General features: G+C 72.8%; 59 protein-coding genes (2 of these 59 running past the window's edge). 31 read left to right on the top strand and 28 right to left on the bottom strand.

What is annotated here, in order from left to right; genetic code table 11:
* Positions 1-499 carry the 3' end of a sulfatase family protein gene (locus G5V58_RS14490; RefSeq protein WP_165234066.1) on the top strand. Its footprint begins 1136 nt before the window's first position, so only the last 499 of its 1635 coding nucleotides appear in the window; the start codon falls outside the window, past its left edge; it ends in the stop codon at positions 497-499.
* Here G5V58_RS14490 and G5V58_RS14485 read toward each other — a convergent pair.
* Entirely contained in the window at positions 486-800 is a 315-nt protein-coding gene (locus G5V58_RS14485; protein ID WP_230486635.1) for a DUF952 domain-containing protein, read from the bottom strand. The genes G5V58_RS14490 and G5V58_RS14485 overlap by 14 nt on opposite strands.
* Before the next feature lie 35 nt (positions 801-835).
* Between G5V58_RS14485 and G5V58_RS14480 the strand changes: the two genes are divergently transcribed.
* Entirely contained in the window at positions 836-1369 is a 534-nt protein-coding gene (locus G5V58_RS14480) for a HEAT repeat domain-containing protein (protein ID WP_165234063.1), read from the top strand.
* A 4-nt stretch (positions 1370-1373) separates the two neighbouring features.
* Here the strand turns inward: G5V58_RS14480 and nucS are convergent, their stop codons facing one another.
* Positions 1374-2057: an endonuclease NucS gene (nucS, locus tag G5V58_RS14475; protein ID WP_165234060.1), complete on the bottom strand. Its 684-nt coding sequence runs from the start codon at positions 2055-2057 to the stop codon at positions 1374-1376.
* 11 nt (positions 2058-2068) lie between these two features.
* A complete protein-coding gene (locus tag G5V58_RS14470) occupies positions 2069-2851 on the bottom strand; it encodes an SMP-30/gluconolactonase/LRE family protein (RefSeq protein ID WP_165234057.1) in 783 nt (260 codons plus the stop codon).
* On the opposite strand from G5V58_RS14470, the gene G5V58_RS14465 reads away from it, so the two are divergent.
* Genes G5V58_RS14465 through G5V58_RS14455 form a run of 3 tightly spaced genes read left to right on the top strand, consistent with a single transcriptional unit; the run spans position 2850 to position 5834 of the window.
* The gene (locus tag G5V58_RS14465) at positions 2850-3392 is read left to right on the top strand and encodes a GNAT family N-acetyltransferase (RefSeq protein WP_165234054.1); all 543 of its coding nucleotides are present in this window, start codon (positions 2850-2852) and stop codon (positions 3390-3392) included. The genes G5V58_RS14470 and G5V58_RS14465 overlap by 2 nt on opposite strands.
* A gap of 31 nt (positions 3393-3423) precedes the next feature.
* Positions 3424-5223: a 3-hydroxyacyl-CoA dehydrogenase family protein gene (locus G5V58_RS14460; RefSeq protein ID WP_165234051.1), complete on the top strand. Its 1800-nt coding sequence runs from the start codon at positions 3424-3426 to the stop codon at positions 5221-5223.
* A 53-nt stretch (positions 5224-5276) separates the two neighbouring features.
* Complete coding sequence (locus tag G5V58_RS14455) at positions 5277-5834, top strand: peptidoglycan-binding domain-containing protein (protein WP_165234048.1); 558 nt, start codon at positions 5277-5279, stop codon at positions 5832-5834.
* On the opposite strand, the gene G5V58_RS14450 is transcribed toward G5V58_RS14455, so the two are convergent.
* On the bottom strand, positions 5831-6706 hold the full coding sequence (locus G5V58_RS14450; RefSeq protein ID WP_165234045.1) for a DUF6910 family protein: 876 nt from the start codon (positions 6704-6706) through the stop codon (positions 5831-5833). The genes G5V58_RS14455 and G5V58_RS14450 overlap by 4 nt on opposite strands.
* The gene (locus G5V58_RS14445) at positions 6706-7188 is read right to left on the bottom strand and encodes an SRPBCC family protein (RefSeq protein ID WP_165234042.1); all 483 of its coding nucleotides are present in this window, start codon (positions 7186-7188) and stop codon (positions 6706-6708) included. Before G5V58_RS14445 ends, G5V58_RS14450 begins: the two co-directional genes overlap by 1 nt.
* 32 nt (positions 7189-7220) lie before the next feature.
* On the opposite strand from G5V58_RS14445, the gene G5V58_RS14440 reads away from it, so the two are divergent.
* A complete protein-coding gene (locus G5V58_RS14440; RefSeq protein WP_165234039.1) occupies positions 7221-8702 on the top strand; it encodes an MFS transporter in 1482 nt (493 codons plus the stop codon).
* 4 nt (positions 8703-8706) lie between these two features.
* Here the strand turns inward: G5V58_RS14440 and G5V58_RS14435 are convergent, their stop codons facing one another.
* A complete protein-coding gene (locus G5V58_RS14435; RefSeq protein WP_165234036.1) occupies positions 8707-9573 on the bottom strand; it encodes an aldo/keto reductase family oxidoreductase in 867 nt (288 codons plus the stop codon).
* A 76-nt stretch (positions 9574-9649) separates the two neighbouring features.
* Here G5V58_RS14435 and G5V58_RS14430 point away from each other — a divergent pair, with 76 nt between their 5' ends.
* Positions 9650-10723, top strand: coding sequence for an Atu2307/SP_0267 family LLM class monooxygenase (locus tag G5V58_RS14430; protein WP_230486634.1), 1074 nt, complete (start codon positions 9650-9652; stop codon positions 10721-10723).
* Here G5V58_RS14430 and G5V58_RS14425 read toward each other — a convergent pair.
* On the bottom strand, positions 10720-11172 hold the full coding sequence (locus G5V58_RS14425) for a DinB family protein (protein ID WP_165234033.1): 453 nt from the start codon (positions 11170-11172) through the stop codon (positions 10720-10722). The two genes, G5V58_RS14430 and G5V58_RS14425, sit on opposite strands and share 4 nt — an antisense overlap.
* A 22-nt stretch (positions 11173-11194) precedes the next feature.
* Between G5V58_RS14425 and G5V58_RS14420 the strand changes: the two genes are divergently transcribed.
* The 3 genes from G5V58_RS14420 to G5V58_RS14410 are packed head-to-tail and all read left to right on the top strand — an operon-like array spanning position 11195 to position 13523.
* Entirely contained in the window at positions 11195-12019 is an 825-nt protein-coding gene (locus tag G5V58_RS14420) for a hypothetical protein (protein WP_165234029.1), read from the top strand.
* Positions 12016-12747 carry an endo alpha-1,4 polygalactosaminidase gene (locus G5V58_RS14415; RefSeq protein WP_165234026.1) on the top strand — a complete coding sequence of 244 codons (732 nt, stop codon included), beginning with the start codon at positions 12016-12018 and terminating at the stop codon, positions 12745-12747. Before G5V58_RS14420 ends, G5V58_RS14415 begins: the two co-directional genes overlap by 4 nt.
* Complete coding sequence (locus tag G5V58_RS14410) at positions 12738-13523, top strand: alpha/beta fold hydrolase (RefSeq protein WP_230486633.1); 786 nt, start codon at positions 12738-12740, stop codon at positions 13521-13523. Before G5V58_RS14415 ends, G5V58_RS14410 begins: the two co-directional genes overlap by 10 nt.
* A 12-nt stretch (positions 13524-13535) precedes the next feature.
* On the opposite strand, the gene G5V58_RS14405 is transcribed toward G5V58_RS14410, so the two are convergent.
* Entirely contained in the window at positions 13536-14612 is a 1077-nt protein-coding gene (locus G5V58_RS14405) for an oxidoreductase (protein ID WP_165234022.1), read from the bottom strand.
* 22 nt (positions 14613-14634) lie between these two features.
* Positions 14635-15165 carry a CGNR zinc finger domain-containing protein gene (locus G5V58_RS14400; RefSeq protein WP_165234020.1) on the bottom strand — a complete coding sequence of 177 codons (531 nt, stop codon included), beginning with the start codon at positions 15163-15165 and terminating at the stop codon, positions 14635-14637.
* Positions 15166-15267: 102 nt separating this feature from the next.
* Between G5V58_RS14400 and G5V58_RS14395 the strand changes: the two genes are divergently transcribed.
* Positions 15268-16176 carry an EamA family transporter gene (locus tag G5V58_RS14395; protein ID WP_230486632.1) on the top strand — a complete coding sequence of 303 codons (909 nt, stop codon included), beginning with the start codon at positions 15268-15270 and terminating at the stop codon, positions 16174-16176.
* A gap of 3 nt (positions 16177-16179) precedes the next feature.
* On the opposite strand, the gene G5V58_RS14390 is transcribed toward G5V58_RS14395, so the two are convergent.
* Positions 16180-16398 (bottom strand): hypothetical protein, encoded by a 219-nt coding sequence (locus G5V58_RS14390; RefSeq protein ID WP_165234016.1) that lies wholly within the window; start codon positions 16396-16398, stop codon positions 16180-16182.
* A gap of 192 nt (positions 16399-16590) precedes the next feature.
* Here G5V58_RS14390 and G5V58_RS14385 point away from each other — a divergent pair, with 192 nt between their 5' ends.
* Entirely contained in the window at positions 16591-17007 is a 417-nt protein-coding gene (locus tag G5V58_RS14385) for an ATP-binding protein (protein ID WP_165234013.1), read from the top strand.
* A 13-nt stretch (positions 17008-17020) separates the two neighbouring features.
* Here the strand turns inward: G5V58_RS14385 and G5V58_RS14380 are convergent, their stop codons facing one another.
* From G5V58_RS14380 to G5V58_RS14355, 6 genes are all read right to left on the bottom strand, one after another.
* On the bottom strand, positions 17021-17347 hold the full coding sequence (locus G5V58_RS14380; RefSeq protein ID WP_165234010.1) for an STAS domain-containing protein: 327 nt from the start codon (positions 17345-17347) through the stop codon (positions 17021-17023).
* Positions 17348-17432: 85 nt separating this feature from the next.
* Positions 17433-17720: a DUF1905 domain-containing protein gene (locus G5V58_RS14375; RefSeq protein ID WP_165234007.1), complete on the bottom strand. Its 288-nt coding sequence runs from the start codon at positions 17718-17720 to the stop codon at positions 17433-17435.
* A gap of 11 nt (positions 17721-17731) precedes the next feature.
* Positions 17732-18187: a hypothetical protein gene (locus G5V58_RS14370; RefSeq protein ID WP_165234004.1), complete on the bottom strand. Its 456-nt coding sequence runs from the start codon at positions 18185-18187 to the stop codon at positions 17732-17734.
* Positions 18188-18209: 22 nt separating this feature from the next.
* Complete coding sequence (locus tag G5V58_RS14365; RefSeq protein ID WP_230486631.1) at positions 18210-19301, bottom strand: AI-2E family transporter; 1092 nt, start codon at positions 19299-19301, stop codon at positions 18210-18212.
* Positions 19302-19390: 89 nt separating this feature from the next.
* Positions 19391-20809: a coiled-coil domain-containing protein gene (locus tag G5V58_RS14360; RefSeq protein ID WP_165233999.1), complete on the bottom strand. Its 1419-nt coding sequence runs from the start codon at positions 20807-20809 to the stop codon at positions 19391-19393.
* A gap of 104 nt (positions 20810-20913) precedes the next feature.
* Positions 20914-21675, bottom strand: coding sequence for an SDR family NAD(P)-dependent oxidoreductase (locus G5V58_RS14355; RefSeq protein WP_165233996.1), 762 nt, complete (start codon positions 21673-21675; stop codon positions 20914-20916).
* A gap of 66 nt (positions 21676-21741) precedes the next feature.
* On the opposite strand from G5V58_RS14355, the gene G5V58_RS14350 reads away from it, so the two are divergent.
* The gene (locus tag G5V58_RS14350) at positions 21742-22341 is read left to right on the top strand and encodes a TetR/AcrR family transcriptional regulator (protein WP_165233970.1); all 600 of its coding nucleotides are present in this window, start codon (positions 21742-21744) and stop codon (positions 22339-22341) included.
* On the opposite strand, the gene ccrA is transcribed toward G5V58_RS14350, so the two are convergent.
* The gene (gene ccrA, locus G5V58_RS14345; protein ID WP_165233968.1) at positions 22319-23656 is read right to left on the bottom strand and encodes a crotonyl-CoA carboxylase/reductase; all 1338 of its coding nucleotides are present in this window, start codon (positions 23654-23656) and stop codon (positions 22319-22321) included. The two genes, G5V58_RS14350 and ccrA, sit on opposite strands and share 23 nt — an antisense overlap.
* 54 nt (positions 23657-23710) lie before the next feature.
* Entirely contained in the window at positions 23711-24163 is a 453-nt protein-coding gene (gene mce / locus G5V58_RS14340) for a methylmalonyl-CoA epimerase (RefSeq protein WP_165233966.1), read from the bottom strand.
* Between the two features lie 78 nt (positions 24164-24241).
* Here mce and G5V58_RS14335 point away from each other — a divergent pair, with 78 nt between their 5' ends.
* Positions 24242-25438 carry an acetyl-CoA C-acetyltransferase gene (locus G5V58_RS14335; RefSeq protein WP_165233964.1) on the top strand — a complete coding sequence of 399 codons (1197 nt, stop codon included), beginning with the start codon at positions 24242-24244 and terminating at the stop codon, positions 25436-25438.
* Positions 25422-26384 carry a methylmalonyl Co-A mutase-associated GTPase MeaB gene (gene meaB, locus G5V58_RS14330; RefSeq protein ID WP_165233962.1) on the top strand — a complete coding sequence of 321 codons (963 nt, stop codon included), beginning with the start codon at positions 25422-25424 and terminating at the stop codon, positions 26382-26384. Before G5V58_RS14335 ends, meaB begins: the two co-directional genes overlap by 17 nt.
* Here meaB and G5V58_RS14325 read toward each other — a convergent pair.
* Positions 26342-27739 (bottom strand): MFS transporter, encoded by a 1398-nt coding sequence (locus G5V58_RS14325; protein ID WP_165233959.1) that lies wholly within the window; start codon positions 27737-27739, stop codon positions 26342-26344. The two genes, meaB and G5V58_RS14325, sit on opposite strands and share 43 nt — an antisense overlap.
* 92 nt (positions 27740-27831) lie before the next feature.
* Between G5V58_RS14325 and G5V58_RS14320 the strand changes: the two genes are divergently transcribed.
* The gene (locus G5V58_RS14320) at positions 27832-28632 is read left to right on the top strand and encodes a MerR family transcriptional regulator (RefSeq protein WP_165233956.1); all 801 of its coding nucleotides are present in this window, start codon (positions 27832-27834) and stop codon (positions 28630-28632) included.
* A gap of 21 nt (positions 28633-28653) precedes the next feature.
* On the opposite strand, the gene G5V58_RS14315 is transcribed toward G5V58_RS14320, so the two are convergent.
* A complete protein-coding gene (locus G5V58_RS14315) occupies positions 28654-28848 on the bottom strand; it encodes a hypothetical protein (protein WP_165233953.1) in 195 nt (64 codons plus the stop codon).
* A gap of 149 nt (positions 28849-28997) precedes the next feature.
* Between G5V58_RS14315 and G5V58_RS14310 the strand changes: the two genes are divergently transcribed.
* The 5 genes from G5V58_RS14310 to G5V58_RS14290 all read left to right on the top strand — a co-directional run bounded on the left by G5V58_RS14310 (position 28998) and on the right by G5V58_RS14290 (position 32899).
* On the top strand, positions 28998-29846 hold the full coding sequence (locus G5V58_RS14310) for an SDR family NAD(P)-dependent oxidoreductase (RefSeq protein ID WP_165233950.1): 849 nt from the start codon (positions 28998-29000) through the stop codon (positions 29844-29846).
* A 100-nt stretch (positions 29847-29946) separates the two neighbouring features.
* Positions 29947-30108 carry a hypothetical protein gene (locus G5V58_RS14305; RefSeq protein ID WP_165233947.1) on the top strand — a complete coding sequence of 54 codons (162 nt, stop codon included), beginning with the start codon at positions 29947-29949 and terminating at the stop codon, positions 30106-30108.
* The gene (locus G5V58_RS14300) at positions 30108-30626 is read left to right on the top strand and encodes a PH domain-containing protein (RefSeq protein ID WP_329957525.1); all 519 of its coding nucleotides are present in this window, start codon (positions 30108-30110) and stop codon (positions 30624-30626) included. Before G5V58_RS14305 ends, G5V58_RS14300 begins: the two co-directional genes overlap by 1 nt.
* Before the next feature lie 688 nt (positions 30627-31314).
* On the top strand, positions 31315-32262 hold the full coding sequence (locus G5V58_RS14295) for a co-chaperone YbbN (protein ID WP_165233944.1): 948 nt from the start codon (positions 31315-31317) through the stop codon (positions 32260-32262).
* A 94-nt stretch (positions 32263-32356) separates the two neighbouring features.
* Positions 32357-32899, top strand: a complete 543-nt coding sequence (locus G5V58_RS14290) for a GAF domain-containing protein (RefSeq protein ID WP_165233942.1) — start codon at positions 32357-32359, stop codon at positions 32897-32899.
* On the opposite strand, the gene G5V58_RS14285 is transcribed toward G5V58_RS14290, so the two are convergent.
* The 5 genes from G5V58_RS14285 to G5V58_RS14265 all read right to left on the bottom strand — a co-directional run bounded on the left by G5V58_RS14285 (position 32788) and on the right by G5V58_RS14265 (position 40914).
* On the bottom strand, positions 32788-33558 hold the full coding sequence (locus G5V58_RS14285; protein ID WP_165233940.1) for an NUDIX hydrolase: 771 nt from the start codon (positions 33556-33558) through the stop codon (positions 32788-32790). The genes G5V58_RS14290 and G5V58_RS14285 overlap by 112 nt on opposite strands.
* Positions 33559-33567: 9 nt before the next feature.
* Positions 33568-35778, bottom strand: a complete 2211-nt coding sequence (gene glgB, locus G5V58_RS14280; RefSeq protein WP_165233938.1) for a 1,4-alpha-glucan branching protein GlgB — start codon at positions 35776-35778, stop codon at positions 33568-33570.
* A complete protein-coding gene (locus tag G5V58_RS14275; RefSeq protein WP_165233936.1) occupies positions 35778-37157 on the bottom strand; it encodes a maltokinase N-terminal cap-like domain-containing protein in 1380 nt (459 codons plus the stop codon). Before G5V58_RS14275 ends, glgB begins: the two co-directional genes overlap by 1 nt.
* Positions 37154-38809, bottom strand: coding sequence for a maltose alpha-D-glucosyltransferase (gene treS / locus G5V58_RS14270; protein ID WP_230487357.1), 1656 nt, complete (start codon positions 38807-38809; stop codon positions 37154-37156). The genes G5V58_RS14275 and treS overlap by 4 nt, the downstream gene beginning before the upstream one ends.
* Before the next feature lie 137 nt (positions 38810-38946).
* Complete coding sequence (locus G5V58_RS14265; protein WP_165233932.1) at positions 38947-40914, bottom strand: alpha-1,4-glucan--maltose-1-phosphate maltosyltransferase; 1968 nt, start codon at positions 40912-40914, stop codon at positions 38947-38949.
* A 316-nt stretch (positions 40915-41230) separates the two neighbouring features.
* Here G5V58_RS14265 and glgP point away from each other — a divergent pair, with 316 nt between their 5' ends.
* The 5 genes from glgP to G5V58_RS14240 all read left to right on the top strand — a co-directional run bounded on the left by glgP (position 41231) and on the right by G5V58_RS14240 (position 48085).
* Positions 41231-43810, top strand: a complete 2580-nt coding sequence (gene glgP / locus G5V58_RS14260; protein WP_165233930.1) for an alpha-glucan family phosphorylase — start codon at positions 41231-41233, stop codon at positions 43808-43810.
* A gap of 176 nt (positions 43811-43986) precedes the next feature.
* Positions 43987-46473 (top strand): malectin domain-containing carbohydrate-binding protein, encoded by a 2487-nt coding sequence (locus G5V58_RS14255; RefSeq protein WP_165233928.1) that lies wholly within the window; start codon positions 43987-43989, stop codon positions 46471-46473.
* Between the two features lie 69 nt (positions 46474-46542).
* Positions 46543-46779: a hypothetical protein gene (locus G5V58_RS14250; protein WP_165233926.1), complete on the top strand. Its 237-nt coding sequence runs from the start codon at positions 46543-46545 to the stop codon at positions 46777-46779.
* A 40-nt stretch (positions 46780-46819) separates the two neighbouring features.
* Entirely contained in the window at positions 46820-47578 is a 759-nt protein-coding gene (gene yidC, locus G5V58_RS14245) for a membrane protein insertase YidC (protein ID WP_165233923.1), read from the top strand.
* Between the two features lie 9 nt (positions 47579-47587).
* Positions 47588-48085: an SHOCT domain-containing protein gene (locus tag G5V58_RS14240; protein ID WP_165233920.1), complete on the top strand. Its 498-nt coding sequence runs from the start codon at positions 47588-47590 to the stop codon at positions 48083-48085.
* Positions 48086-48100: 15 nt separating this feature from the next.
* On the opposite strand, the gene glgX is transcribed toward G5V58_RS14240, so the two are convergent.
* Positions 48101-50248: a glycogen debranching protein GlgX gene (gene glgX, locus G5V58_RS14235; RefSeq protein WP_165233917.1), complete on the bottom strand. Its 2148-nt coding sequence runs from the start codon at positions 50246-50248 to the stop codon at positions 48101-48103.
* Between the two features lie 43 nt (positions 50249-50291).
* Here glgX and G5V58_RS14230 point away from each other — a divergent pair, with 43 nt between their 5' ends.
* The 4 genes from G5V58_RS14230 (at position 50292) to G5V58_RS14215 (ending at position 53337) form a co-directional block, all read left to right on the top strand.
* Positions 50292-51071 (top strand): enoyl-CoA hydratase/isomerase family protein, encoded by a 780-nt coding sequence (locus G5V58_RS14230; protein ID WP_165233914.1) that lies wholly within the window; start codon positions 50292-50294, stop codon positions 51069-51071.
* A 5-nt stretch (positions 51072-51076) separates the two neighbouring features.
* Complete coding sequence (locus G5V58_RS14225) at positions 51077-51448, top strand: hypothetical protein (protein WP_230486630.1); 372 nt, start codon at positions 51077-51079, stop codon at positions 51446-51448.
* A gap of 98 nt (positions 51449-51546) precedes the next feature.
* Positions 51547-52341 (top strand): electron transfer flavoprotein subunit beta/FixA family protein, encoded by a 795-nt coding sequence (locus tag G5V58_RS14220; RefSeq protein ID WP_165233911.1) that lies wholly within the window; start codon positions 51547-51549, stop codon positions 52339-52341.
* 33 nt (positions 52342-52374) lie between these two features.
* A complete protein-coding gene (locus G5V58_RS14215) occupies positions 52375-53337 on the top strand; it encodes an electron transfer flavoprotein subunit alpha/FixB family protein (protein WP_165233908.1) in 963 nt (320 codons plus the stop codon).
* Positions 53338-53418: 81 nt separating this feature from the next.
* Here the strand turns inward: G5V58_RS14215 and G5V58_RS14210 are convergent, their stop codons facing one another.
* Both G5V58_RS14210 and G5V58_RS14205 read right to left on the bottom strand, forming a co-directional pair.
* A complete protein-coding gene (locus tag G5V58_RS14210; RefSeq protein ID WP_165233905.1) occupies positions 53419-53829 on the bottom strand; it encodes a hypothetical protein in 411 nt (136 codons plus the stop codon).
* On the bottom strand, positions 53826-54275 hold the full coding sequence (locus G5V58_RS14205; protein ID WP_165233902.1) for a hypothetical protein: 450 nt from the start codon (positions 54273-54275) through the stop codon (positions 53826-53828). The genes G5V58_RS14210 and G5V58_RS14205 overlap by 4 nt, the downstream gene beginning before the upstream one ends.
* Before the next feature lie 40 nt (positions 54276-54315).
* On the opposite strand from G5V58_RS14205, the gene ligD reads away from it, so the two are divergent.
* Positions 54316-55001 carry the 5' portion of a non-homologous end-joining DNA ligase gene (gene ligD / locus G5V58_RS14200; protein ID WP_230486629.1) on the top strand. 253 nt of this gene lie beyond the right edge of the window, so the window shows 686 of its 939 coding nt (coding positions 1-686); it begins with the start codon at positions 54316-54318; the stop codon falls past the right edge of the window.

Genomic DNA, 55001 nt, shown 5'->3' with positions numbered 1-55001 from the left:
CGTGCGCGGGCCCGGCATCCCCGCCGGGTCGACGTACGACGACGTGAGCGGCAACATCGACATCGCGCCCACGATCGCGGCCATGACCGGCGCCACCGCCCCCGCCACCGTCGACGGGCTCTCGCTGCTCGACCGGCTGCGCGGCGGGCCGCCGTTGGCTCGTCGCTACTACCTCCTGGGTCGGGCGCTCACGCCCGACAACGCCACGCCCACCGGCGGCATCGAGGAGGTCCCCGAGACCCTGCTGCCGTCCTCGCGCTCCAGCGAGCTCAACGACTTCACGGGTGTGACCAACGGGCGCTACAAGCTGATCCGCTACACGCACCTGCCGCACGAGGAGCTCTACGACCTCAACAAGGACCCGTACGAGCTCGACAACCTGCTGGCGGACGACGAGGCGTCGTACCGCGCCATGTCGCCGCGGGGCCGCCAGGCCGTGGACACCCTCCGCGCCGCCCTCGACCGGCTCGTCGACTGCTCGGGCGTCAGCTGCCGCTGAGCAGCCTCGCGTGGGTGACCGCGCTCGGGTGGAGTGGGCCGTAGACGTGCGGGAACGTGTCGTCGCCGACCGGGTCCTCGCGCCACGGGACGTCGAGGAGGTCGGTGTCGATCTCGAGGAGCAGCAGCGGCTCCTCGACGTCGGCGTAGTAGCGCTCGCGCACGAACTCCCACTGGTCCGCGCGGCTGGCGTGCAGGAAGCCCTCCTGCTCGAGGCTCACGCCGCGGGTGCTGGTGGTGTAGGCGCCGGTGCGCTGGGCCTCGTCCCAGTCCGACTGGGTGGCCAGGTGGTAGATCAGCACGGGGTCATCGTGGCAGGCGGCCTAGGCTGCGTCGTGTGTCGCGCTGGAGTCGGCGGGCCGACCGCCCTGAGAACTCCCGCGGGGTCCCGGACCTGACGCAGCTCACGGATCCCGCTGCGTCGTACCACCAGCAGCACCTCGACGCTCTTCGCGACGGCGACTTCCGTGCGCGGGCCACGGCCTCGTGGGGGCTCATCGCCCGAGGGAGGGAGTCCCTGCCGTTCCTCGGATCGATGCTGGCCAGTCGGGACCCGGACTCCGTGGCGGACGCCGCCGGCGTCCTCGCCTGGCTGGGGCACGCCGACCCGACGTTCGTCGACGGGCTCGTCGCGGCGTTGCCGCGGCAGGCCGACCACGAGTCGACCGACGCGATCGTGCTGGCGCTCGGCGCCCTGGGGAGCCGCAAGGCCGTACCCGCTCTGGCCGCGCTCGTCCGGGACGACGGCACCGACGGCGACACGATGGCGTGTGCCGTCGAGAGCCTCGGCAAGGTCGCCCGGCGACGCTTCGACCGCCGGCCCGACCCACGGGCGGCGGCGCGCGCCTGGCTCGATGCCCAGGACCGCTGACGGCTCAGAAGAGCCGGTGCTCGGGGTCGTCCATCCCGCGCAGGCCGTCGTAGTCGACGACCGCGCAGGCGATGCCGCGGTCCTCGGCGAGGACGCGGGCCTGGGGCTTGATGAGCTGGGCGGCGAAGATGCCGCGGACGGGGCCCTTGGCGGTGAGGCGGGGCTCGCGGTTGAGGAGCTCGAGGTAGCGGGTGAGCTGCTCGACGCCGTCGATCTCGCCGCGGCGCTTGATCTCGACGGCGACCGAGAGGCCGTCGGCGTCGCGGCACATGAGGTCGACCGGGCCGATGGCGGTGGGGTACTCGCGGCGTACGAGCGTCAGGCCGGCGCTGAGGGTGGTGGGGTGCTCGGCCAGGAGCTCCTGGAGGTGCTTCTCGACGCCGTCCTTCTGCAGGCCGGGGTCGACGCCCAGCTCGTGGGAGGAGTCGTGCTGGACGTCCTCGAGCAGGATGCGCAGCGTGTCGCCGTCTTTGCCGGTCACCGTCCACTCGAGCTGGCCGTCGTCGGTGGTGCCCTCGCGCACGGAGCACGGCGGGCTCATCCAGTTCAGCGGCTTGTAGGAGCCGCCGTCGGAGTGCACGAGCACCGAGCCGTCGGCCTTGATCATGAGCACGCGGTTCGCCATCGGCAGGTGGGCGGTCAGCCGCCCGGCGTAGTCGACCTGGCAGCGCGCGACGACCAACCTCACGGGGGGCGAATCTACCCGGGACCGGCCGCGGGCACCGACACGCGCTCGGTCAGCACCACACCGTCGCTGGCGCCCTCCTGGCCGTAGCGGTTCGCCACGACGTACAGCGTGTGCCCGTCGTCGCCGCCGAGGACGCACGAGAAGGCGCCGCGGTCCACCTCGACGCGCTCCAGCTCGGCGCCGCCGGACGCGACGCGGACGCAGGCCTGGAGCGGCACGGAGGCGAACCAGACCGCGCCCGAGGCGTCGGCGCAGATGCCGTCGGGCGCGGAGCCCTCGGGCAGGGCGGCCCACGTACGGCGGTCGGTGGCGCGGCCGTCGGGACCGATGGTCCAGGCGGTGAGGCGGTCGGCGTGCGACTCGGCCACGACCAGCGTGGTCTCGTCGATGATCGCCATGCCGTTGGGGAACCACACGTCGTCGTCGACGACCTCGGTGGCGCCGTCGGGGTGCACGACGGCGACCACGCCGGGCCTGCGCTCCTCCCACGGCATCGACCCCGGCATGTCGACCCAGCAACGGCCCCAGCGGTCGACCACGACCTCGTTGAAGCCGCCGTCGGCGTAGGCCTCGCCGTCCACGAGGACGCCGTCCGGCGTGGTCAGCACCCTCCGCCCGTCCGGGAGCCAGTCGATCGAAGCGGGGAGCCCCGAGAAGCGGGCCTCGACGGTGCGCTCGCCGTCCGACGCGAAGGACAGCACCTCGCCGGCCAGCCAGTCGCACATCCAGAACCGGCCGTCGCGCCACCGGGCCGACTCGCCCATCCGCAGGTCGCGCGCGAAGATCTCCACCATGGACGGCCAGACCGGCGCGGAGGACGCGACTCATCGGGTGCGGCCCGCGACGGCCGAGGACCTGCACCACTTGGCGGCGGTCGAGGACTCCGGCGCCCAGCAGTACGCCGACCACTTCGGCCCGGCGGTGGAGCCGGTGCTGCTGTCACCGGCGAGCGACGGCCGCTGGCGGGCCCGGCAGCCGGGCTTCGTCCTGGTCGTGGGGCAGGAGCGGCCGGTGGGCTTCGCGCACGTGCTGGAGATCGAGGGCCACGCGCACCTGGAGCAGCTCTCGGTGCGGCCCGAGCACCAGCGCCGGGGCCTGGGCCGGGCGCTGGTCGAGGCGGCCGAGACCGAGGCGCGGAGCCGGGGCTTCGCGCGGCTGAGCCTGTGCACCTACCGCGACGTGCCGTGGAACGGCCCGTACTACGAGAGCCTGGGGTTCCGGGAGGTCCCGGACGCCGAGCAGGCGCCGTTCCAGCGGCGCCTCCGCGAGAAGGAGCGCGACCTGCGCCTCGACGTCAACGGCGCGCGGTGCGTGATGGACATCGCACTCGGCTGACATGTTACTCGTCGGTCACTATGGTCGGCGCATGACGGAGCAGGCCTCGGACACCCGGACCTTCCAGACCATCGGCGTCGTCGGCCTCGGGACCATGGGGGCCGGGATCGCCGAGGTGTTCGCGCGCAACGGCTTCTCGGTCGTCGGCGTCGAGCTGAACGACGAGGGCCTGGCCCGCGGGCGCCAGCACCTGGAGAACTCCACGGCCCGGGCGGTCTCTCGCGGCAAGCTCAGCGAGGAGGAGCAGGCCGAGCTGCTCGGCCGGATCAGCTTCAGCACCCACCTCGAGGACCTGCGCGAGGCGGACTTCGTGGTCGAGGCGGTGGTCGAGTCGCTGGAGACCAAGAAGGCCATCTTCGCCGAGCTCGAGGCGGTCGTGGCGCCCGAGGCGGTGCTGGCCACCAACACCTCGAGCCTCAGCGTCACCGAGATCTCCACGGCCAACGCCCACCCGGGCCGCGTGGTGGGCGTCCACTTCTTCAACCCGGCGCCGGTGCAGGACCTGGTCGAGATCGTGCGCACGGTCGTCACCGAGCCGCGCGTGCTCGACGACGTCACCGCGCTGGTCCGCCAGGTCGGCAAGCACCCGGTGGTGTGCGGCGACAAGGCCGGCTTCATCGCCAACACGCTGCTGTTCGGCTACCTCAACCACGCGGTGTCGATGTTCGAGGGCAAGTACGCCTCCCGTGAGGACATCGACGCCGCCATGCGCTTCGGCTGCGGCTACCCGATGGGCCCGCTCCAGCTGCTCGACCTGATCGGGCTGGACACGGCTTATGAGATCCTCGAGACGATGTACCGCCAGGGCCGCGACCGGCTCCACGCGCCCAGCCCGATCCTCAAGCAGATGGTCACCGCGGGCATGCTCGGTCGCAAGACCGGCCGCGGCTTCTACACCTACGACGGCCCGGACAGCCCGCGCACGGTCGTCGACGACCTCACCCCGGGCGCCGACGACCGGCCGCAGCTGCGGCACGGCGTCAAGCGGGTCGGGGTGGTCGGCACCGGCACCATGGCCGGCGGGATCGTCGAGGTCTTCGCCAAGGCCGGGTACGACGTGCGGTACGTCGGGCGCAGCCAGGACAAGGTCGACGGCGTGGTCGCCCAGATCAACAGGAACCTCGACAAGCAGATCGGGCGCGGCCGGGCCACCGAGGACGACAAGACCGCGCTGCTCGCGCGGGTCACCGGCACCCTCAGCCTGGACGACCTCCAGGACGTCGACCTCGTGGTCGAGGCGATCGCCGAGGACCTCGCGATCAAGCGGACCCTGTTCGGCAACCTCGACGACATCTGCAAGCCGGGCGCGATCCTCGCGACGACGACGTCCAGCCTGCCGGTCATCGAGCTGGCCCGGGCCACCGAGCGGCCGCAGCACGTCGTGGGCATGCACTTCTTCAACCCCGCGCCCGTGATGAAGCTGGTCGAGGTGGTCTCCACGGTGATGACCGACGAGGACGTCACCGAGACGACCCGGGCGCTGTGCGAGGCGATCGGCAAGGTCCCGGTCTCGTGCACCGACCGGGCCGGCTTCATCGTCAACGCGCTGCTGTTCCCCTACCTCAACGACGCGGTCCGGATGCTCGAGGCGCACTACGCCACCGCCGACGACATCGACACCGCGATGAAGCAGGGCTGCGCGCTGCCCATGGGGCCCTTCGAGCTGCTCGACGTGGTCGGGAACGACGTGTCGCTGGCCATCCAGCGCGAGCTCTACCTGGAGTTCCGCGAGCCCGGCTTCGCGCCGGCACCGCTGCTGGAGCACCTGGTCACAGCCGGCTACCTCGGCCGCAAGACCAAGCGCGGCTTCCGCGACTACTCCAGCCGCTGACCACCGGGAGGCAACTCTCGACGCGCGGGCCGCGTCGCAGGACCATGAGCACCGTGCTCCGCAAGCTGACCGTCGCCCTGCTGCCCCTGGCCTTGGCCGTCCCGGTGGCGCTGGCCGCGCCCGAGGTGGCCGACGCGCAGGCGCCGGCCGCCGCGCAGTGCCGGCGCACGCTGCCGGCCTACCCCCAGCTCGACCCGGGCGACCGGTCCGAGGCGGTCCGCACCCTGCAGTGCGCGATCAACGACCTCGGCTTCGGGCCGGTCACCGTGGACGGCTACTACGGCCCCGAGACCAAGAAGGCGCTGGCCCCGCTGATCGGCGGCCGGGAGGGCCAGCCGCCGCACCCCTACCGGATCACCCCACTGTTCTGGCACCAGCTCTACGGGCTCCAGCTGCCGCACCGCACCCTGGCGCAGGGCGACCGCGGTCCGGCGGTGCGCACCCTCCAGCGGGCCCTGCGCGCGTGGGGGCTCACGGTCGTGGTGGACGGCGTCTTCGGCCCGCAGACCACCGCGGCGCTCCGGGACTACCAGCGTCAGCACGACGTGCGCCCGACGGGCCGCACCGACCGCGCCACGCGCTACTTCCTGGTCGGCGGCGACTACTACTAGGAGATCACCGCGAGCCGCAGCAGCAGCGAGGCCAACCGCGGGTCGTCGGCGTCGACCACCGCCACCAGGTCGTCGCCGTCCAGGGCCAGGCCCTCGACCTTGGCCGGGGCGCCGTCGACCGGCGGCAGCTCGACCCGCTCCACGACCTCCTCGCCGTCCAGCACCGCGAGCGCCGAGCCGGCCAGCGGCCCGTCGTCGTACGTCGACGCGCTGTCCTCGGCCACCGCGCTGACCAGCACCGTGCCGTCGGGCCGGGTGACGGCGTCGGTCACGGCCAGGGGTACGCCGGCCACCGCGCCCAGGTCGTAGCGCAGCACCCCTCCCACGTGGACCGCCGCGTCCTGGCCGGAGACGGCGTCCAGGAACGCCCCGAGCGGCAGGTCCACGCTCGCGCTCGGGACGCCGGCCACGGGCAGACCGCGCTGGAACCACCGCAGCCGGTCCCTGACCACGCACGCCCCCTCGAGGTTGAGCCGGTCCGGCCCGACCTCGAGCGCCTCGGCCACCCGGGCGAGGACCGGGCCCAGCGCCGCGACGCGGACCGACTCGGGGGAGAGCAGCACCGAGCGCATCCGGGCCGGCGTCGAGCCCGAGCCGAGGACGAGCGTGCGCCCGTCGGGCAGCGCCACGCACGCCTCGAGGTCCGGCTTGAGCGCCTTCGTCCCGGCCGACTCGCCGAAGACGTCGTGGCCCTGCACCGGTGCCAGCAGCCGGCGCCGCTCCCCGCGGCCGTCGCGCCACAGGCAGGCGTGGGTGGCGTCGTCCTGGACCACCAGCCAGCCCCCGTCGTACGCCGTGATGCCGGAGGCCGCGCGGACCGGGCTGCCGTCGTCGAAGCGCAGGGGCGTGGCGGAGACGACCTGGACCCGCATCAGCCGCGGCCGTAGCCGCGGCGCACGGTGCGGTCCAGGATGCCGAGGGTGCCGCGCAGGGCGTGCTCGGAGATCACGGGGAAGACCGCCTGCCACTCCGGGCGAGCCGCGGACCAGTCGTAGTAGGACGTCACGCGGGTGCCGCCGTCCTCGAGCGGCTCGAGCCGGTAGCCGTAGACGTGGCCGATGGGCGGCTTGATCGTGCCGACGATGGACCAGGCGATCTCGCGGTCCGGCTCGAAGGCCTCGATGACCACCGTGACGTCGTACTTCCCCATCTCGGGGACGTCGCCCAGCGACTCGCGGTCCATGTGCACCACGAAGGTGTCGCCCACGGCGGCGACCGGCGCGCCCGTGGCGTCCTGGAGCATCCCGGAGGAGTCGATGGCCACGTGGCCCTGCGGGTCGCACAGCAGGGCGAAGATCTCGGGGGCCGGAGCGGCCACGACCCGGTCGGTCTGGAGGCGCTGGGACTCGGACATGTGACGATCCTCTCAGGGGTACCGATCGCGGCATGAGCGTGGAGACAGGGCGCATCACCACCGACATCCCGGCCCGGCTCGACCGGCTGCCGTGGGCGCGGTGGCACTGGCTGGTGGTGATCGGGCTCGGCACCGTGTGGATCCTCGACGGTCTCGAGGTCACCATCGTCGGCTCGATGTCGGACGCGCTCAAGCCGGACGGCGACGGGCTCGGCATGAGCAGCTTCCAGGTCGGCTTCGCCGGGGCGGCGTACGTGGCGGGTGCGTGCGTCGGGGCCCTGTTCTTCGGTCAGCTCACCGACCGGCTGGGCCGCAAGAAGCTGTTCATGGTCTCCCTCGGCGTCTACACCGTGGCGACCGTGCTGACGGCGTTCTCGATGAACCCGGCGTGGTACTTCGCCGCCCGGTTCCTCACCGGCACGGGGATCGGCGGCGAGTACGCGGCGATCAACTCCGCCATCGACGAGCTCATCCCGGCCAAGTACCGCGGCCGCGTCGACGTGGCCATCAACGGCTCGTTCTGGGTGGGCGCCGCCGGTGGCGCGCTGCTCACCATCCCGCTGCTCGACCCGACGGTCATCGACCAGGCGTGGGGCTGGCGCCTCGCGTTCGGTCTCGGCGCGGTGCTGGCCGTCGGCATCCTGCTGGTGCGCCGCAACGTCCCGGAGAGCCCGCGCTGGCTGTTCATCCACGGTCGCGAGGAGGAGGCGGAGAAGATCGTGCGCGACATCGAGCGCACGGTCGCCGACGAGAGCGGCGAGCAGCTGGGCGACGTCTCCGACACGATCACCATCCGACAGCGCAAGACCATCGGCATCCCGCTCATCGCCAAGACCGTGTTCACGCTCTACCCCAAGCGCACGGTGCTGTGCTTCTCGCTGTTCGTGGGCCAGGCGTTCCTCTACAACGCGTTCTTCTTCACCTACGGCGACACCCTCAGCACGTTCCTCGACGTCAAGCAGACCGGCTGGTACATCGCGGTCTTCGCGGCCAGCAACTTCATCGGCGCCCTGGCCCTGAGCCGGCTGTTCGACTCCCTGGGCCGGGTCACCATGATCACCGGCACCTACGTCGCATCGGGCGTGCTGCTCGCGGTCACCGGTGTGTTCCTCGGCAGCTTCAGCGCGGTCACGCTGACCCTGATGGGCTCGATCATCTTCTTCATGGCCTCGGCCGGCGCGAGCGCGGCGTACCTCACCGCGAGCGAGGTCTTCCCGATGGAGACCCGCGCGCTGTGCATCGCGTTCTTCTACGCCATCGGCACCGCGGCCGGCGGCATCTCCGGCCCGCTGTTCTTCGGCTGGCTCATCGACCGGGGCACCGCCAGCGGCGACATCGGCACCATCGCGATCGGCTACTACGTCGGCGCCGCGCTGATGGTGATCGGCGGGATCACCGAGGCCGTCCTGGGCGTCAAGGCCGAGGGCCAGTCGCTGGAGAGCATCGCCCAGCCGCTGACGGCCGACGACGACGCCGACAGCTCGGGGCCGGCCAAGGAGCCGGCCCCGGCCTGATCGCCTAGCGCCCGAGGGCGTCCAGCTCGGCCACCGCGTCCTCGGGCAGGTGCAGGCCCGCGCCGGCGACGTTCTCGCGCAGGTGGGCCCGCGAGGACGTGCCCGGGATGAGCAGGATGTTGGGTGAGCGCTGGAGCAGCCAGGCCAGGGCCACGGCCAGCGGCGTGGCGTCCAGGCGCGCGGCCACCCGGTCCAGGCCCTCGGACTGCAGCGGGTTGAAGCCGCCGAGCGGGAAGTACGGCACGTAGGCGATGCCCTGCTCGGCCAGGCTGTCGACCAGCGCGTCGTCCTCGCGGTGGGCGATGTTGTACATGTTCTGCACGCACGCCACCGGCGCGATGGCCTGGGCCTCGGCGACCTGCCCGGCGTTCACGGTGCTGAGCCCGATGTGCTTGACCAGACCCTCCTGCTGGAGCTCGGCCAGGGCCTCGACCTGCGGGGCGACCGTGCCCGCTCGCGGGGTGTCGAAGTCGCCCATCCGGATGTTCACCACGTCCATCGCCTCGAGGCCCAGGCGCTCGAGGTTGTCGCGGACCTGCTGCTTGAGCTGCTCCGGCTCGCGGGCCTCGGGCCAGTTGCCCTCGTCGTCGCGGTAGGCGCCGACCTTGGTCACCAGGACCAGGCCGTCGGGGTACGGCGCGAGCGCCTCGCGGATGATCTCGTTGGTCACGTAGGGGCCGTAGTAGTCCGAGGTGTCGATGTGGTTGATGCCCAGCTCGACGACCTCGCGCAGCACGGCGACCGCCTCGTCGCGGTCCTTCGGCGGTCCGAACACGTGCGGGCCGGCGAGCTGCATCGCGCCGTACCCCATCCGGGTCACCTCGAGGTCGCCGAGGTGGTAGGTGCCGCCGGGCAGTTCCTGGTTGGTCATGACCCCAGCCTGCCCCGCGCGTGGGCCCCGCGGGTAGGAGGGTCGGTCCCACCCTCGGCCACCTACCATCGTCGGCGTGGTGAACGACGCCCGCCTGGGCACCCCGCACGCGCCCACCTTCGGCCTGGACACCTTCGGCGACCTGGAGCGCACCGCGGACGGCGACCCCGTGCACCACGCGGTGGCGCTGCGGCAGGTGGTCGAGGAGGCGGTGCTGGCCGAGGAGGTCGGCCTGGACTTCTTCGGCGCCGGCGAGCACCACCGCGCCGACTTCTCGATCAGCGCGCCCGACGTGCTGCTCGCGGCCATCGCCGGTCGCACCCGCCGGATCCAGCTCGGCACCTCGGTGACGGTGCTCAGCTCCGAGGAGCCGGTCCGCGTCTTCGAGCGGTTCGCCACCCTCGACGCCGTCTCGCGCGGCCGGGCCGAGATCACCGCCGGGCGTGGCTCGTTCACCGAGTCCTTCCCGCTCTTCGGGCTGCCCCTGGAGCAGTACGAGGTGCTGTTCTCCGAGAAGCTCGAGCTGCTGGTCGCCCTCCTGGAGGAGAAGCCCGTCAGCTGGCAGGGCACGGTGCGCCCGCCGCTGGAGGGCGTCGAGCTGTTCCCCAAGACCGAGGACGGGCTGGCGCTGTGGGTCGGCGTCGGCGGCACCCCGGAGTCCGTGGTCCGCGCCGCGTCGTACGGCCTGCCGCTCGTCGTCGCCGTCATCGGCGGCTCACCCGAGCAGTTCGCCCCGCTGGTCGACCTCCACCACCGCGCGCTCGAGCACTACGGCCACCCGAGCCGCCCCGTGTCGATGCACAGCCCGGGCCACGTCGCCGCCACCGACGAGGAGGCGCGCGAGCAGATGTTCCCGCACCAGGCCGAGTCGTTCACCCGGATCGGCCGCGAGCGCGGCTGGGGCGCCTACACGCGCGAGCAGTTCGACGCCAACGCCGGGCCGACCGGCTCGATCTTCGTGGGCTCGCCCGAGACGGTGGCCCAGAAGATCGCGTGGGCGATGCGGACCCTGGGCCTCTCGCGCTTCCAGCTCAAGTACGCCGTCGGCGCGCTGCCGCACGAGCAGCGGCTGGAGTCGATCCGGCTCTACGGCACCCAGGTCGTGCCGCGGGTGCGCGAGCTGCTCGGCGTGCAGCCCGCCGACTTCTAGCGCGTCGCGTAGAGGTCGCGCAGGAGGGCGACCTCGGCGCCGTGGTGGATGACCTCCCGGTGGATGTGGGTCACGATCGCGGCCTTCGGCGCGTCCGACCACGGCCCCTCGGCCGGACCGCAGGGCGTCAGGAGCCCGTCCTCGCCGAGGTCGCGGACCCCGGTGGTCCAGGTCTCGTACTCCTCGTCCAGGCGGTCCAGGGCCGCGGCGGCGGTGGTGCCGAACGGGTAGTCGGCCTCCGCCACCGCAGCACGGCCGAAGTGGCGGGCGCTGCGGTCGGCCAGGGCGTAGGTGACGTGGTCGAGCCGCCAGGAGATCGTGGTGACGTCACCGCCGGGCTCCCAGTGCAGCTCGGCGTCACTCAGCCCGTCCAGGCGCGGGCGCAGCTGGTACTCCCAGTGCCAGGTGAGCTGGTCCAGGAGGAGCGCGTTCCAGCCAGGGGCGGTCATGGCGTCACCGTACGCTCGGACCATGGAGTGGTTCATCGTCCTGCTCGTCGTCGTCGTGCTGGGCGCGGTCATCTTCGTGGCCGGTCGCCGCAACCAGGAGCGCCAGCTCGAGGCCAAGCGCGCCGAGCTCGAGCCCGTGCGCCAGCTGGCCGACGAGGACGTCACCGCGCTGGGGACCGAGCTGCAGGAGCTCGACCTCGAGCTGAGCGGGCGGGCGCTGGACACGGGCGCGCGCTCGGACTACCAGCGGGCGTTGGACGCCTACGAGTCGGCCAAGGTGGCGGTCACCCGGATCGAGCAGCCCGAGGAGGTCCGGCACGTGACCGAGATCCTCGAGGACGGGCGCTACGCGATGGCGTGCGTGCGGGCACGGGTGGCGGGGGAGCCGCTGCCGACCCGGCGCGCGCCGTGCTTCTTCGACCCCCGCCACGGGCTGTCGGTGGAGGACGTGGACTGGACGCCCCCGGGCGGGGCGCCGCGCCAGGTCCCGGCGTGCGCGCTCGACGCGCAGCGGGTCCACGCGGGCGCGGAGCCGGACAGCCGGCAGGTCATGGTGGGCGCCCAGCGGATGCCCTACTACGAGGCCGGGCCGGCCTACTCGCCGTACGCCGCGGGCTACTTCGGCGCCGGCATGCCGATGCTGTTCACCGGCCTGTTCGTCGGCTCCATGCTCGGCGGCGGCTGGGGTGACGGCGGCTACGACCAGGGCTACGACCAGGGCTACCAGGACGGCGGCGACTCCGGCGACGGTGGCGGCGACGGTGGCGGCGGCGGGGACGCCGGCGGGGGCGACTTCGGCGGTGGCGGGGACTTCGGCGGCGGTGACTTCGGGGGCTTCGACTTTTGATCGCGGCGCTCGTCGGTCTGCTGGCCGTCGCGGTGACCGCCCTGCCCACGGGCACCGACGTCGACTACCAGCTCGGCGGGGCGGCGGCGCCCGCCGCGAACGTCGGCATCGTGGTGCGCGACCGCACCGAGCCGCCCGCGCCGGGGGTCTACGACGTCTGCTACGTCAACGGCTTCCAGACCCAGCCGGACGCGCAGCGGTTCTGGCGCCGGCACCCCGGCCTGGTGCTGCGCCACGCCGACGGCACCCCGGTGGTCGACGAGGCCTGGGGCGAGCAGCTGCTCGACCTGCGCACGCCGGCGAAGCGCAAGGCCCTGGCCCGCATCGTCGGGGGCTGGACGCGAGGCTGCGCGGCCGACGGCTACCAGGGCGTGGAGTACGACAACCTCGACTCCTTCACCCGCAGCGACGGCCTGCTGAAGCGCCGCCAGGCCACGGCGTACGCCGCGCTGCTCGTCCAGGGCGCGCACCGGGCCGGGCTGGCCGCGGGCCAGAAGAACCTGGCCGGCTGGGACGGCACCCGTGTGGGCTACGACTTCGCGGTCGCCGAGGAGTGCGGGCGCTACGACGAGTGCGGCGACTACGTCGACGACTACGGCGACCAGGTGCTGATGGTCGAGTACCGCCGGCGCGACTTCGAGCGCACCTGCGCGGCGTACGGCACGACGCACGCCGTCGTGCTCCGCGACCGCGACCTCACGCCCACCGGGGTCCACGCGTGGTGCTGAACGACCCCCTGCACACCCTCGAGCTCGGCGACGCCGGCAGCCGGGTCGTCTTCTGCCACGGGCTCTTCGGGCAGGGCCGCAACTTCACCGGGATCGGCAAGGTGCTGGCCGAGCGGCACCGCGTCACGCTGGTGGACATGCCCGACCACGGGCAGTCGCCGTGGAGCGATCGGTTCGACTACCTCGCGGCCGCCGACCAGGTCGCCGACCTGCTGAGCACCGACGACCCGGTCGCGCTGGTCGGGCACTCCATGGGCGGCAAGATCTCCATGCTGGTCGCCCTGCGCCACCCCCAGCTGGTCGAGCGGCTCGCGGTCGTGGACGTCTCGCCGGTGCCCTACGACCACTCGGCGGAGTTCGAGGGCTACCTGCGCGCCATGCGGGCCATCGACCTGGACACCCTGGCCTCGCGGGGCGAGGCGGACCACGCCCTGCGTGAGGCGGTGCCCAACCCGACCGTGCGCGGCTTCCTGCTGCAGAGCCTGCGCCGGGAGGGCGACGGCTGGCGGTGGTACCTCCACCTCGACCTGCTGGCCCGCGACCTGGACCGGATCACCGACTGGCCCGAGGACCGGCTGTCCGGCACCGCGCCGTACGCCGGACCGGTGCTGTGGATCGGTGGCGCGGAGTCGGACTACACCCACGCCGACTACGTGGCGGCGATGGACCGGTGGTTCCCGCACAACCGCCGGGTGCGGATCAAGGGCGCCGGGCACTGGGTGCACAGCGAGCAGCCCGAGGTCTTCGTCGAGGTGCTCAAGCGCTTCGTCGACTGAGCGGGTCGCGGGTCAGCGGGAGACGAAGTCGTCCCAGTTCGTGGCCAGATAGTCCACGAACGCCGGGCCGACGTGCTCGGCCTCGAGGTGCTCCCGGCTGACCGGCTGGGATGTGGAGACGAAGCCGGGGTCGGCCAGCACCCGCCGCGCGAAGTCGTGGTGGAGGATCGCGCCGGTGCCGATGCTCACGAAGTCGGCGCCGCGGTCCAGGCACCAGGTCACGTCCGGGCCGGACAGCACCTTGCCGGCGTATCCCAGCCGGACGCCGTGGCGCGGCAGGTCGGCGAAGTGCTCCAGCAGCAGCGGCCCGTCCTCCCGGCCGTGCGGGTGCTTGCGGACGTCCCACAGCGACAGGTCGAGGTAGTCCAGGTGGCCGCCGGCGAGCACGGTCGCGGTCAGGTCGGCCGCCTCACCCAGGTCGATGCCGAAGCGCTCGGGGGAGAGCCGCAGCCCGAGCTGGAACGCCGGGCCGGTGGTCTGACGGATGCCCTCGAGGACCTCGAGCAGGAACCGGGAGCGGTCCTCGGCCGAGCCACCGTAGCCGTCCTCGCGGTGGTTGTGCCGGCCGTCGAGGAACTGGCCGATGAGGTAGCCGTGGGCGCCGTGCACCTCGACGCCGTCGAAGCCGGCCCGCTCGGCGCGCCCGGCCGCGGCCACGAACGCGTCGACGGCTGCGTGCACCTCGCCGGTGCTCAGTGCCCGCACGCCCTTGGCCTCGTCGGTCCACGGCGCGACGAGCCTGTGCCCGGAGACCGCGGCGTCGGCGCGCAGGCCGCCGTGGTGCAGCTGCACCGACGACACGGCGCCCTCGGCCCGCAGCTCCTCGGCCAGCCGGGCCAGGCCGGGCCTGTGCCGCTCGTCGCTGATGCCGAGCTGGCCGTCCCACGCCTGGCCCTCCGGGGCGACGTACGTCGCGCAGCTGAGCACCATGCCGAACCCGCCGCGGGCGCGCGCGACGAGCCAGTGCCGCTCGTCGTCGCTCAGCGTGCCGTCGGTCTCGCTCTGCTTGTTGGTCAGCGGCGCGAGGGCCATCCGGTCGGACCACGCCGGGCCGCGGAGCAGGTCGAGGGGAGCGGCGGGGTCGGTCACGCCCCCATCCTCGCGTGCGGCCTCAGCGCTGCCGCGCGCGGTAGGCCGCGACCGCGTTGCGGTTGCCGCAGGTCGTGGAGCAGTAGCGCTTCGAGCGGTTGCGGGACAGGTCGAGCACGACCCCCTCGCAGGTGTCGTCGGCGCACACCGAGAGCCGGGACAGCTCCTCGGCGCGCAGCACGTCGACCATGGCCATCGCGGTCTCCACCACGATCCGCTTCTCCAGCGGGGCGTCGGGGTCGATGGCGTGGATGTGCCAGCCCAGGTCGTCGTGACGGACCAACTGGGGGACCGCGTCGGCCTCGTGCAGCATGGCGTTTAGCAGCGCCACCGCCTGCTCCTCGTCGGCGGTGAGCAGCTCGCGCAGCCGCCCCCGGACGGCTCGCACCGACTCGAGCTCCGCGCGGGTGCGCTCGTGGCGGCCGGTGTAGCCGTTGTCGTCCCAGACCCGGTCCAGGTCGGCCACCTCGGTGAGGGTGTCCGGCTCCAGGGCGCTGTTGGCCAGCGTGACCGCGGCGCTCAGGGCGAGCTCCGTGTCATGAGTGAAAAGCACGTTGACAGATTACCGCACTCCTTCGTAGTGTCATCTGTCATGACGGCTGTGACTCATGACAGGGCGCCGGCGGCGGCGCCGGCCTCACGGCTCGGGGCCGGGATGGCCCTGGCGGTCGTCTCGGCGGTGAGCTTCGGGCTGTCGGGCGCGTTGGCGCGCGGGCTGTTCGACACCGGCTGGAGCGCCGGCGCGGTCACCCTGGTCCGGGTCGGGCTCGCCGCGGTGGTCCTGCTGCCCTTCGGGCTGGCGTCCCTGCGCGGGCGGTGGCACCTGCTGCGCAGCAACGCGCGGGTCGTGCTGGCCTACGGCACGCTGGCCGTCGCGGGTGCGCAGTTCTGCTACTTCTCGGCCATCCAGCACATGCAGGTCGGCCCCGCGATCCTCATCGAGTACACCGCCCCGGCCGCCGTGGTGGTCTACCTCTGGCTGCGGCACGGGCAGCGACCCGGGCCGCTGACCCTGCTCGGGGCCGGCCTGGCCGCGCTCGGGCTGGTCCTGGTCCTCGACCTGCTCTCGGGCGCGGAGCTCTCCGTGGTCGGCGTGCTGTGGGCGCTCGGGGCCATGGTCGGCTGCGCGTCGCACTTCGTGATCTCGGCCCGCGAGGACGGCGGGCTGCCGCCGCTCTCGCTGGCCGCCGGCGGCCTCCTGGTCGGCACGGTGCTGCTCGGCGCGCTCGCCCTGGTCGGCCTGCTGCCCATGCGCGCCGCGACCGTCTCGGCGACGTACGCCGACCGGGCCGTCGGCTGGTGGCTCCCGGTCCTGCTGCTCGGGCTGGTCACGGCGGCGGTGGCCTACGTCAGTGGCGTGATGGCCAACCGGCGGCTCGGCTCGCGGCTGGGCTCGTTCGTCGCCCTGCTCGAGGTGCTGGCCAGTGTGTGCTGGGCCTGGTGGCTGCTCGACGAGCTCCCGGGGGCGGTCCAACTGCTCGGTGGCCTGCTGATCCTGGCCGGTGTCGTCGCGGTCAAGCTGGGGGAGCGGGCCGTGGTCACGGCCGAGCCCGTCCCCGCCTGAGCGCTACTCCGCGCCCTCGCTGCGCGGTCGCTCGTCCTCGTCGTAGCGCACGGCCTCGTCCGGGAAGCTCTCGCCCACCGGGTGCTCGCCGGCGGGCGAGCCCTGAGCCGGGTCGTAGCGGCCCTCGGCGGCCGCGCCCTCGGTCGTCGAGGAGGGCTCCTGCTCCTCCTCGGCGTCGTCGAGCCGGCCGGTCCGTCCTGTGTCGCCCTGGTCGCTGGTCATGGCTGAGCCGTACCCAGGCCGGGTGGCAGCACACGCCGCGGGAGTGGGGTACCACTCCTCCGGATGGGTGTCGGTCCGGCGCCGTGTCAGCCCGAGGCTGACGCGCTAGAGTCGCGCCGTCCGACCAGAGGGAGCATCGGGGGGTGCCGGTTGGAGAGCGGTGACGGCGCGCCGACGCGCTTGGAGCGGAGCATGCGGCTGAACCACGACCCGGGGGCCGGGATGCTGGCCCGGGCCGCCGTGCGCGACCTGCTGGCCGACCACCAGACCACCGACGAGCTGCGGCACGACGCGGCGCTGGTGGTCTACGAGCTGGTGGCCAACGCCGTCCTGCACGGCCGGCCCGAGAGCGACGGCCGGATCAGCCTGGACTGCCAGGTGCGCGGCGACGAGCTCGTCGTCGTGGTCACCGACGGCGGCACCGACGGCGAGGTCCGGATGGGGGACCTGGACCGCGACGCCCCGCGCGGGCGCGGCCTGGCCATCGTGGACGCCCTGGCCAGCTCGTGGTCGGTCGACCGCTCCGACGGCACCGTGGTGCGCGCCGTCGTACCCCTGCGCTGGCCGGTCGCCGTCGAGGACGGCGCCGAGACGGAACGGGCCGGCTAGGGCCCACGCCGGCTCAGGAGGTGAGGCCGCCGAACTCGGTCTCGTGGTCCAGGCCGCAGATGGTCAGCAGGCGCTGGGCGATGGTGCCCTCGGGGGCCACGAGCACGAGGTCGCCGCCGTTGCGGCGCAGCTTGGCCTGCGAGGTGGCCAGCACGCCGATCGCGGGGCTGGGCATGAACGTGACGTCGCCCAGGTCGAGCCCGAGGCTCTGGGTGTACTCCTTGGTCACCTTGCCCAGCTGGTCACGCAGCTCGACGGTGGCGGGTTCGTCCAGCTCTCCGTGCACGACGAGCAGACCCCGTCCCTCGTCGAACTCAGCCTGGAACTCTGGGGCGGTCACAGCGGCACCCTAACCTGCCCCCCCTCGGCGTCGGACCGCCCCAGGGGGTGTCCCGACCCGGGGGGTCGCGCAGGTCACGTCCGGCTCAGACGTCGAGCCCGAGCCGGACCGTCACCTCGTCGCCGAGGCCGAACCCCTCGGCCGCGCGCAGCCGGTCCTTGAGGGGCACGTAGTACGACCCGTCCTTGGGCCAGAGGGCCGTGGAGACGGTGGTCGCACCGACGCTCACCTGCACCGGGACCATGCCCCAGCCGTAGGTGATCGCGCCGGCCACGTCGGCGATGGCGGCGGCGTCGTCGTCGGGCACCCGCACGAAGTGGTACGGCGCGGGGCCGCGCCACTCGAAGACCCGCTCGGTGAACTCCAGCTGCACGGGCGGGCTCCCTAGCGGCCGTGGAAGTCGTCGAAGCGGTCGCGCACGTCGCTCAGGATCCCGTCGAGCACGGCCATCAGCCGGTCGTGCTCGCCGCGCAGCTCCTCGGGCCGGTCGTGCATGGTGCGGATCTCGCGCCGCACGTCGGTGAGCCGCTGCCACAGGTCGGCCCGGTCACTGAGGATGGCCAGCCGCCCGATGGCGGCACGGGCCTTGGAGTTGTGCTCGTAGACCACCTGGGCGCGGGCGGCGTCGTCCTCCGGCGTGCCGGTCGGCTTGTGCAGCGCGCGGTCGAAGGAGACGCGCTCGAGCTCGTAGAGGGCCTCCGCGCAGTCGCCGTACGCCGCGACCTTGGCGGTCACCAGCTCGGTCTCGACCAGGCCGCGGGTCTGCCAGCGCGCGGTGAGGTACGCCGCGAGGAGGGTCGAGAGGAAGCCGAGCGCGGCGACGGCGACGGTCGCGTCCACCCCGGCTACCCGCGGGCCCCTGCTACCGGGCGTCCTGGCGGCGCACGAACACCTCGCGCGTGAGCATGAGGACGGCGGCCGCGGTGGGGATGGCCAGCAGCGCGCCGACGACCCCGAGCAGCGCCGCACCGACGAGCGCGGCGATGACGGTGACCGCGCCGGGCACGTCGACCGACTTCGACATCACCCGTGGGTAGATGAGGTAGTTCTCCACCTGCTGGTAGACGACGTAGAAGACGATGCAGAGGATGCCGGTCTTGGGGTCCTCGGCGAACGCGATCGCGGTGACCACGACGGCGCCGATGGTCGCTCCGATCATCGGGATCACGTCGAGCAGCGCCACGACGAAGGCCAGCGCGACGGCGTACTTGCCCAGGCCCACGGCGAACAGGAAGACCAGCGACGACAGCCCGGCGCACATCGCGACGATGAACGCGCCGGAGACGTAGCCGCCGACGCTCTCGACGATCCGGTTGCCCAGCCGGCTCACCCGGTCGCGGCGGCTGGCCGGGGCGAGCCGGTAGAGCGCCTTCTTGGTGGTGTCGAGCGAGGACAGGAAGTAGAGCGTCAGCACCAGGATGATGAAGGCGTTGAACAGCGCGCTGAGCACGCGCAGCCCGATGCCGATCGCGCCCCCGAACAGGGTGCTGACGAAGTCACCGCCGGTGACGTAGTCGCGGGCCTTGTCGATGACGTCGTACTCGTCGTCGAGGTCCTTGACCGTCTGGTTCTGCTGGAGCTGGTCGAACCACGTCGGCGCCTGGTCGGTCAGCGACTTCACCTGGTCGGTGATGACCGGGACGATCGCGACCAGGAACAGGACCACCGCGACCAGCACGGCCGCGATGACCACGACCACGGCGTAGCTGCGGCGCAGCCCACGGCGCTCGAAGAAGGTGACGGCCGGGTTGAGCCCTGCGGCCAGGAACAGCGAGACCACGATCAGGATCAGCGTGGAGCCGATCGCGGCGATGTTGGTCAGCAGCCAGTAGGCCACCAGCGCGCCCACGGCTCCGACGAAGCCCATGTAGAACGGGGCACGGTGGTCCAGCGGTGGGCCGGGCTGGCCGAGCCGCGAGTCGTCGGCGTCGCCCTCCGGGGGGGTCCTCGACACCCTCGTCGTCGGTCCCCGGGTCCCGGGCCTCCGCGGGCGCATCCGCCACGTCCTTGCTCACGCCTGCCAGTGCCCGGTCGTGGCCCGGCTCAGGCGTCGTCGTCGCCGAAGCCGGCCACCACGTCGCGCAGGGAGGCCAGCTGGGCGGTGATCGCGTCGCGGCGCTTGGCCAGCCGGTCGACCTCGGCGCGCAGTCCGGCGACCTGGCGCTCGAGCTCGGCGTCACCGCTCGCGGTGACCGACTCGGCCTGCGTGGTGGCGGCCTTGACGATCTGCTCGGCCTCGCGGCGGGCGCGGACCAGGATCCCCTCGGCCTCGCTCTGCGCGGCGCTGCGGGCCTCGGTGGCCTGGGTGACCGCCTCGCGGGCGCGCTCCTCGGCCTGGGTGGCCCGGGCCTCGGCCTCCTCGACCAGCCGCTTGGTCTCGGCCAGGGCGCTGGTGTGGTGCTCGGCGGCCTCGCGCGCCAGGCGCTCCTTGTCGACGGCGAGCATGCGGCGGGCCTCCTGGACCTCGCGGTCCACGGCGGCCTTGGCCTGCTCGGCCTCGCGCTGGGTGCCGGTGCGCAGCTCGGTGGTCTCCTGCTGGGCGGCCAGGCGGAGCTGGTCGGCCTCGCGCTGGGCGCTGGCCACCAGGTCGGAGGCCTGGGCCTTGGCGTGCTGGCGCTCCTGCTCGGCCTCGGTCGTCACCCGGGAGCGGTGGTCGTCGAGCTCCTTGGTGTGCACGACCCGCAGCTCCTCGGCCTCGCGCGAGGCGTCGGCCTTGATGGCCTGGGCGTCGCGGGCCGCCTGCTCGCGGATCTCGTCGGCGTCGCGCTGGGCCACCGCGCGCATCTCCGCGGCCTCCTCCTCGGCCAGGCGCAGCATCGCGCTGGCGCGGCCGCCCAGTCCGGCGTACGACGGGGTGGAGGCCTCCTCGGCCTGCCGGCGGGCCTCGGCCAGCTCGGCGTCGAGCGAGGCGGTGCGGGCCTCCGCGGCGGCGACGCGCTGCTGGAGGTCGGCCTGCTCGCCGGCCAGCTGCCGCAGCCGCGCGTCCACCGCGACCTTGTCGTAGCCGTTGCGGCGCACCGTGGGCAGCGGCGGGGGCGGCGGCACGGGGGCGGCCGCCGGCTGGGGAGCCGGGGCCGCGGCAGTCGCGGCGACCGGGGCGCCCGAGCGGGGGAACGGCGTCGTCTCGCTGGGCGGCGGGGGCAACACCGGCCGCTTGGGGACCTGGCGGGTCTGCTCGGGCCGCGCGGACGCGGGCGTCGCCACGGCCACGGACTCCTCGCTGTCGGCCGCGTCGTCGAGCGTGAGCTGCTCGTCCCCGGCCTCGGCCGCTTCGGCGTCGTCCGTGGTCTCGGCCACCTCCGCCACGGCCTCGTCCTCGTCGAGCTCCTCGGCGTCCTGCGCGTCCTGGGCGTCGGCCGGCAGGGCGGGGATCACCTGCGTCTTCTCGCCGTCGACGTCACCGGTGGCCCGGTCGCGCGGCGCCTTGTCGAAGATCGAGAGACCCTGGTCCTGGTTGCTCATGGGGGGACGAGCTCCTTCGCATGGGGACGAGCGGACGCCGCCCATCCTCCACGATCCGGCCGCCTTTGGCACACCCGGTCTGGCGGGTCGCGTGAGGCGGGAGGTCAGGAGGCGACGACCGCCACGCCGGTGCGCCCGCCGTCCACGTCGAGCACCGTGCCGTGCACGAACGCCGCGTCGTCCGAGGCGAGGTAGACCGCCGCCACGGCGATCGCCTCGGGCCGCCCGACCGCATCGGCCGGCGTACCACGCATCATGCCGACCGCCAGCCGCTCGAGCTCCGAGCCCGCGTCGGCCACCACACCCGGCGAGACCGCGTTGACCCGGACGCCGCCGGGACCGAACTCGGCCGACCAGGCCCGGGTGAGGGTCTCCACCGCCCCCTTCGAGGCGGAGTACGCCGACCCGCCCGGCACGCCCAGGCGCGCGATCCAGGAGCCGATGTTGACCACCACGCCGCCGCCGCGCTCGGTCATGCCCGGGACCAGGGCGGCGGTGAGGAAGAACGGCGCCTTGACGTTGACCGCGAAGATCCGGTCGAAGGTCTCCTCGTCGGTGGTCAGGGTGGTGCCGGCCGGGTAGACCCCGGCGTTGTTGACGAGCACGTCCACGCGGCCGAGCGCGGCCACCGCGGCGTCGGCCAGGGCCCGGGACCGCCCCGGGCTGCCGTCGAGGTCGGCGGGGACGAAGTCGGCGCGGCCGCCGGCCGCGCGCACCTGCGCGATCACGGCCGCGCCGCGCTCGGGGTCGCGCCCGCTCACCGCGACGTGGGCGCCGGCTGCGCCGTAGGCGAGGGCGATCGCTCGCCCGATGTTGCTGGTGGCGCCGGTGACCAGTGCGGTCCGGCCCTGCAGTCGGGTGTCCATGCCGGCGACGCTAGGGAGCAGAAATTGGACTTCCAAGTCCAGGATCCGGGTGGCAGGCTCGACGGCGTGGTGGGGCTGAGTGCCAAGGGCGCGGCGACCCGGGAGCGGATCGTCAGCGGTGCGGCCGAGCTGCTGCGGACCGAGGGCATCGTGCACACCACGCTGGACGACGTGCTGGCCCGCACGCGCACCAGCAAGGGCCAGCTGTTCCACTACTTCCCCGGTGGCCGCGAGGAGCTGCTGCTCGCCGTGGCCGAGCTCGAGGCGGCCCGGGTGCTGAGCGACCAGGAGCCGCACCTGTCGGACCTGACCTCCTGGGCGGCGTGGCAGGACTGGCGCGACGCGGTCGTGGCGCGCTACGTGCGGCAGGGACCGGACTGCCCCCTGCACGCCGTGATGACCCAGGTCGCCACCGGGACGCCGGGCTCGCACGCCGTGGTGGTCGCCCTGATGTCGGCGTGGGAGGGCGCGCTCCGGACCGGCGTCGAGGCCATGCAGGCCGCGGGGGAGGTGGCACCCGAGGTCGACGCGGCCGCGGCCGCACGCGCCCTGGTGGCCACCGTGCAGGGCGGCGTCCAGGTGCTGATGGCGACCGGCGACGCCGGCCACCTCGAGGCGGGCCTGGACCTGGCCCTGGCCGGGCTCAGACCCCGCGGAAGCGGTTGATCGCGTCCTCGTGCTGGGCCCGGAACTCCGGGTCGCGCACGCCGAGCCCCTCCTCGGGGGCCAGGCAGAGCACGCCGACCTTGCCCTGGTGGGCGTTCTGGTGCACGTCGAGGGTGGCCTGGCCGACCTCGGTCAACGGGTAGCTCCTGGACAGGGTCGGGTGGATCCGGCCCTTGGCCACCAGCCGGTTGGCCTCCCACGACTCGCGGTAGTTGGCGAAGTGGCTGGAGATGATCCGCTTGAGGTTCATCCACAGGTAGCGGTTGTCGTACTCGTGCATGTAGCCCGAGGTCGAGGCGCAGGTGGTGATGGTGCCGCCCTTGCGGGTGACGTAGACGCTCGCCCCGAAGGTCTCACGGCCGGGGTGCTCGAAGACGATGTCGATGTCCTCGCCGCCGGTGAGCTCGCGGATCCGGGCGCCGAAGCGCTTCCACTCCTTGGGGTCCTGGGTGCGCTCGTCCTTCCAGAACCGGTAGCCCTCCTCGTTGCGGTTGATGACGAGCTCGGCGCCCATGGAGCGGCAGACCTCGGCCTTGTCCTCGGAGGAGACGACGCAGACCGGGGTGGCGCCGCCGTTGAGGGCGTACTGCGTGGCGAAGCCGCCCAGGCCGCCGCTGGCCCCCCAGATGAGGACGTTGTCGCCCTGCTTCATCTGACCGCCGTGGTGGCTGACCAGCTGGCGGTACGCCGTGCAGTTGACCAGGCCGGGGGAGGCGGCCTCCTCCCAGGTGAGGTGGTCGGGCTTGGGCATGAGCTGGTTGGCCTTGACCAGGGCCACGTCGGCGAGGCCGCCGAAGTTGGTCTCGAAGCCCCAGATCCGCTGCTGGGGGTCGAGCATCGTGTCGTCGTGGCCCATGTGGTCCTCGAGCTCGACGCTCAGGCAGTGGGCGACGACCTCCTGGCCGGGCTTCCACTTGGTCACGCCGGGTCCGACGCGGAGCACGACGCCGGCCAGGTCGGAGCCGACCACGTGGTAGGGCAGGTCGTGCCGCTTCGTGAGGGGGGAGAGCCGGCCGTAGCGTTCGAGGAAGCCGAAGGTCGAGACCGGCTCGAAGATCGAGGTCCAGACGGTGTTGTAGTTGATCGCCGACGCCATCACCGCGACCAGGGCCTCGCCGGGTCCGAGCTCGGGGACCGGCACGTCCTCCACGTGGAGGGACTTGCGGGGGTCCTTCTCCTTGGTCTCCATGCCCTCGAACATGTCGACCTCGTCCTTGCGGACCAGGGCGGCCCGGTAGGACTCCGGCACGTCGAGGTGGGCGAACTCCTCGGGGGCGGTGTCACCAGCGAGGATGGCGTCGAGGATCTGCTGCATGGCCGGAGGTTACCCTTCAGTAACAGTCGGGATGAGCGAAATGTGACCTGGTCGTCAGTGGTGGGTGGCGGCCGGCTCGACGAGCTCGACCAGGACGCCGCCGGCGTCCTTGGGGTGCACGAAGTTGATCCGCGAGCCGGCGGTGCCGCGCCGCGGCTCGTCGTACAGCAGCCGCAGGCCGCGCTCGCGCAGGGTCGCGCTGACGGCGTCGACGTCGGTGACGCGGTAGGCCATCTGCTGGATGCCCGGGCCGGAGCGGTCCAGGAACTTGGCGATCGTGGACTCCTCGCTCAGCGGGGCCAGGAGCTGGATGCAGGAGCCCGAGTCGCCGACCGCCATCATCGCCTCGCGCACGCCCTGCTCCTCGTTGACCTCCTGGTGCACCAGGCGCATGCCGTACGTCGAGGAGTAGAACCCGATCGCCGCGTCGAGGTCCGCGACCGCGATGCCGACGTGGTCGATCGCGGTGAAGAGACCGGGGTCGAGGGCTGACGTGTCCGAGGTCATGCCCGGCATGGTTACAGATCCCTAACCGCGGAAGTAGTCTCGCCGGAGAGTCGTTGGTCACGTCCTGGAGGTCACCGCATGTCAGAGAACCCGTCCGTCATCGTCGCCGGCGCACGCACTCCGATCGGACGGCTCCTGGGCGGTCTGAAGGACCTCAGTGCGGCTGACCTGGGCGGCGTGGCCATCCAGGGCGCCCTCGAGAAGGCGGGTGTCGCGCCCGAGCAGGTCGACTACGTGATCATGGGCCAGGTCATCCTGGCCGGCGCCGGGCAGAACCCGGCCCGGGGCGCCGCGGTCGCCGCCGGTATCCCGATGACCGTCCCGTCGATCACCATCAACAAGGTGTGCCTGTCCGGCCTCAACGCGATCGCGATGGCCGACCAGCTCATCCGCGCCGGTGAGGTCGAGGTCGTCGTGGCCGGCGGCATGGAGTCGATGACCAACGCGCCGCACCTGCTGCCCAAGTCCCGCGAGGGCATCAAGTTCGGCGACGTGAAGCTGGTCGACTCGATGGCCTACGACGCGCTCTTCGACCAGGTCACCTCCCAGGCCATGGGCATGCTGACCGAGGAGATCAACGGCGCCGCGCAGAACCTGACCCGCGAGGAGCAGGACGAGTTCGCCGCCCGCTCGCACGTGCGGGCCGCCGAGGCGTGGAAGAACGGCGTCTTCGACGACGAGGTGGTCCCGGTTCCGGTGCCGCAGCGCAGGGGCGACCCGGTCATGGTCACCACCGACGAGGGCGTGCGCGGTGACACCACCGCAGAGTCGCTGGGCAAGCTGCGCCCGGCGTTCAGCAAGGACGGCACCATCACCGCGGGCTCGTCCTCGCAGATCTCCGACGGCGCCGCGGCCGTGGTCGTGATGAGCAAGGCCAAGGCCGAGGAGCTCGGCCTGGAGTGGCTGGCCGAGATCGGCGCGCACGGCATGGTCGCCGGCCCCGACACCTCGCTGCAGCTGCAGCCGGCCAACGCCACGACGCTGGCCTGCCGCAAGGAGGGCATCGAGCCCACCGACCTGGACCTGGTCGAGTTCAACGAGGCCTTCGCGGCCGTGGGCATCTCCTCGGCCCGCGAGCTGGGGCTGCCCGACGACAAGGTGAACGTCAACGGCGGCGCCATCGCGCTCGGCCACCCCGTCGGCATGTCCGGCACCCGCGTCGTGCTGCACCTCGCGCTGGAGCTCCAGCGCCGCGGCGGCGGCGTCGGCGCGGCCGCGCTGTGCGGCGGCGGCGGGCAGGGCGACGCCCTCATCGTGCGTGTCCCGCAGCAGTAGCCAGGACGTCGGCGACCTGGTCGCGCGCGCCCGGGCCGGTGAGCCGCGGGCGGTCGCGCGACTGGTCTCGATGGTCGAGGACGGCTCGCCGCAGCTGCGCGAGGTGATGGCGGCGCTGGTGCCGCACGCCGGCCACGCGCACGTCGTCGGCATCACCGGCTCGCCCGGCGTCGGCAAGTCCACGACCACCAACGCCCTGGTGGGTGAGCTGCGCGCGGCCGGGAAGCGGGTCGGCGTGCTCGCGGTGGACCCGTCCTCGCCCTTCAGCGGTGGCGCGCTGCTCGGTGACCGGGTGCGCATGCAGGACCACGCCACCGACCCGGGTGTCTACATCCGCTCGATGGCCTCGCGTGGGCACCTCGGCGGCCTGTCCTGGAGCACCCCGCAGGCCCTCCGCGTGCTCGACGCGGCCGGCTGCGACGTGGTCCTGGTCGAGACCGTCGGGGTAGGCCAGAGCGAGGTGGAGATCGCCGGGCTGGCCGACACCACCGTCGTGCTCATGGCCCCCGGCCTCGGCGACGGCGTGCAGGCGGCCAAGGCCGGGATCCTGGAGATCGGCGACGTCTACGTCGTCAACAAGGCCGACCGTGACGGCGCCGAGCAGGTCCGCCGCGAGCTGCGCTCGATGATCGCCCTGGGCGAGCGCCCCGAGGGGGCGTGGAAGGCGCCCATCGTGCTCACCGTGGCCCCGTCCGGGCGCGGGCTCGACGAGGTCGTCTCCGAGCTCGACCGGCACCGCGCGTGGCTGGGGGAGTCCGGCGAGCTGGCCCGGCGGCGTACCCGCCGGGCCCGCGAGGAGATCGAGGCCATCGCCGTCGCCGCGCTGCGCGAGCGGTGGGAGGGGCTCCAGCACGACGACCTCGACGCGCTGGCCGAGGCCGTCGTGGCCGGGGACACCGACCCCTACGCCGCGGCTGACGAGCTGGTGGCGAGCGCCGCCCGCTGAGCCGGCGCGGTCCGCGGCCGGCCCGGCAGGAACGCCGCGGCCGCGGCCACAGCCAGGGTGGTCACCACCAGGTAGACCAGGCCGGCCTCGAACGCCGCCGGGCCCGTCCGGGCGAAGAAGACGATGCCGACCAGGGCGACGCCCAGGGCGTTGGCGACCTGCTGGACCGTCGACGAGGTCGCCGAGACCGTGCCGGCCTGCGCGGGCGCCACCGAGCCCAGGGTCACGCCGACCAGCCCGGAGAGCGCCACGCCCATGCCGGCGCCCCCGACCGCCAGCCCGGGCACCAGGGCGGCGAGCGGGCCGTCCGCGGCCAGCAGGAGCAACAGGTGGCCGGCCCCGAAGGTGAGCGCGCCGGCCGCCACGCCCAGGCGCGGCCCGAGACGACCCAGGACGGCGCCGGCCTGGCGGCTGCCGGCCATGTAGGGCAGTGCGACCGCGGTGAAGACCGCGCCCGAGGCGAGCGCGCCCAGGCCGCGGGTGTCCTGGAGGTAGAGGGCCAGGACCAGGAAGTACGCCGCCATGCCCGAGAAGAGCGCGCCGAGCCCGAGCAGCCCGGCGGCGACCGGGCGGCTGCTCAGCGCGGCCAGGTCCACGAGCGGGTGGGTGAGCCGCCGGCCGCGCAGCACCGCCAGGGCGCCGGCCGCGACCGCCGCGGCCAGGGTCAGCCACGTCCACAGCGGCCAGCCGAGCCGCTCGCCCTCGACCAGGGGCAGCACCAGCGCGGTGAGCGCGCCGACGACCAGCACCGTCTCGAGCGGGTCCGGACGGGGAGTGGTCAGCCGGACCTCGGGCAGCAGCCGCGGTCCGGCGACCAGCGCGGCGAGGCCGATCGGCACGTTGATGAGGAAGATCGAGCGCCAGCCCGACCCGGCGACGTCGAGGTGGATCAGCAGCCCGCCGACGAGCTGTCCGGAGGCCGCGGCCACGCCCATCACGGTGGCGTACGCCGCGAGCGCGCGCAGCCGCGCCGGGCCGGCGTACACGTCACCGATGAGGGCCAGCACCGTCGGCCCGACCGCCGCGGCGCCGGCGCCCTGGAGCAGTCGGGCGGCCAGCAGGGTGTCCGCGTCCGGGGCCAGTCCGCAGGCCGCGGAGCTGATGACGAACAGTGCGGTGCCGAGGAGGAAGACGCGCCGGCGCCCGTACCGGTCGGCCAGTCGGCTCGCCGGCAGCAGCAGGCCGCCGAAGGTGAGCCCGTAGCCCGCGACCAGCCACTCCAGCGTGGTCGGGTCGGCGTCGAGGTCGCGCTGCATCGAGGGGAGCGCGACGTTGACGATGAAGAAGTCGAGGACGATCAGGAAGACGCCGGTCAGCAGGACCGCGAGCGGCCCTCGGCGGAAGGTCTGGTTCATGACGACGGTTCTCGCGCCTCCCGCCACGGGAGGGTCAAGACCCGCCGCGCGCGTCTGGACCCTCCCCCTGCAGGAGAGTGCAGGCTGGGGCCATGAGCGAGCTGAGCATCGGGGACTTCTCCCGGATGACCTTCCTGACGGTGAAGGCGCTGCGGCACTACCACGACGTCGGCCTGCTCGAGCCCGCGCGGACCGACCCGAGCAGCGGCTACCGCTACTACGCCCCCGCGCAGGTCGCCCAGGCCCGGCTCATCCGGCGGCTGCGCGACCTCGACCTGCCCGTCGAGGAGGTGAAGGCGGTGCTGGCGGCCCCCGACGACACGACCCGCGACGCCGTGCTGGTCGAGCACCTGGACCGGATGAGCCGCCAGCTCGCCGAGGTGCAGGGGACCGTCGAGTCCCTGCGGCGGATGCTGTCGCCGGACACCGAGCCGATCGGCATCACCTACCGCGACATGGACCCGCAGCTGTTCGTGGCCATCACCGAGCACGTCGGTGGCGACGACGCCGTGGCCTGGTGGCTGGACGTGTTCGCGGAGCTGCACCGCTTCGTGCGGACCCGGGGCCTCACCCGGGCCGGGACGGACGGGACGGCGTTCCCCACGGCGTTCTTCACCGAAGGCGCCGCCGAGCTCACGGCGTTCATTCCCGTCGACCGCGTCTCGTCCCTGGGCGGTCGGGTCGAGGTGCTCTCCCACCCGGGTGGGCGCTACGCCGTGGCGACGCACGACGGGCCGATGGTCGACCTGGACGCCGCCTACACCGCGGCCGGCCGCGCGGCGCTGGAGCAGGCGCTGGCCTCGGACGGACCGGTGGTCGAGCGCTACCTGCCGCTCGGCGACCCCGAGGACCTGCTCGCGCACCGCACGGAGGTCTGCTGGCCGGTGGCCTGAGCGGGACGGGCCGAGGTCAGCTCAGGACGCGACCGCGTCGTGCTCGTAGAGCGAGTGGAGCTGGACGTAGCAGGTGCTCCACCGCCGCACGCCGTCGATGTCGCGGTGCTCGAAGGCGGTGGCCGCCATCCGCGAGGCCAGCCCCATGGCGAACTCGGGCGCGCGGGCCAGGCTCGCGTACAGCAGCACGTAGGAGGAGTTCGGCAACGCGGTCACGGACTGGCTCCTGTGCCGGTACGTCGGGAGTGGTGGTCCAAGTCAACGACATGCGGTGCCCTCCCGGTCGGGTTTTCGACGCGGTCGCCACCGACGCTGGGGTCGGATGGCCCGGACGGGCCATCCCGGGCGACCGATAGCCTCCGGGCGTGGCGGAGGAGCGGGTCGCGGTCGTGACCGGCGTCGGGGACGGCTCCCTGGGCGAGGCGACCGCCCGCGCGCTGCGCGAGCGGGGCTTCCGGGTGCTGACCTCGACGCGCACCTGCGCGACCACCGACGACACCCACGCCCTGGAGCTGACCAGCCGCGACTCCGTCGACGGGTTCGCCGACTGGGTCGAGCGCTCCTCGTCCCGCCTCGACGTGCTGGTCAACAACGCCGGCGTCCACCTGGACCTGCGCTCGGCCTGGCACGAGCCGCACCTGGTCGACGGCTACGAGGTGCACTGGCGCACCAACTACCTCGGCACCGCCCAGCTCACCCGGCGGCTGCTCCCGCTGCTCCTGGCCACCGCTGGGGCCGAGGGCGAGGCCCGGGTCGTCGAGGTCGTCTCCCAGCTCCACGCCCGCGGGCGCAACGAGGGGCTCGACGGCCACCTCTCGCCGTACGACTCCTGGGCGGCGTACGGCACCTCCAAGCTGGCCCTGGTCCACGAGGCGCACGAGATCGAGCGGAGGTACGGCGCCCAGGGGCTGCACGCCTACTCGGTGCACCCCGGCGCGATCGCCACCAAGATCGCCGACCGCGGCCTGGAGACCGCGCCGCTGCTGGCCCGGCTGCGCAAGCTGGCCGCGCCGCTGGAGCGCAGGGCCCTGCTCACCCCCGACGACGGCGCCCGCACCGTCGTCTTCTGCGCCACCTCGCCGCTGGCCGAGCCCGGCGGCTACCACCGCGCCTCGGCCCCGGCCGCCGCCTCCGAGGACGCCCGCGACGAGGAGGCCGGCCGCATCCTGTGGGACGCCACCACCCGCTGGGTCGAGCGCGGCGAGCGCCCCTGACGAGGCGGCTCCGGCGCGTCGTACCCGGGTCACAGCAGTCACTCTGGTACCAAAGGGACGTACCCGTGCCCACTTCCCCAGCACGACAGGACGGACCACCATGAACAAGGGCGTAGTCGCCGTGCTCGTGGTCTTCTTCGGCTTCTGGTTGTTCACCGACCCCCACGGCCTGGCCGGCTTCACCGCGAACAGCGCCGACGCCCTCAGCAACTGGGGCGAGAAGCTGTTCGACTCGGTCATCACCTTCCTCGGCGACCTCTAGTGCTGGCTCGCCTCACCGAGCCCGACGTCGGCCGCTACCTGCTGCGCGACGAGGACGAGGTGGTGGTCGACGAGGTCCGCCGCCACTGGATCGTCTTCGTCCTCCCGGTCGTCGAGCTCCTGGTCGCCGTCGTGCTCATGTTCGTCGGCACCTTCGTCATCGCCCCCGCCGACCCCGGCGGCTGGCTGGTCCTCGTCGGCCTCGCGCTCTGCCTGCACTCCGCCTGGGTGACCGTCCGCGAGCGCCGCGAGTGCTTCGTGGTCACCAACATGCGCGTCTTCCGCCTCCACGGCGTGCTGAACACCCACCGAGCGACCATGCCCCTGAGCCGGATCCTCGACATCACCGTCGACAAGCCGATCACCGGCCGCATCCTCGGCTACGGCCACCTCACTTTCGAGTCCGCCGCCCAGGACCAGGGGCTCCGCGAGATCAAGTACGTCGGTCGGCCCGATGCTCGGGACCTCAAGATCCAGCGGGTCGTCCAGGTCGTGGGGCTCCGAGGTCCTCGGCGGTAGTTCGGTTCTGGCGGCTTCGGCTCGTGGTGCGGGCTCTCGGGTTCTCGGCCGCCTGTGGACTGACCCGGCCCCCGTCGGATCCGGTGTTCACCGCCGAAGGCAACCGACGCCGTGTTGCACGCGACTGCTTCCAGCCCACTTGCGTTGGGTGTGCGTGCCCCACGCCGCGGATTCAGCCTTCGACGGCGAACTCCGGCCCGGCGGGGGCCGGGTCAGCCCACAGGCGGCCTGGTCTGGCGGCGGCACCGTCTCGTCTCCGCCTTCACGGGTGGGGGTGGGGTGCGGTGCGGGTTGCCGCGGCCGGCGCCGCCGAGAACTTGTAACGCGCAGTTATCGGATCTTCCGACCCGTCGCAACGGGTCGGAAGATCCGGTAACTGAGCGTTACAAGTGCGTGGCGGCGGACCGCAAGCGTGGCCGCCGGAGGCGGCCGCGCATTGCGGGCGGGGCTTGCCCCGCCCTTGAGCGCGTCTCACCGCCCCGACCGGGTCCCGCTGTCAAGGACGAACCACTCGGGCCGAAGGCCCCGCCGTTCGCCGCTTGCGGCGCCGAAGGCGTCCTTGACAGCGGGAGTCGGGGTGGTGAGCGCGCGGCCGCAACGCAATTGATCACCCGAACCAGCAAGAACCGGCGACGGGGAGCAGAGCCAGGGCGGTACGGAGGGGAACCGCTTCTCTAGGATGAAGACCATGACGCAGCAGCCGTTCACGCGCCCCGGAGCGATCGACCTGTCGGGCCTCAAGCGGCCGGCGGCGGGCGGTGGAGCGCCGAGTGGGGAAGCCCCGGGCGGCGGCGCGGCGGGCGGCGGTGCGTCGTACTGGCTCGACGTCACGCAGGAGAACTTCCAGGCCACGGTGGAGGCGTCGCTGACGGCTCCGGTGCTGCTGGTGTTCTCCTCCGCCTCGCGGATGCCCGAGAGCGCCCAGATGGCCCGCGACCTGGCCACGGTGGCGGAGGAGTACGAGGGCCGGTTCCTGGCCGGACTGGTCGACGTCGACGCGCAGCCGGCCATCGCGCAGGCGGTGCAGCTGCAGTCCGTGCCGTTCGTGTTCGCGGTGCTGGACGGGCGGCCGCAGCCGTTGATGCAGGACCTGGCCACGCTGGACCAGCTGCGCTCGGCCATCAACTCGGTGATGCAGCAGCTGACGCAGCAGGGGATCACCGGACGGCACCAGCCGCGGCACGCGGCGCCGGCCGAGGGCGACGAGGACGGCGAGGCCGGCTTCGACCCGCGGTACGCGCCGGCGCAGGACGCGCTGGAGCGCGGGGACTACGACGGCGCGGTGGCGGAGTACGAGAAGCTCATCGCCGCCAACCCCGCGGACGCCGAGGCCGCGGCCGGGCTGGCCATGGCCAGGGTGCTGCAGCGCACCGCCGGCGCGGACGAGGCGCAGGCGCGGGCGGCGGCCGAGGCCGCGCCCGACGACGTGGCGGCGCAGACGATGGTGGCGGACCTGGACCTGCTGACCGGACAGGTCGACGCGGCCTTCGGGCGGCTGGTCGAGCTGGTCCGGCGCTCGGCCGGCGACGAGCGCAACCAGGCGCGCGAGCACCTGCTGGGCCTGTTCGCCGCGGTCGGCAACAAGGACCCGCGGGTCCTCAAGGGCCGGCAGGCGCTGGCCAGCGCGCTGTTCTGAGCTGAGGCCCAGGCGCGGTCGACGAGCTCGGCCCGGTGGGCGCTCACCGCGGAGCTGACGTGGATGGGCGCTCGTGCGGGTTACCGGGCAGCACGTGGGGGAGGAGCTGGACGAGGTCTGCGCGGCGGTCCGCGACGTCTTCGCGGCCCGGGCGTGCGTGTGCGGGCTGGTCCGTGGCGACGTGGTCGAGTTCGTGGCCGGGGACGGGCAGGGCGCCGAGCGGCTCAAGGGCACCCGGCTGCGGGTGGGCCAGGGCATCGCGGGGTACGTCGCGCAGGCCGGCGTCGCGGTCGAGGTGCACGACGTGCCCACCGACGAGCGGTTCGCCTCACACCTGCCCGTCCACGAGGAGTACGTCCCGGCCACCCTGATCGGCGCGCCGCTGTTCGACGACCACGGCGCCGTCCGCGGCGTGCTGCACGTCCTCGACCCCGCCTGCGAGGTGCTGGACGAGCTCCGCGACGCGGTCGGCTCGCCGCTGCCGGTCCTGCGCGTCGTGGCCGACGAGCTGGCCCGGATGGCCGGTCAGACCCGGCCCGACTCCGAGTACGCCGTGCCGCCGCCGGTCTGGACGTTGTCGAGGGCCGAGGCGATCCGGCGGGCGGTGAAGTCGGCGCAGCGCTCGCGCACCTCCTGAAGCGTGCAGAACGCCGCGTCGCGGATCTCGCGCTCCTGGCGCACCACGTCGTCGAGGATCGACGGGTCGTGCACGCCGCCGTCGAAGACCAGGCACAGTGCGTCGTCCCAGCCGCTCCACGGCGGCAGCCAGTCGGTGAGCAGCAGCCGGCCGGCGGGGAGCTGGAGCGCGAGCTCCTCCTCGATCTCGCGGGTCACCGCGAGCTGCGGCGACTCGCCGACCTCGACCACGCCGCCGGGCAGGTCCCAGTCCTGCTTGTAGGTCAGCCGGCACAGCAGCACCCGGTCCTCGGGGTCGCGGACCAGCATCTGCGCGATCGCGCGCTTGCGCGGCAGGAACGAGTTGAGCAGGGCCCGGAACCCCTCCGGCTCCTGGGCGGGCAGGTCGCCGGCCAGTCGCGCGTAGACGATCCGGTCGGTGGCGACGCCGTCGACCGCCACCCCGCCGCGCATCACGCCCTCGCGCCGCAGCCCCGACCAGGTGGCCACGCGCTGGGCGCCCGGGTCGGTCGGGTCCACCCACGCCTCGACCCGCTCGTGGTCGGCCAACGCCTGCGCCACGGCCGCCTGCACGTCCTCGATGGGCTGGCCCTCGGGCCACTCCACGCGCGCGACGCCCTCGCCGACGGTGGTGACGCGGACGCCCCCGGGATCACTCACAGGCGCAGGCTAGTCGGCCTTGCGGAACCACACCGTGGCCAGGGGCGGCACCACGATGTCGGCGTACGCCGGCTGGCCGAGGTGGTCGCCCGCCACGGCCGTGACGCCGCCCATGTTGCCGACCCCGGAGCCGGTGTAGGAGGACGCGTCGGTGTTGAGGACCTCCTCCCACGTGCCGGTCGACGGCAGGCCGAGCCGGTAGCCCTCGTGGGGGATGGCCGCGAAGTTCGCCAAGCACACCAGGTCCGGGTCGTCCGCGGAGACCGGCCGGCGGATGAAGGAGAACGTGTTGCGACCCGCGTCGTTGGCGTCGATCCACTGGAACCCGGCGGGGTCGTCGTCGCGCCACATCGCGGGGGAGTCGGTGTAGACCCGGTTGAGGTCACGCACCAGGCTGTGCACGCCGCGGTGCTCGGGGTGGTCGAGCAGCCACCAGTCGAGCTCGCGGGCCTCGGCCCACTCCGACTCCTGACCCATCTCCGCGCCCATGAACAGCAGCTGCTTGCCCGGGTGGGCCCACATGAAGCCGAGGTACGCGCGGAGGTTGGCCAGCTGCTGCCAGCGGTCGCCGGGCATCTTGCGCAGCAGCGAGCCCTTGCCGTGCACGACCTCGTCGTGGCTGATCGGCAGCACGTAGTTCTCCGACCAGGCGTAGACGAGCGAGAACGTCATCTCGCCGTGGTGGTAGGAGCGGTAGAGCGGGTCCTCCTGCACGTAGCGCAGCGAGTCGTGCATCCAGCCCATGTTCCACTTGAAGCCGAAGCCCAGGCCGCCCGAGGAGGTCGGTCCGGTGACCTGCGGCCACGACGTCGACTCCTCGGCGATGGTGGTGACGCCGGGGGTGCGCTTGTAGACGGTGGCGTTCATCTCCTGCAGGAACTGCACCGCCTCGAGGTTCTCGCGGCCGCCGTACTTGTTCGGCGTCCACTCGCCCTCCTCGCGGGAGTAGTCGAGGTAGAGCATCGAGGCGACGCCGTCCACCCGCAGGCCGTCGGCGTGGAACTCCTCGAGCCAGAACAGCGCGTTGGCGTAGAGGAAGTTGCGCACCTCGTTGCGCCCGAAGTTGAAGATGTGCGAGCCCCACTCCTTGTGCCAGCCGCGCTGGGGGTTGGGGTCCTCGTAGAGCGGGGTGCCGTCGAAGTTGGCCAGCGCCCACGGGTCGGTGGCGAAGTGGCCGGGCACCCAGTCCAGGATCACGCCGACCCCGGCCTGGTGCAGCTTGTCGACCAGCAGCCGGAAGCCGTCGGGGTCGCCGAAGCGGCTGTCCGCGGCGAAGTACGACGTGACGTGGTAGCCCCACGAGCCGCCGAAGGGGTGCTGCATGACCGGCATCAGCTCGACGTGGGTGAAGCCCAGGTCCGCGAGGTACGCCGGCAGCTCCTCGGCCAGCTCCTCCCAGGTCTTGCCGCGGCGCCACGAGGCCAGGTGCATCTCGTAGACCGACATCGGCTCCTGGACGTGCCGCTTCTCCGGGCGCACCGCCATCCACGCCTCGTCGCCCCACTCGTAGGTCGACTCGAAGACCCGGGACGCGGTCGCGGGCGGCTGCTCGGCCCACGTGGCCATCGGGTCGGCCTTCTCGCGCCACTGCCCGTCCGCACCGAGCACGGCGTACTTGTAGGACGTGCCGCTGCCCACGTCGGGCATGAACAGCTCCCAGACCCCGGAGCTGCCGAGCTCGCGCATCGGGTGCTCGCGGCCGTTCCAGGCGTTGAAGTCGCCGAGCAGGCGGACCGCGCGGGCGGCCGGCGCCCAGACCGCGAACGACGTGCCGGAGATGGTGTCGCCGAACGGGGTGTCGTAGTGGTGCACCCGCGCGCCGAGGACCTGCCACAGCTGCTCGTGGCGGCCCTCGTTGATCAGGTGCAGGTCGACCTCGCCCAGGGTGGGCAGGAAGCGGTAGGGGTCGTCCTGGACGTGGGCGTGCCCGTCGCCGTACTCGACCTCGAGGCGGTAGTCGGGGACGTCCTCGACCGGCAGCACGCCGACCCAGACGCCCTCGTGCTCGTGGGTCAGCTCGTAGGTCGTGCCGTCGCCGTGGCGCACCGCGACCCGCTGGGCCATCGGTCGCAGCACGCGCACGGTGACGCCGCCGTCGTGCGGGTGCGCGCCGAGGATCGCGTGCGGGTCGCCGTGCTCGCCGCGGACCAGCTGGTCGAGCAGCGCGACGTCGACGGGCAGGACGGACGGGCTCGTGCTGCTGCTGGGAGGGGTGGTCATCAGGCTCCGATCCTGGCCACGGCCTGGAGGGGGATGACCACCCAGGACGGCCGGTTGCGCGTCTCGTAGACGGATTCGTAGACGGCCTTGTCGGCGACGTAGGCGTCGAGCAGCGTGTGCTCGGCCTCGCTCAGCCCACCGCCGGCGTACGCCGTCAGGAAGTGGTTCTTGTTCCGCTCGGCCCACTCCTCCGCGCGGGTCGCGACGAGCGCCGCGTCGGTGTCGTCGGAGGTGCCCAGCGAGCGCTCGACCACGCGCGGGGCGTAGTCGAAGCTGCGCAGCATGCCGGCCACGTCGCGCCACGGGGAGTCGGGCAGCCGGCGCTCGGCCAGCGGCTTGACGGGCTCGCCCTCGAAGTCCACGAGCTTCCAGGCCAGCGAGGTGCGCAGGGTCTGGCCGAGGTGCAGGTCGCCGTGGACCCGCTGGACGTCGAGCGAGCCGAGCCCCGCGACGCGGGCGAACAGCGCGCGGAGCCGGTCGGCGTGCTCGGCCAGCTCCGGCACGGCACCCACGGCCGACTCGAGGCGCTGGGTCATGGTCGCGGCCAGCTGGGCGGTGTCAGTGCTGCCGGTCGGGAACTGCTCGCGCAGCCGCTCGTGCACCTCGCGCAGGGCCTCGCCGAGCCGGTTGGCCTCGCCGGCGAAGTCGCCGCCGGAGTCGTGGGCGTGCACCTCGGGGTCGGCGTACAGGCTGCGGACGCTGGCCAGCGCCAGGTCCCAGCCGTCGGTGGCCGTGCGCAGGAACTGCTGGATCATGGCCAGCTGCAGCGGCTCGCCGTCGTCGTCGGCCGCCTCGAGCCAGCCGTAGAGCGCGGCGATGTTGCTGCACTCGCTGCGGGTGAGCGCCTCGTGGATCTCGATGTCGGGGTTGAGCCCCGGGGTGACCTTGCGGAACACCTTCATCAGGGCGTCCTCGCCGAAGGCCACCGAGGAGTTGGACTGCTCGCCGGAGAACAGCGTGGAGTGCGCCTCCAGGTCGAGGTCGTGGCCCGGCAGCCGGTGGAAGACCAACGGGGGAGCGGAGGTCTCACCGTCCGCGGCCGAGGCGAACGCGCGCTGCCACAGGGCCATCGCGTCGCGGTCGTGCAGCGCGTCGTAGGCGTGCACCCAGCCGTGCTGGGCGTCCTCCCACCAGCCCACGAAGGCGTGGTCGAGCCGGTGCTTCGGGTGCTCGTAGAAGCTCAGCGGCACCTGGTAGAGCTCGGTCCCACCCTCGGGGTCGGTGTAGGCGACCTCCACGAGGTGGATGACCACCAGCGGCGGCCCGTCGGGCAGCTGCGCGACGGTGCGGACGTCGGTGACGGCGTACGGGCGTCCCTTGCCACCGAACCAGCGGGTGCGGTCCAGGTAGTCCGAGATGACCTGGGGGTCCGGGGTCACAGGAGCTGCGCCTCCTCGGGGTCGTCGACCGCGGTCAGCCGGAACCAGTAGAAGCCGTAGCCGCCCAGGGTCAGCAGGTACGGCAGCTCGCCGATGGCCGGGAACGGCGCACCGCCGATCAGCTCGACCGGCACCATCCCCTCGAAGCGGCGCAGGTCGAGCTCGACCGGCTGGGGGAACCGCGACAGGTTGTTGACGCACACCACGACCTCGGTCGAGCCGTCGTCGTCGACGTGCTCGCGGGCGTAGGACAGCACCGAGGGGTTGGAGCCGCCCAGGTCGGCGAACGAGCCGAGCCCGAAGGCGTCGTGGCGGCGGCGGATCTGGAGCATCCGGCGCATCCAGTGCAACAGCGAGGAGGGGTTCTCCAGGTGGGCCTCGACGTTCACGCTCTGGTAGCCGTAGACGGGGTCCTGGATGGCCGGCAGGTGGAGCTTGCCGGGCGTGGCCGACGAGAAGCCCGCGTTGCGGTCGGGCGTCCACTGCATCGGGGTGCGCACCCCGTCCCGGTCACCGAGCCAGATGTTGTCACCCATGCCGATCTCGTCGCCGTAGTAGAGCACCGGCGAGCCGGGCAGCGAGAGCAGCAGCGCGTTGAACAGCTCGATCTGGTTGGTGTCGTTGTCCAGCAGCGGGGCCAGGCGCCGGCGGATGCCGATGTTGGCCTTCATGCGGGGGTCCTTGGCGTACTCGTCCCACATGTAGTCGCGGTCCTCGTCGGTGACCATCTCGAGGGTCAGCTCGTCGTGGTTGCGCAGGAAGATGCCCCACTGGCAGCCCGACGGGATGGCCGGGGTCTGCTCGAGGATCTCCGAGATGGGGAAGCGCGACTCGCGGCGCACCGCCATGAAGATGCGCGGCATGACGGGGAAGTGGAAGCACATGTGGCACTCGTCGCCACCGGACTCGTAGTCGCCGAAGTAGTCCACGACGTCGGCCGGCCACTGGTTGGCCTCGGCCAGCAGGATCTTGCCGGGGTACTTCTCGTCGACGTGGCGGCGCACCTTCTTCAGGAACGCGTGGGTCTCCTGGAGGTTCTCGCCGTTGGTGCCGTCGCGCTCGTAGAGGTAGGGCACCGCGTCGAGCCGGAACCCGTCGAGGCCCATGTCGAACCAGAAGTCGACGGCCTCGAGGATCGCGTCGTGCACGGCCGGGTTGTCGAAGTTCAGGTCGGGCTGGTGGGAGAAGAACCGGTGCCAGAAGTACTGCTGGCGCACCGGGTCCCACGTCCAGTTCGACGGCTCGGTGTCGACGAAGATGACCCGGGCGTCCTGGTACTTGTCGTCGGTGTCGGACCAGACGTAGAAGTCGCCGTACGGGCCGTCGGGGTCCTCCCGGCTGGCCTGGAACCACGGGTGCTGGTCACTCGTGTGGTTCATGACGAAGTCGATGATCACGCGGATGTCGCGCTTGTGGGCCTCGTCGAGGAACAGGTGGAAGTCGTCGACGGTCCCGATCTCGGGGAGGATGTTGACGTAGTCGGCGACGTCGTAGCCGCCGTCGCGCAGCGGACTGGAGAAGAACGGCGGGATCCACAGGCAGTCCACGCCCAGCCACTGCAGGTAGTCGAGCTTCTCGATGAGGCCGCGGAAGTCGCCCGTGCCGTCGCCGTTGGAGTCGCGGAAGGAGCGGACCAGCACCTCGTAGAACACCGCGCTCTTGAACCAGTCGGGCGTGCTGCCCTCCTGGTCCGGGAACGGGTCGGCGTCCGGCGGTGCCTCGGTGTCGGTGCTCTCCACCGGCTCGGCCGGTGGCGCCACGACCTCCAGGTCGGTCCCCGCGTCGGTGCTCAACCGTTCCTCCTCACGCTCAGGACGTGCGCCGGCTCCGCGTAGGGGTCGAGTCGCACGTAGTTGTGCTGGCCCCAGCTCCACTCCTGGCCGGTGATCTCGTCGTGCACGGCGAAGGTGTCGCCCCACTCCATGCCCAGCGCGGGCAGGTCGAGGTGCACGGTGGTCTCACGGGTGGCGTGGGGGTCCAGGTTCACGACCGTGATGACCACGTCGTCGTCGCGCTGTTTGGAGAAGACCAGGACGTTCTCGTCGTCGCTGCTGTGCACCACGGTGTTGCGCAGCAGCTGCAGCGCCGGGTGGGCGCGCCGGATCTGGTTGAGCCGGGTGAGGTACGGCGCGAGCGTGCGCCCCTCGCGCTCGGCGGCGTCCCAGTCGCGGACCCGGATCTGGTACTTCTCGCTGTCGAGGTACTCCTCGCTGCCCGGGCGCACGGCCACGTGCTCGAACAGCTCGTAGCCCGCGTAGACGCCCCAGCTCGGGACGCTGGTGGCCGCGATCGCCGCGCGGATCTTGAACGCCGCCGGCCCGCCGTACTGCAGGTAGGCGTGGAGGATGTCGGGGGTGTTGACGAAGAAGTTGGGCCGCATCACGTGGTCGCTCTCGGCCGACACCTCGCGGAGGTACTCCTCCAGCTCCCACTTGGCGTTGCGCCAGGTGAAGTAGGTGTAGCTCTGGTGGAAGCCCACCGCACCGAGGCCGTGCATCATCGGCGGCTTGGTGAAGGCCTCGGCCAGGAACAGCACGTCCGGGTCGGTGCGGCGGATCTCCTTGAGCAGCCACTCCCAGAACGCGACCGGCTTGGTGTGCGGGTTGTCCACCCGGAAGATCCGCACCCCGTGGCTCATCCAGTGCTTGACGACGCGGAGCACCTCGCGGCAGATCCCGACCGGGTCGTTGTCGAAGTTGATCGGGTAGATGTCCTGGTACTTCTTGGGCGGGTTCTCGGCGTAGGCGATGGTGCCGTCGAGCCGGGTGGTGAAGAACTGCGGGTGGGTCTTGACCCACGGGTGGTCCGGAGCGGCCTGCAGGGCCAGGTCGAGCGCCACCTCGAGGCCGAGCCCGCGGGCGTGCTCGACGAAGGCGTCGAAGTCCTCGAGGGTGCCGAGGTCGGGGTGCACGGCGTCGTGGCCGCCGTCCTTGGACCCGATCGCCCACGGGCTGCCCGGGTCGGCCGGGCCGGGGGTGAGCGTGTTGTTGGGTCCCTTGCGGTTGACCTCGCCGATCGGGTGGATCGGGGGGAGGTAGATCACGTCGAAGCCCATCGCGGCCACCGCGTCCAGGCGCTGGGCCGCGGTGCGGAAGGTCCCGCTGACCGCCGTCCCGTCCTCGTCGAGGTAGGCGCCCTCGGAGCGGGGGAAGAACTCGTACCAGCTGCCCCAGAGCGCTCGCGGGCGGTCGGCGTACGCCGGGTAGGGGCCCTCGACGGTGACCAGCTCGCGGAGGGGGTGGCGCTCCATCACCTCGACCAGGGCCGGGTCCTGGAGCACGGCCAGCCGCGCGGCCGGCGGCCGGCCGGGGTCGCCGGCGGCGTCGATCGCGCCCTGGAGGACCTGGCCCTCGGCGCTCTCGGGCGCGACCTGGTCCAGGACCTTCTGGCACAGGAGCTTGCCCTCCTCGAACATCAGCTCCACGTCGACGCCGGCCGGGATCTTGAGCCCGGCGTTGTGCTCCCAGGTGGCGACCGGGTCGGACCAGGCGTGGATCTCGAAGGTCCAGGCGCCGGTCGCGTCCGGGGTGACCCAGGCGTCGTAGCGGTCGGGGACGGTCTCGTGCTTGACCATCCGCACCGGGGGTCGCTGCTCGCCGTCCGGGCCGGTCAGCACGACCTCGGCGGCGAGCCGGTCGTGGCCCTCGCGGAAGACCGTCGCGCGGACGGGGAACGGCTCGCCGACCGTCGCCTTGGCAGGCTGACGGCCCAGGTCGACCACGGGCATGACGTCCATGACGGGGATGCGACCGACCATTGCTCCAACCTAGCGAGACGACGGGGGCGGGGGACAAGCGCGGGACCGCTGCGGACCGAGCGCGAGCGACCGCCCTGTACCCACCCCTGCTCGACTCGTGCAGGCCGTCTCGGGGACGCGCTCCCGGGGCCTCGCCGGGACCGTGCCGCGACGCAGGTGCGGGTGGGTGCGTCCCCATGTCGCACCCACCCGCGCTGGCTCAACGACGCTCCACCCCGTCCGTTATGGCCAGGTCGGCACGGCGACGAGTAGTCCAGGCGGGTGGGTTCTGGACGAAGGCTTGGAACGATCAAAGAACCTGCGTTAGCGTCGGTGGGTGCGTGCGATCCGTCGGTTCACCGTCCGTCCTGTGCTCCCCGAGGCGCTCTCGGCGCTGGGGGACCTCGCGAACAACCTGAGGTGGTCCTGGCACCCGCCGACCCAGGACGTGTTCGCCGAGGTCGACCCGGAGCTGTGGGAGTCCACCGGCCGCGACCCGGTCAAGCTGCTGGGCGCGGTGCCGAAGGCCCGCTTCGAGGAGCTGGCCTCCGACCCCGGCTTCGTGGAGCGGCTCGGCGCGGTCCAGGCCGACCTCACGGCGTACCTCACCGAGGACCGCTGGTACCAGCGCAAGGTCCAGGACGGCCCGCGCGCGATCGGCTACTTCTCGCCCGAGTTCGGCATCACCGCCGTGCTCCCGCAGTACTCCGGCGGCCTCGGCATCCTGGCCGGTGACCACCTCAAGGCGGCCAGCGACCTCGGCACGCCGATCATCGGCGTCGGCCTGCTCTACAAGCACGGCTACTTCAAGCAGTCGCTGTCGCGCGAGGGCTGGCAGCAGGAGAGCTACCCCGTCCTCGACCCCGACGGGATGCCGATCTCGCTGCTGCGCGAGGCCGACGGCACCCGGGCCAGCATCGAGATCGAGATGCCCGACGGCCCGCCGCTCGTGGCCCGGATCTGGGTGGCCTCGGTCGGCCGCGTCCCGCTGCTGATGCTGGACACCGACGTCGAGGGCAACCCGCAGCACTTCGTCGACATCACCGACCGCCTCTACGGCGGCAACAGCGAGCACCGGCTGCGCCAGGAGCTGCTGCTCGGCGTCGGCGGCGTCCGCGCCCTGCGCGTGTTCTGCCGGCTCACCGGCCACCCCGCCCCCGAGGTCTTCCACACCAACGAGGGCCACGCCGGCTTCCTCGGCATCGAGCGGATCCGCGAGCTGACCGTGGCCGAGGACGGCCCGAAGGTGGACTGGGACACCGCGCTGGAGATGGGTCGCGCCTCGACCGTCTTCACCACCCACACCCCGGTCCCCGCCGGCATCGACCGGTTCCCGCGGACCCTGGTCGAGCAGTACTTCCCCGGCGAGACCGGGGCGACGCCCGGCGTACCGCTGGAGAAGCTGCTGGCCCTCGGCACCGAGGACTACGCCGGCGGCGACGCGACCGTCTTCAACATGGCCGTCATGGGGTTCCGCCTGGCCCAGCGCGCCAACGGCGTCTCCCAGCTGCACGGCCACGTGAGCCGGGAGATGTTCAACGGCCTGTGGCCCGCCTTCGACGAGGCCGAGGTCCCGATCGGCTCGATCACCAACGGCGTGCACGCCCCCAGCTGGGTGGCCCGCGAGATGTTCGACCTGGCCGCCTCCCAGGGCGCCGACGTGCACACCGACGACGTCGAGGCGTTCCTGTCCGTCGTGGACAAGGTCCCCGGCAACGAGGTCTGGGCGGTCAAGCGCGTGCTGCGCGAGCGCCTCGTCAAGGACGCCCGCCGCCGCCTGGCCAGCTCCTGGCGCAAGCGCGGTGCCGCCGCCGCCGAGCTCAAGTGGATCGACAACGCCCTCGACCCCGACGTGCTCACCATCGGCTTCGCCCGCCGCGCCGCGTCGTACAAGCGGCTCACGCTGATGATGCGCGACCCCGAGCGCCTCAAGCGCCTGCTGCTCCACCCCGAGCGCCCCATCCAGCTCGTCATCGCCGGCAAGGCCCACCCCGCCGACGACGGCGGCAAGAAGCTGATCCAGGACATCGTCCGGCTCTCCGACGACCCCGAGCTGCGCCACCGGATCGTCTTCCTGCCCAACTACGACATCGCCATGGCCAAGCCGCTCTACCCCGGCTGCGACGTGTGGCTCAACAACCCGCTGCGTCCCTACGAGGCCTGCGGCACCTCCGGCATGAAGGCCGCCCTCAACGGCGGGCTCAACCTCTCCATCCTCGACGGCTGGTGGGACGAGTGGTACGACGGCGACAACGGCTGGGCGATCCCCACCGCCGACGGCGTCGACGACGTGGACAAGCGCGACGACCTCGAGGCCGAGGCCCTCTACGACCTCATCGAGAACGACGTCGCGCCCCGCTTCTACGACCACGACCACGAGGGCGTCCCCGGCCGCTGGCTCGAGATGGTCCGGCACACGCTCAAGAGCCTCGGCCCCAAGGTGCTGGCCACCCGCATGGTCCGCGACTACGTGCGCGACCTCTACGCCCCCGCCTGCCACAACGCGCGCCTGCTGAACGCCGACTACACCGGCGCGGCCACGCTCGCGGCCTGGAAGAAGCGCGTCAAGAGCGCCTGGCTATCGGTCCGCGTCGAGCACGTCGAGTCCTCCGGCGTCGGTGACGCCGCCGAGGTCGGTGCGGTGCTCTCCGTGCGGGCCTTCGTGTCCCTGGGCGACCTCGCGCCGGACGACGTGCACGTGCAGGTGCTGCACGGCAAGATCGACAGCAACGACGTGCTCGCCGACGTCACGGTGCGGGACCTGGCGCTGGCGGAGACCTACGACGGTGGGCGCTACCGGTTCGACGGCGACGTCGAGCTCGACCGCGGTGGGCCGTTCGGGTACACCGTGCGGGTCATCCCGCGCAACGAGCTGCTGACGTCGGTGGCGGAGCTGGGCGTCGTCGCGGTCGCCTAGCAGCTGCGTCGGTCTGACAGCCGCGGTCCGGGGCACCACAGGCCCACGCCACGCCCGAGCCGAGCAGCAGCGTGGCGGACGTACCTACAAACGGTGATGGCGTGACCAGGGCGACTGCCTAGCGTCAGGTGTGCCGTGGCGGCCCGAGGCTGCCCACACCTCTGCAGGGAGTCTTCATGACCGATCGTCGGCACCGGACCGCGCTGGCTGCTGCCGCCGTCTCCGCAGTCTCCGCCGCGCTGCTCGCCGTGGTCCCCGGCCCAGCCGGCGCTGTGAACGCGGACCTCGGCAGCAGTGTCGTCGCCGCCAAGCCGGTGGCGTTCACGCCGCACGTCATGAACGGGTCCGTGCAGGCCATCACCCAGATCGGCAACCGGATAGTCGTCGCCGGGACGTTCACCAAGGTGAGCCCGGCGGCCACCTTCAAGGACACCTCGGACGACCTGGTGCGCAACCGGATCTTCGCCTTCGACGCCACCACGGGGGTGATCGACCCGTCGTTCAACCCGAACCTGAACGGCGCCGTCAACTCCCTGGACACCGACGGCACCTACGTCTACGCCGGTGGCGCCTTCAGCGCCTCGGGCGCCAACACCGCGACCAAGCGCGTGGTGAAGCTGACCGCGACGGGCAGCGTGGTGACCACGTGGACCCCGCAGCCCAACCTCGCCGTCAACGAGGTCGTGGTGCGCGGGTCCCGGGTCTTCATCGGCGGGGCCTTCACCGCCGTCAAGGTGGGTCGCGTGAGCACGCCCCGCGGGGCTCTCGCGGCGCTCGACAGCAGCACCGGCGCCGTCCTGGCGGGGGTCGACGTGCCGTTCACCGGGGTCTACGACCCGGCCAACGACGGTGGCGGGACGACCAACATCACCCGCTTCGACATCAGCGCAGACGGTTCCCGCCTCGCCGCGATCGGCAACTTCGCGACCGTCGGCGGGCTGCCGAGGGTCCAGCTCGCGGTCCTCGACACCTCGGGAGCGACCGCGGTGGTGGCCCCGTGGGCGACCAACCGCTACGACCGCGCGCACAACTCCTGCGCAGGCGTCTTCGACACCTTCACCCGCGACGTCGACTTCGCCCCGGACGGTTCCTACTTCGTGGTGTCGGCCACCGGCGCCTTCGCCGGTGGAGCCGCGGCCGGCACGATGTGCGACACGGTGAGCCGCTGGGAGACGGCCAGCGTCGCCAACGACCCGACCTGGGCCTCCTACACCGGCGGCGACACGACGTACGGCGTGGCGGTGACCGGCGGTGTGGTCTACGTCGGTGGCCACATGCGCTGGCAGAACAACCCGTACCAGGGTGACCAGGCCGGCCCCGGCGCCGTGCCGCGGGAGGGCATCGCCGCCCTCGACACCGTCAACGGGCTGCCGTTGAGCTGGAACCCCGGACGGGCCCGCGGGGTGGGCGCTCAGGCGCTGTTCGCAACGCCCGTCGGGCTCTGGGTCGGCAGCGACACCACGCAGATCGGCGGTGCCACCCGCGGCCGCCTGGCGCTGATGCCGCTCGCCGGCGGCACCACCGTGCCCACCGTGGCGGCTGCCACGCTGCCCAACGACCTGTTCGTGGCCCAGCGGACCACCGGTGCCGGCAGCAACGTGCTGTACCGCGTGGATGCCGCCGGCCCGCCGCTCCAGGCTGCCGACGGCGGGCCGGACTGGAGCTCGGCGGACGGTCTGGTCGACGGCGGGAGCGTCGCCGACTGGGGCGCGACCGTCCCCCGGGACGCCACCGTGCCCGCCACCACCCCTCCCTCGATCTTCCAGGCCGAGCGCTACGGCCAGCAGGACTGGAACCTCCCTGTCGCGGCCGGCAAGCACGTGACCGTGCGGCTCTACTTCGCCAACCAGTACGGCGGCACGTCGCAGCCGGGCCAGCGCGTCTTCGACGTCCTGGTCGACGGAAGCACCTTCCTCGACGACTTCGACATCGCCGCCGCCGCCGGTGACCGGACCGGGACCATGCGCTCGCTCCAGCTCACCACCGACGGTGATGGCATCGACATCGACCTGCGCGCCGTCGCCGAGAACCCGCTCATCAACGGCATCGAGGTCATCGACAACGACGCGAGCACCGGCACGGGGACCGCCGGAGTGCTGCAGCGGCGGGCGGTCGACGCCAACGGCACCCCGACCGGGCAGCCGGGGACCGCGAACACGGCGATGGACTGGTCCACGGTCCGCGGCGCCTTCCTGCTCAACGGCACCGTCTACTACGGCAAGGCCGACGGCTCGCTCTACAAGCGCACCTTCACCAAGTCCTCGGGTGCGACCGGAGCCGAGAAGGTGGTCAACCTGTACGACGACCCGGAGGACGGCACCCGGATCCCGTTCCCCATCGGCAACCTGACCGGGATGTTCTACGACCCGACCCTGCACCGGATCTACTACACGGTCTTCGGGGACAGCCGGCTCTGGTACCGCTACTTCACCCCGGAGAGCGGCGTCGTCGGCGCCCTGACCTTCGAGGCCGACGCGGGCGGGGTGAGCTTCGCCAGCGCCGCGGGGGTGACGCTGGCGTCGGGCCGGATCCTCTACGGCTCCTCGGTCGACGGCTCGCTGCGCAGCGTGCCGTTCGCCGGAGGCAGAGTGACGGGCTCGCCGACGGTGGTCAGTGCGGACGGCACGTGGCGCTACCGCGCGATCATGGTGCCCAACACCTGAGCCGCGCGACGACCCGGCGACGGGCGATCCTCGACGGCTGGGCCCGGGGGGCGCGTAGATTCGGCAGGCATGGCCCTGCTGATGACCCTCGCGGCGCAGCCGTTGAGCGCCTCAGGGCTGGCTGCGGTGCTTCTGGCCGGCATCACCCTGGCCGTCGTCGCCCACGTGGCACGACCGGTGCCGGTCCTCGTCGCGGTGGCCGTCCGCGAGCCGGGTCGTGGGTTCGTGGAGGTCCCGCTCGTGGCGGGACGGGCCACGGACGGGCCGCGGCACCCGCACGCTCCGCGGGCTCCCGGGGTGCGCTGACGTCCGTCAGCCCACCCCCCTCACCCCAGGAGCCCCGAAGGTGTCCCTGCTCGACCCGTTGTCCCATGCCCTCGCGACGGTCGTGGCCGTCGCCCACGCCGGCCTCACCGGGGCCGGTCTCGATCCCGGCTCCGGCACGACCTGGGTGCTGAGCGTCGCGGCGGTGGTCGTCACCGTGCGGCTCGCCCTCGTGCCGCTGGCCGTGCACGGCGCCCGGCAGGCGCGGGCGGCGGCCCGGGCGCGGCCGCAGCTGCGGGCGCTGGCCGAGCGCTACCGCGACCGGCGCGACGCCGCGAGCCTCCGCGCGTACGCCGAGGAGCGGCGCGCGGTCGCGGCCGAGCACCGGCTGTCGCCGTGGGGCTGCCTGCCGCTGCTGGCGCAGCTGCCGGTGTGGTTCGCGCTCTACCACCTGCTCACCGACGTGGCCGCCGGGACGCCGGTCGGCGCCCTCGACGGCGGCCTGGTGGCCTCGCTCGGGGCGGCGACCGTGCTCGGCGTACCGCTGGCCCAGCGGGGCTACCTCGGCGCCGGTGCCGCCCACCTGGCCGTCGTGGCCGGGCTGGCGCTGGGCGCCGCGGCGCTGTCGTTCCCCACCCAGCGGCTGGCGCTGGCGTCGGCGGACGTGCCCGAGGCGATGGCCCGGGTGCAGCAGCTGCTGCCGGCGCTGTCCGTGGCGGGGCTCCTGGTCGCGGGCGGGTTCGTGCCGCTGGCCCTGCTCGTCTACTGGGGGCTCAACAACGGCTGGACCCTCGGGCAGACCGTGGTGCTGCGCCGCCTGGTCCCAGTCGGCTCGGGCTAGCCTGCGGGCGTGCGACGGGTGCTGGCGGGGCTGCTGCTCGGACTGCTGCTGACCCTGGCGGCGGCCCCGGCGCTGGCCGACCCCGGCTTCCCTGGCGACGACTGCACGCCGAGCGCCACGGACCCCGGCACCCTGGACTGCGGGAGCGACGAGCTCGACGACGGCGGCCTCAGCCCCGGCGACGACGTCGGTCAGGTCTTCGCGGTGGTGGCGGTCCTCGTCGTGGTCCTGGGCGTGTGCGGGGTGATCGTCAAGGTCTCGCTCGCCCGGGGCATGGCCCGACGCTCGGGCATGGACGAGACCGAGGCGACCGCCATGACCCTGCTCAGCGACGACGGCCTGGACGCGACCTACCTGGCCAGCAACCTGCGACCCACCCAGCCCGCGGCCCCGACGCAGCGGCCGGTGGCCGAGCGGCTGGCCGAGCTGGACGGCCTCCGGTCCCAGGGGCTCGTCACCGAGGCGGAGTACGCCGAGCGGCGGGCCGCGATCCTCGCCTCGCTCTGAGCTCCGAGCCGGGCCTCAGACCTCGCGCAGCACCACGACCGAGCGCGCGCCCAGCCGCATCCGGTCGCCCGCCTTGACCTGCGTGCCCACGGGGAACCGCGGGTTGGTCGAGAGCACCGCCTCGCCGACCTCGACCCAGTCGGCGACGGGCAGGTGGACCTGGACGGGCTGGTCGCCGGCGTTGAGGAAGATGGCGAAGGACTTGTCGTTCTGCTGCTCGCCGCGCGGGCCGGGGGAGCGCAGGGGGGCGCCGGAGACCACCATGCCGAGCGAGGTCAGCGAGTGGTCGTGCCAGTCGTCGCCGGCCATCTCGCGGCCCGAGGGGTGCAGCCAGGCCAGGTCCTTGGGGCCGCCGCGGATGGTGGGCCGGCCCTCGAAGAAGTGCCGTTGGCGCAGGGCCGGGTGCTCGCGGCGCAGCCGCAGGGCGGCCTTGGTGACCTCGTAGACGTCGAGCCAGGCGTCGTCGGGGCGCCAGTCGATCCAGGAGGTCTCGTTGTCCTGGCAGTAGGGGTTGTTGTTGCCGCCCTGGGTGCGGCCGCGCTCGTCACCGGCGGTGATCATCGGCACGCCGTTGGACAGGCACAGCGTGGCCATCAGGTTGGCGGCCTGGCGCCGGCGCAGGCCGAGGATGGTGGCGTCGTCGGTCTCGCCCTCGACGCCGTGGTTCCAGGAGCGGTTGTTGTCGGTGCCGTCGCGGCCGTGCTCGCCGTTGGCCTCGTTGTGCTTGTGGTCGTAGCTGACCAGGTCGCGCACGGTGAAGCCGTCGTGGGCGGTGACGAAGTTGACCGAGGCGTACGGCGAGCGGCCGTCGTCGGCGTACAGGTCCGAGGAGCCGGCGAGGCGGGTGGCCACGGTGCGGATGCCGGAGGAGCGGCCGTTCCAGAAGTCGCGCAGCTCGTCGCGGAACTGGTCGTTCCACTCCACCCACGGCGGGGGGTACTCGCCGACCCGGTAGCCGTCGGCGGAGGCGTCCCACGGCTCGGCGATGAGCTTGACGTGGCGCAGGACGGGGTCCTGGCCGATGGCCACCAGCAGGTGGCTGCGCATGTCGACGACCTGGCCGGTGCGTGCCAGCGCGGAGAGCAGGTCGAAGCGGAAGCCGTCGACGTGCATCTCGGTGACCCAGTAGCGCAGCGAGTCCAGGACCATCCGCAGCGCGAAGGGGTGACTGGTGTCGACGGTGTTGCCGCACCCGGTCACGTCCCAGTAGGTGTCGTGGAACGGAGCGCCGGCCGGACCCGGCGCGACCCGGTGGTAGACCTTGTCGTCGAGCCCGCGGAAGGACAGCGTCGGTCCCTCGACGCCGGCCTCGGCGGTGTGGTTGTAGACCACGTCGAGGATCACCTCGAGCCCGGCGGCGTGGAAGGCCTGGACCATCTGCTTGAACTCGGTGACCTGCTGCCCGCGGTCCCCGCTGGAGGAGTACGCCGCGTGCGGGGCGAAGAAGCCGATCGAGTTGTAGCCCCAGTAGTTGACGAGCCCACGAGCGGCCACGGCCGGCTCGGTGACGAACTGGTGGATCGGCAGCAGCTCGACCGCGGTGACGCCGAGGTCGCGCAGGTAGTCGATGACCGCCGGGCAGGCCAGCCCGGCGTAGGTCCCGCGCAGCGGCTCGGGCACCCGGTCGTGCAGCTGGGTCATGCCCTTGACGTGCAGCTCGTAGATGACCGAGTCGCGCCAGCGGCGCCGCGGCGGGCGGTCCGCGCCCCAGTCGAAGGTCTCGTCGACGACCACGCTGAGCGGCACCTTGCCGAGCGAGTCCTGGGAGTCGCGGGCCTCGGGCGCGCCCACGGCGTACCCGAAGATGGCCGGGTCGTAGGAGAGCGTGCCGCTGACGGCCCTGGCGTAGGGGTCGAGCAGCAGCTTGTGCGGGTTCAACCGCAGCCCCTGCTCGGGCGCCCACGGCCCCGCGACCCGGAAGCCGTAGCGCTGTCCGGGCCGGATCCCCGGCAGCGCGCAGTGCCAGATCCCGAGCGACTGCTCGGTGAGCCGGTGCCGGGTCTCGACGCCGTCCTCGTCGATGAGACAGACGTACGCCGCGGTGGCCTCGGGCGCCCACACGGCGAAGTTCGTCGCCTCCTCGGTCCAGGTCGCGCCGAGGTGGTGGTTGGTTCCGGGCCAGACGGGCTGCACCTCGTCGCGCGTCCGCCAGAGTCCGGGCATGGGGGCACTCTAGAGAGCGCGGGCTCCTGGGTAGGGTCCGGCCATGGGTGAGTTCGTGAGGCTCGAGGTCAGCGACGGCGTGGGCACCATCCGCCTCGACCGGCCGAAGATGAACGCCATCAGCTTCCAGGTCCAGGCCGAGCTGCGCGAGGTCGCCGCGGAGGCCACCGAGCGCGACGACGTCCGGGCCGTCGTGGTGTACGGCGGGGAGCGGGTCTTCGCCGCCGGCAACGACGTCAAGGAGATGGCCGAGCTCTCCTACGCCGACATGGTCAAGCACGGCGCCTCGGTGCAGTCCGCGGTGACCGCGGTGGCGCGGATCCCCAAGCCGGTCGTCGCGGCGATCACGGGCTACGCACTGGGTGGCGGCTGCGAGCTGGCCCTGGCCGCCGACGTCCGCTTCGCCGCCGAGGACGCCCAGCTCGGGCAGCCCGAGATCCTGCTCGGCATCATCCCCGGCGCCGGCGGCACCCAGCGGCTCGCCCGGCTGGTCGGGCCGAGCCGGGCCAAGGAGCTCATCTTCACCGGCCGGTTCGTGAAGGCCGACGAGGCGCTCGCCATCGGACTGGTCGACCGGGTGCTTCCCCGGGACGACGTGTACGCCGAGGCCGTGGCCTGGGCGGCGCGGTTCACGTCAGGTGCCGCGCTGGCCCTGCGGGCGGCCAAGGAGGCCGTCGACCGCGGCCTGGAGGTCGACCTGGACACCGGGCTCGAGATCGAGCGCGCGGCGTTCGCCGGCGTCTTCGCCACCGAGGACCGGACCACCGGTATGCGATCCTTCGTCGAGAACGGACCGGGGAAGGCGACCTTCGAAGGCAGGTGAGCCACGTGGCGGACAAGACTGACACCAAGGCGGAGGCGTCGGGCACGTCCGGCGCGAGCGGGCGCGGGGCCGAGAGCGTGCGGCTGGTGCGGCTGCGGCTGGCCCAGCTGCTCTGGCTGGTCTTCCTCCTCGCCGCGCTGTTCCTGGCCGTCGGCGCGCTGCTCATCGCGGTGGACGCCAACCGCGACAACGACCTGGTCAAGTTCGTGCTCGAGGGCGCCGACCGGGTCGATCTCGGCATCTTCTCCAAGGACAACGGCATCAAGCAGTTCGGCGGCGACGACCCCGAGACCAAGAACGCCCTCTTCAACTGGGGCATCGGCGCTGTGGCCTGGCTGATCGTCGGCCGGATCGTGGACCGCCTCGTCCGTCCCTGATCCTCCCGCCGGCACGACCGTGACAGTCCTGGTGTGAGGAAGGCGACGCGCGAGGCCCGTGTCACCCGTCGTGACACGACGGTAACCTCCGAAGCACCATGAACATTCTTGTCTGCGTCAAGTACGTCCCCGACGCCACCGCTGACCGCACGTTCGAGGACGACGGCACCGTCGACCGGGTCGGAGTCGACGGGCTCCTGTCCGAGCTGGACGAGTACGCCGTCGAGCAGGCCCTCCAGCTGAAGGAGAAGGGCGAGGACATCACCGTCACCGCCCTCTGCGTCGGGCCGGAGAAGGCCGTCGACGCGGTCCGCAAGGCCCTGCAGATGGGCGTCGACCAGGGCATCCACGTGGTCGACGACGCGATCGCCGGCTCCGACTACGCCGCGACCTCGCTGGTCCTGGCCAAGGCCGTGGAGAAGGTCGCCGGCGACGGCGGCGTCGACCTGGTCATGTGCGGCATGGCCTCGACCGACGGCGCCGCCGGCATCATCCCGGCGATGCTCGCCGAGCGGCTGTCCTGGCCGCAGGTCACCATGGCCTCGGTCGTGGAGACCCAGGGCGACCAGGTCCGCGTCAAGCGCGACAGCGACACCGCGACCGAGGTCATCGGCGCGACGATGCCGCTGGTCCTCTCGGTGACCGACCAGTCGGGCGAGGCCCGCTACCCGTCGTTCAAGGGGATCATGGCGGCCAAGAAGAAGCCGCTCGAGACCTGGTCGCTCTCCGACCTCGGGGTCGACGCGGGCCAGGTCGGCCTCTCCGTCGCCTGGACCACGGTCGAGGACACCACCGCCCGCCCGCCGCGCAGCGCGGGTGAGGTCGTCAAGGACGAGGACGGGTCCGGCGCCGGCGCGCTGACCGACTTCCTCGCGTCCAAGAAGTTCATCTGAGCCACCGACGCTTCCGAACGAACAGGGATCCTCATGTCTGAAGTACTCGTGCTCGTCGACCACCTCGACGGTGCGGTCCGCAAGCCGACCTACGAGCTGCTGACCATCGCCAAGCGGCTCGGCGAGCCGTCGGCGGTCTTCATCGGCCCGGCCGACAAGGCCACCGAGGTCGCCGACAAGGTCAAGGCGTACGGCGCCGAGAAGGTCTACGCCGTCGACGACGCCCAGATCAAGGGCTACCTCGTGGCCCCGGCCGCCGAGGCCCTCCAGCAGCTGGCCGAGAAGGCGTCGCCGGCCGCGATCCTGATCCCGTCCTCGGTGGGCGGCAAGGAGATCGCCGCGCGCCTGTCGATCAAGCTCGAGTCCGGGCTGATCACCGACGCCGTCGACGTGCAGGCCGAGGGCGGTGCCCCGGTCACCACCCAGTCGGTCTTCGCGGGCAACTACACGGTCACCGCCAAGGTCACCCAGGGCACGCCGATCATCACGGTCAAGCCCAACTCGGCCGCGCCCGAGGAGTCCGCGGGTGCGGGCAGCGTCGAGGAGTTCACCCCGGAGATCTCCGAGGCCGCCAAGACCGCTCAGATCGTGGCCTCCCAGCCGCGCAAGGCCTCGGGTCGCCCCGACCTGAACGAGGCCGCGATCGTGGTCTCCGGCGGTCGCGGCACCGGTGGCGACTTCGAGCCGATCGAGGGCCTGGCCGACGCGCTCGGCGCGGCCGTCGGCGCCTCGCGCGCCGCGGTCGACTCCGGCTGGATCGCGCACACCTTCCAGGTCGGCCAGACCGGCAAGACCGTCAGCCCGCAGCTCTACATCGCGGCCGGCATCTCCGGTGCCATCCAGCACCGCGCCGGCATGCAGACCTCCAAGACCATCGTCGCGGTCAACAAGGACGAGGAGGCCCCGATCTTCGAGCTCGTCGACTTCGGCGTGGTCGGCGACCTCAAGACCGTCCTGCCCGCCGCGACCGAGAAGGTCAACGAGCGCAAGGGCTGAGCGCCCGCCCCCGGCTTGTAACGCTCAGTTACAGGAACTCCCGACCCGTTCGAACGGGTCGGGAGTTCCCGTAACTGAGCGTTACAAGCGGGCGGGGCGTCGTGCGGCCAGCCCGAAGCAGACCGCGGCCAGGGCGAGGGCCACGGTGCCGCCGGTGAGCCCCGCGGTCAGGTGCAGGACGACGCCGGCGGCGCAGACGCTCGCGGCGCCAAGCAGCAGCCGGGGCCTCCCGAGCCGCCAAGCCAGCACGACCAGCAGCACGGCGCCGACCACGAAGAAGCGGGCCGTGCTCGTGGTGCCCGTCACCGAGCCGTCGAAGCCCGGCACGTAGTAGCCGGGCTGGTAGGTGCCGGAGTAGCAGTAGCCGTCGTAGTCGCAGTAGCCCGAGGTGTAGTAGCCGGTGGTGACGTAGCCCGGCACGGCATACGCACCCCACGGCAGTCCGAGGGCCAGCACGGCCAGGGCGAGCCCGACGGCGCGCAGCCGGCTCACGTACGTCGGCCGGGCAGCACCCAGCAGTGGGCCACCGCGCAGGCCACGGCCGCGGTCATCGCGAAGCCGGTGCCGGTGGTGACCGAGGGCAGGAAGGCCGCCACCCAGAAGAACAGCAGTACGCCGGTCGCCAGCGCCACGGCGTCCCAGGACTTGGTGCGCGGCTCGGGCTTCCAGCCGACCGGGAGCAGGTGCACCAGCGCGGCCAGGGTGGCCACGACCGACCAGGTCGTCCAGACCTCGTAGCCGCGCCGGGCGTCCTCCATCACCGCGAGCGCGACGACGGTCAGCGCGATGGTGGCCACCGCGAAGGCCAGGCTGACCAGGGTGGTGCGGTCCGCGGGCTGCGGCGCGGCGGCTGGCGGCGCGGCCGGCGGGGGCGGCAGCGGCGGCGGCGGCGGGGTCGGGCTGATGGGCCGGGTGGCGTCCTCGGGAGGCTGGGTCACGGCAGGACCCTACGACCGGACGAGCGGGTACCACAGCAGCGTGACCGACATCCCGCAGCCGGCGCTGGCGACGCTGTCGCACGAGCGCTTCTGGGCCGACGGGTGGGTCTACGAGCGCAAGCTCGACGGCCAGCGCTGCCTGGCCGTGCGCACCGGCCGGGGCACCCGGCTCTACTCCCGCTCGGGCCGCGACGTGACGGTGGCGTTCCCGGAGATCGCGGAGGCGCTGGAGGAGCAGGCGTCGACCGACTTCGTGGTGGACGGTGAGGTGGTGGCCTTCGAGGGCTCGCGCACGTCGTTCGCCCGGCTCCAGCCGCGCATCCACGTGAGCAGCGCGGACAAGGCGCGCCGCAGCGGCGTCCCGGTCTTCTTCTACGTCTTCGACGTGCTGCGCGCGGACGGCGAGGACCTGCGCGGCGAGCCGCTGCTGGCCCGCAAGCGGCGACTGCGCGCGCTGCTCACCTTCGACGGCCCGATCCGCTACACGCCGCACCGCAGGCAGGGGGGCGAGGAGTACTTCGCCGGGGCCTGCCGCAAGGGCTGGGAGGGGCTGATCGCCAAGCGCGCGGACGCGGCGTACGCCACCGGCCGCACCGACCGCTGGCTCAAGTTCAAGTGCGAGGCCGGCCAGGAGCTGGTCGTCGTCGGCTGGACCGACCCGGAGGGCTCGCGGGTCGCGCTGGGTGCGCTGCTGCTCGGCTACCACGAGGGCGACGACCTGGTGTA

This window comes from Nocardioides anomalus (assembly GCF_011046535.1).
GTDB lineage: Bacteria > Actinomycetota > Actinomycetes > Propionibacteriales > Nocardioidaceae > Nocardioides > Nocardioides anomalus.
Note: the sequence above shows the minus strand (reverse complement) of the source record. Positions and strands in the feature narration are given on the sequence as shown.

What these genes read in the sequence shown, in the direction of transcription:
- G5V58_RS14465 (WP_165234054.1), top strand. Translation starts at nt 2,850, where the DNA reads ATGGACGGCCAGACCGGCGCGGAGGACGCGACTCATCGGGTGCGGCCC.
- G5V58_RS14470 (WP_165234057.1), bottom strand. Translation starts at nt 2,851, where the DNA reads ATGGTGGAGATCTTCGCGCGCGACCTGCGGATGGGCGAGTCGGCCCGG.
- G5V58_RS14460 (WP_165234051.1), top strand. Translation starts at nt 3,424, where the DNA reads ATGACGGAGCAGGCCTCGGACACCCGGACCTTCCAGACCATCGGCGTC.
- G5V58_RS14450 (WP_165234045.1), bottom strand. Translation starts at nt 6,706, where the DNA reads ATGCGGGTCCAGGTCGTCTCCGCCACGCCCCTGCGCTTCGACGACGGC.
- G5V58_RS14445 (WP_165234042.1), bottom strand. Translation starts at nt 7,188, where the DNA reads ATGTCCGAGTCCCAGCGCCTCCAGACCGACCGGGTCGTGGCCGCTCCG.
- G5V58_RS14440 (WP_165234039.1), top strand. Translation starts at nt 7,221, where the DNA reads ATGAGCGTGGAGACAGGGCGCATCACCACCGACATCCCGGCCCGGCTC.
- G5V58_RS14435 (WP_165234036.1), bottom strand. Translation starts at nt 9,573, where the DNA reads ATGACCAACCAGGAACTGCCCGGCGGCACCTACCACCTCGGCGACCTC.
- G5V58_RS14425 (WP_165234033.1), bottom strand. Translation starts at nt 11,172, where the DNA reads ATGACCGCCCCTGGCTGGAACGCGCTCCTCCTGGACCAGCTCACCTGG.
- G5V58_RS14420 (WP_165234029.1), top strand. Translation starts at nt 11,195, where the DNA reads ATGGAGTGGTTCATCGTCCTGCTCGTCGTCGTCGTGCTGGGCGCGGTC.
- G5V58_RS14395 (WP_230486632.1), top strand. Translation starts at nt 15,268, where the DNA reads ATGGCCCTGGCGGTCGTCTCGGCGGTGAGCTTCGGGCTGTCGGGCGCG.
- G5V58_RS14390 (WP_165234016.1), bottom strand. Translation starts at nt 16,398, where the DNA reads ATGACCAGCGACCAGGGCGACACAGGACGGACCGGCCGGCTCGACGAC.
- G5V58_RS14385 (WP_165234013.1), top strand. Translation starts at nt 16,591, where the DNA reads ATGCGGCTGAACCACGACCCGGGGGCCGGGATGCTGGCCCGGGCCGCC.
- G5V58_RS14360 (WP_165233999.1), bottom strand. Translation starts at nt 20,809, where the DNA reads ATGAGCAACCAGGACCAGGGTCTCTCGATCTTCGACAAGGCGCCGCGC.
- G5V58_RS14355 (WP_165233996.1), bottom strand. Translation starts at nt 21,675, where the DNA reads ATGGACACCCGACTGCAGGGCCGGACCGCACTGGTCACCGGCGCCACC.
- ccrA (WP_165233968.1), bottom strand. Translation starts at nt 23,656, where the DNA reads ATGCAGCAGATCCTCGACGCCATCCTCGCTGGTGACACCGCCCCCGAG.
- mce (WP_165233966.1), bottom strand. Translation starts at nt 24,163, where the DNA reads ATGACCTCGGACACGTCAGCCCTCGACCCCGGTCTCTTCACCGCGATC.
- G5V58_RS14335 (WP_165233964.1), top strand. Translation starts at nt 24,242, where the DNA reads ATGTCAGAGAACCCGTCCGTCATCGTCGCCGGCGCACGCACTCCGATC.
- G5V58_RS14325 (WP_165233959.1), bottom strand. Translation starts at nt 27,739, where the DNA reads ATGAACCAGACCTTCCGCCGAGGGCCGCTCGCGGTCCTGCTGACCGGC.
- G5V58_RS14320 (WP_165233956.1), top strand. Translation starts at nt 27,832, where the DNA reads ATGAGCGAGCTGAGCATCGGGGACTTCTCCCGGATGACCTTCCTGACG.
- G5V58_RS14305 (WP_165233947.1), top strand. Translation starts at nt 29,947, where the DNA reads ATGAACAAGGGCGTAGTCGCCGTGCTCGTGGTCTTCTTCGGCTTCTGG.
- G5V58_RS14295 (WP_165233944.1), top strand. Translation starts at nt 31,315, where the DNA reads ATGACGCAGCAGCCGTTCACGCGCCCCGGAGCGATCGACCTGTCGGGC.
- glgB (WP_165233938.1), bottom strand. Translation starts at nt 35,778, where the DNA reads ATGACCACCCCTCCCAGCAGCAGCACGAGCCCGTCCGTCCTGCCCGTC.
- G5V58_RS14265 (WP_165233932.1), bottom strand. Translation starts at nt 40,914, where the DNA reads ATGGTCGGTCGCATCCCCGTCATGGACGTCATGCCCGTGGTCGACCTG.
- G5V58_RS14255 (WP_165233928.1), top strand. Translation starts at nt 43,987, where the DNA reads ATGACCGATCGTCGGCACCGGACCGCGCTGGCTGCTGCCGCCGTCTCC.
- G5V58_RS14250 (WP_165233926.1), top strand. Translation starts at nt 46,543, where the DNA reads ATGGCCCTGCTGATGACCCTCGCGGCGCAGCCGTTGAGCGCCTCAGGG.
- glgX (WP_165233917.1), bottom strand. Translation starts at nt 50,248, where the DNA reads ATGCCCGGACTCTGGCGGACGCGCGACGAGGTGCAGCCCGTCTGGCCC.
- G5V58_RS14230 (WP_165233914.1), top strand. Translation starts at nt 50,292, where the DNA reads ATGGGTGAGTTCGTGAGGCTCGAGGTCAGCGACGGCGTGGGCACCATC.
- G5V58_RS14220 (WP_165233911.1), top strand. Translation starts at nt 51,547, where the DNA reads ATGAACATTCTTGTCTGCGTCAAGTACGTCCCCGACGCCACCGCTGAC.
- G5V58_RS14215 (WP_165233908.1), top strand. Translation starts at nt 52,375, where the DNA reads ATGTCTGAAGTACTCGTGCTCGTCGACCACCTCGACGGTGCGGTCCGC.